The 42378-nt window shown below is 42.1% G+C and carries 44 protein-coding genes; 25 read left to right on the top strand and 19 right to left on the bottom strand.

Translation table 11 applies throughout. The annotated features are described in order from the left end of the window. Positions 1 to 302: 302 nt before the first annotated feature. Positions 303 to 1214, top strand: coding sequence for a helix-turn-helix domain-containing protein (locus ACERCG_RS09825; protein ID WP_373611872.1), 912 nt, complete (start codon positions 303 to 305; stop codon positions 1212 to 1214). Between the two features lie 38 nt (positions 1215 to 1252). On the opposite strand, the gene ACERCG_RS09820 is transcribed toward ACERCG_RS09825, so the two are convergent. The 5 genes from ACERCG_RS09820 to dmsD all read right to left on the bottom strand — a co-directional run bounded on the left by ACERCG_RS09820 (position 1253) and on the right by dmsD (position 6574). Then, a complete protein-coding gene (locus ACERCG_RS09820; protein ID WP_373611871.1) occupies positions 1253 to 2173 on the bottom strand; it encodes a DmsC/YnfH family molybdoenzyme membrane anchor subunit in 921 nt (306 codons plus the stop codon). A gap of 1 nt (position 2174) precedes the next feature. Then, positions 2175 to 2795, bottom strand: coding sequence for a DMSO/selenate family reductase complex B subunit (locus tag ACERCG_RS09815; RefSeq protein ID WP_373611869.1), 621 nt, complete (start codon positions 2793 to 2795; stop codon positions 2175 to 2177). A gap of 8 nt (positions 2796 to 2803) precedes the next feature. Further along, complete coding sequence (locus ACERCG_RS09810) at positions 2804 to 5242, bottom strand: DmsA/YnfE/YnfF family dimethyl sulfoxide reductase (RefSeq protein WP_373611868.1); 2439 nt, start codon at positions 5240 to 5242, stop codon at positions 2804 to 2806. 178 nt (positions 5243 to 5420) lie between these two features. Then, complete coding sequence (napF, locus tag ACERCG_RS09805) at positions 5421 to 5969, bottom strand: ferredoxin-type protein NapF (protein WP_373611867.1); 549 nt, start codon at positions 5967 to 5969, stop codon at positions 5421 to 5423. Between the two features lie 8 nt (positions 5970 to 5977). Continuing rightward, positions 5978 to 6574, bottom strand: a complete 597-nt coding sequence (gene dmsD, locus ACERCG_RS09800; RefSeq protein WP_373611866.1) for a Tat proofreading chaperone DmsD — start codon at positions 6572 to 6574, stop codon at positions 5978 to 5980. A 154-nt stretch (positions 6575 to 6728) separates the two neighbouring features. On the opposite strand from dmsD, the gene ACERCG_RS09795 reads away from it, so the two are divergent. The 10 genes from ACERCG_RS09795 (at position 6729) to tyrS (ending at position 17629) form a co-directional block, all read left to right on the top strand. Continuing rightward, the gene (locus ACERCG_RS09795; RefSeq protein ID WP_373611865.1) at positions 6729 to 7553 is read left to right on the top strand and encodes a DUF5718 family protein; all 825 of its coding nucleotides are present in this window, start codon (positions 6729 to 6731) and stop codon (positions 7551 to 7553) included. A gap of 113 nt (positions 7554 to 7666) precedes the next feature. Then, on the top strand, positions 7667 to 8488 hold the full coding sequence (locus tag ACERCG_RS09790; protein WP_373611864.1) for a DNA ligase: 822 nt from the start codon (positions 7667 to 7669) through the stop codon (positions 8486 to 8488). A 95-nt stretch (positions 8489 to 8583) separates the two neighbouring features. Next, positions 8584 to 9231, top strand: a complete 648-nt coding sequence (pxpB, locus tag ACERCG_RS09785) for a 5-oxoprolinase subunit PxpB (RefSeq protein ID WP_373611875.1) — start codon at positions 8584 to 8586, stop codon at positions 9229 to 9231. Beyond that, positions 9228 to 10157 (top strand): biotin-dependent carboxyltransferase family protein, encoded by a 930-nt coding sequence (locus ACERCG_RS09780; protein ID WP_373611863.1) that lies wholly within the window; start codon positions 9228 to 9230, stop codon positions 10155 to 10157. Before pxpB ends, ACERCG_RS09780 begins: the two co-directional genes overlap by 4 nt. Further along, positions 10144 to 10881 (top strand): 5-oxoprolinase subunit PxpA, encoded by a 738-nt coding sequence (gene pxpA, locus ACERCG_RS09775; RefSeq protein WP_373611862.1) that lies wholly within the window; start codon positions 10144 to 10146, stop codon positions 10879 to 10881. Before ACERCG_RS09780 ends, pxpA begins: the two co-directional genes overlap by 14 nt. A 447-nt stretch (positions 10882 to 11328) precedes the next feature. Further along, entirely contained in the window at positions 11329 to 12522 is a 1194-nt protein-coding gene (locus ACERCG_RS09770) for an NRAMP family divalent metal transporter (protein WP_373611874.1), read from the top strand. A gap of 187 nt (positions 12523 to 12709) precedes the next feature. Then, a complete protein-coding gene (locus ACERCG_RS09765; RefSeq protein WP_373611861.1) occupies positions 12710 to 12964 on the top strand; it encodes an oxaloacetate decarboxylase subunit gamma in 255 nt (84 codons plus the stop codon). A gap of 23 nt (positions 12965 to 12987) precedes the next feature. Next, positions 12988 to 14823, top strand: coding sequence for a sodium-extruding oxaloacetate decarboxylase subunit alpha (gene oadA, locus ACERCG_RS09760; protein ID WP_373611860.1), 1836 nt, complete (start codon positions 12988 to 12990; stop codon positions 14821 to 14823). 9 nt (positions 14824 to 14832) lie between these two features. Beyond that, on the top strand, positions 14833 to 16137 hold the full coding sequence (locus tag ACERCG_RS09755; RefSeq protein WP_373611859.1) for a sodium ion-translocating decarboxylase subunit beta: 1305 nt from the start codon (positions 14833 to 14835) through the stop codon (positions 16135 to 16137). 301 nt (positions 16138 to 16438) lie between these two features. Beyond that, entirely contained in the window at positions 16439 to 17629 is a 1191-nt protein-coding gene (tyrS, locus tag ACERCG_RS09750; RefSeq protein WP_373611858.1) for a tyrosine--tRNA ligase, read from the top strand. A gap of 125 nt (positions 17630 to 17754) precedes the next feature. On the opposite strand, the gene ACERCG_RS09745 is transcribed toward tyrS, so the two are convergent. The 3 genes from ACERCG_RS09745 to ACERCG_RS09735 are packed head-to-tail and all read right to left on the bottom strand — an operon-like array spanning position 17755 to position 19157. Then, positions 17755 to 18030: a deoxyribose-phosphate aldolase gene (locus tag ACERCG_RS09745; protein ID WP_373611857.1), complete on the bottom strand. Its 276-nt coding sequence runs from the start codon at positions 18028 to 18030 to the stop codon at positions 17755 to 17757. 37 nt (positions 18031 to 18067) lie between these two features. Then, positions 18068 to 18532 carry a glycine zipper 2TM domain-containing protein gene (locus tag ACERCG_RS09740; protein ID WP_373611855.1) on the bottom strand — a complete coding sequence of 155 codons (465 nt, stop codon included), beginning with the start codon at positions 18530 to 18532 and terminating at the stop codon, positions 18068 to 18070. A 25-nt stretch (positions 18533 to 18557) separates the two neighbouring features. Then, positions 18558 to 19157, bottom strand: a complete 600-nt coding sequence (locus ACERCG_RS09735; RefSeq protein WP_373611854.1) for a VOC family protein — start codon at positions 19155 to 19157, stop codon at positions 18558 to 18560. Between the two features lie 32 nt (positions 19158 to 19189). Between ACERCG_RS09735 and argS the strand changes: the two genes are divergently transcribed. Together argS and cgtA are read left to right on the top strand one after the other, a co-directional pair. Continuing rightward, positions 19190 to 20917 (top strand): arginine--tRNA ligase, encoded by a 1728-nt coding sequence (argS, locus tag ACERCG_RS09730; protein ID WP_373611853.1) that lies wholly within the window; start codon positions 19190 to 19192, stop codon positions 20915 to 20917. A 255-nt stretch (positions 20918 to 21172) separates the two neighbouring features. Then, positions 21173 to 22348, top strand: coding sequence for an Obg family GTPase CgtA (gene cgtA, locus ACERCG_RS09725; protein WP_373611852.1), 1176 nt, complete (start codon positions 21173 to 21175; stop codon positions 22346 to 22348). A 71-nt stretch (positions 22349 to 22419) separates the two neighbouring features. On the opposite strand, the gene ACERCG_RS09720 is transcribed toward cgtA, so the two are convergent. Further along, positions 22420 to 23040: an outer membrane protein gene (locus tag ACERCG_RS09720; protein ID WP_373611851.1), complete on the bottom strand. Its 621-nt coding sequence runs from the start codon at positions 23038 to 23040 to the stop codon at positions 22420 to 22422. A gap of 3 nt (positions 23041 to 23043) precedes the next feature. Continuing rightward, complete coding sequence (locus ACERCG_RS09715) at positions 23044 to 23538, bottom strand: hypothetical protein (protein ID WP_373611850.1); 495 nt, start codon at positions 23536 to 23538, stop codon at positions 23044 to 23046. 155 nt (positions 23539 to 23693) lie between these two features. Here ACERCG_RS09715 and ACERCG_RS09710 point away from each other — a divergent pair, with 155 nt between their 5' ends. The 4 genes from ACERCG_RS09710 (at position 23694) to ACERCG_RS09695 (ending at position 25281) form a co-directional block, all read left to right on the top strand. Then, on the top strand, positions 23694 to 24101 hold the full coding sequence (locus ACERCG_RS09710; RefSeq protein ID WP_373611849.1) for a multiprotein-bridging factor 1 family protein: 408 nt from the start codon (positions 23694 to 23696) through the stop codon (positions 24099 to 24101). An 11-nt stretch (positions 24102 to 24112) separates the two neighbouring features. After that, positions 24113 to 24301: a DUF5397 family protein gene (locus ACERCG_RS09705; protein ID WP_373611848.1), complete on the top strand. Its 189-nt coding sequence runs from the start codon at positions 24113 to 24115 to the stop codon at positions 24299 to 24301. Positions 24302 to 24303: 2 nt separating this feature from the next. Beyond that, positions 24304 to 24582, top strand: a complete 279-nt coding sequence (locus ACERCG_RS09700) for a virulence factor (RefSeq protein ID WP_373611847.1) — start codon at positions 24304 to 24306, stop codon at positions 24580 to 24582. A gap of 81 nt (positions 24583 to 24663) precedes the next feature. Further along, positions 24664 to 25281: an HI_0552 family protein gene (locus ACERCG_RS09695; RefSeq protein WP_373611846.1), complete on the top strand. Its 618-nt coding sequence runs from the start codon at positions 24664 to 24666 to the stop codon at positions 25279 to 25281. A gap of 41 nt (positions 25282 to 25322) precedes the next feature. Here ACERCG_RS09695 and ACERCG_RS09690 read toward each other — a convergent pair whose 3' ends face one another. The 7 genes from ACERCG_RS09690 to hda all read right to left on the bottom strand — a co-directional run bounded on the left by ACERCG_RS09690 (position 25323) and on the right by hda (position 31320). After that, on the bottom strand, positions 25323 to 27281 hold the full coding sequence (locus ACERCG_RS09690; protein WP_373611845.1) for a heme lyase CcmF/NrfE family subunit: 1959 nt from the start codon (positions 27279 to 27281) through the stop codon (positions 25323 to 25325). Next, positions 27278 to 27832 carry a cytochrome c maturation protein CcmE gene (ccmE, locus tag ACERCG_RS09685; protein WP_373611844.1) on the bottom strand — a complete coding sequence of 185 codons (555 nt, stop codon included), beginning with the start codon at positions 27830 to 27832 and terminating at the stop codon, positions 27278 to 27280. The genes ACERCG_RS09690 and ccmE overlap by 4 nt, the downstream gene beginning before the upstream one ends. Positions 27833 to 28031: 199 nt before the next feature. Further along, the gene (gene ccmD, locus ACERCG_RS09680) at positions 28032 to 28226 is read right to left on the bottom strand and encodes a heme exporter protein CcmD (RefSeq protein WP_373611843.1); all 195 of its coding nucleotides are present in this window, start codon (positions 28224 to 28226) and stop codon (positions 28032 to 28034) included. A gap of 17 nt (positions 28227 to 28243) precedes the next feature. Next, positions 28244 to 28981: a heme ABC transporter permease gene (locus tag ACERCG_RS09675; RefSeq protein WP_373611842.1), complete on the bottom strand. Its 738-nt coding sequence runs from the start codon at positions 28979 to 28981 to the stop codon at positions 28244 to 28246. A 183-nt stretch (positions 28982 to 29164) separates the two neighbouring features. Further along, positions 29165 to 29827 carry a heme exporter protein CcmB gene (gene ccmB / locus ACERCG_RS09670; RefSeq protein WP_373611841.1) on the bottom strand — a complete coding sequence of 221 codons (663 nt, stop codon included), beginning with the start codon at positions 29825 to 29827 and terminating at the stop codon, positions 29165 to 29167. Continuing rightward, entirely contained in the window at positions 29824 to 30465 is a 642-nt protein-coding gene (gene ccmA, locus ACERCG_RS09665; RefSeq protein WP_373611873.1) for a cytochrome c biogenesis heme-transporting ATPase CcmA, read from the bottom strand. The genes ccmB and ccmA overlap by 4 nt, the downstream gene beginning before the upstream one ends. Positions 30466 to 30609: 144 nt before the next feature. Next, entirely contained in the window at positions 30610 to 31320 is a 711-nt protein-coding gene (gene hda / locus ACERCG_RS09660) for a DnaA regulatory inactivator Hda (RefSeq protein ID WP_373611840.1), read from the bottom strand. A 217-nt stretch (positions 31321 to 31537) separates the two neighbouring features. On the opposite strand from hda, the gene ACERCG_RS09655 reads away from it, so the two are divergent. The 7 genes from ACERCG_RS09655 to ACERCG_RS09625 all read left to right on the top strand — a co-directional run bounded on the left by ACERCG_RS09655 (position 31538) and on the right by ACERCG_RS09625 (position 38615). After that, positions 31538 to 33139, top strand: a complete 1602-nt coding sequence (locus ACERCG_RS09655; RefSeq protein ID WP_373611839.1) for an ABC transporter substrate-binding protein — start codon at positions 31538 to 31540, stop codon at positions 33137 to 33139. A 176-nt stretch (positions 33140 to 33315) separates the two neighbouring features. Beyond that, positions 33316 to 34320, top strand: a complete 1005-nt coding sequence (locus tag ACERCG_RS09650; protein ID WP_373611838.1) for an ABC transporter permease subunit — start codon at positions 33316 to 33318, stop codon at positions 34318 to 34320. 85 nt (positions 34321 to 34405) lie between these two features. Beyond that, positions 34406 to 35296: an ABC transporter permease subunit gene (locus tag ACERCG_RS09645; RefSeq protein WP_373611837.1), complete on the top strand. Its 891-nt coding sequence runs from the start codon at positions 34406 to 34408 to the stop codon at positions 35294 to 35296. 10 nt (positions 35297 to 35306) lie between these two features. Next, the gene (gene dppD, locus ACERCG_RS09640) at positions 35307 to 36287 is read left to right on the top strand and encodes a dipeptide ABC transporter ATP-binding protein (RefSeq protein WP_373611836.1); all 981 of its coding nucleotides are present in this window, start codon (positions 35307 to 35309) and stop codon (positions 36285 to 36287) included. A gap of 109 nt (positions 36288 to 36396) precedes the next feature. Then, on the top strand, positions 36397 to 37380 hold the full coding sequence (locus ACERCG_RS09635) for a peptide ABC transporter ATP-binding protein (RefSeq protein WP_373611835.1): 984 nt from the start codon (positions 36397 to 36399) through the stop codon (positions 37378 to 37380). Between the two features lie 63 nt (positions 37381 to 37443). Continuing rightward, positions 37444 to 38193, top strand: coding sequence for a hypothetical protein (locus ACERCG_RS09630; RefSeq protein ID WP_373611834.1), 750 nt, complete (start codon positions 37444 to 37446; stop codon positions 38191 to 38193). 44 nt (positions 38194 to 38237) lie between these two features. Further along, the gene (locus ACERCG_RS09625) at positions 38238 to 38615 is read left to right on the top strand and encodes a hypothetical protein (protein WP_373611832.1); all 378 of its coding nucleotides are present in this window, start codon (positions 38238 to 38240) and stop codon (positions 38613 to 38615) included. 45 nt (positions 38616 to 38660) lie between these two features. Here the strand turns inward: ACERCG_RS09625 and sohB are convergent, their stop codons facing one another. Both sohB and lpxB read right to left on the bottom strand, forming a co-directional pair. Next, positions 38661 to 39713 carry a protease SohB gene (sohB, locus tag ACERCG_RS09620; protein ID WP_373611831.1) on the bottom strand — a complete coding sequence of 351 codons (1053 nt, stop codon included), beginning with the start codon at positions 39711 to 39713 and terminating at the stop codon, positions 38661 to 38663. 23 nt (positions 39714 to 39736) lie between these two features. Continuing rightward, on the bottom strand, positions 39737 to 40918 hold the full coding sequence (gene lpxB / locus ACERCG_RS09615; RefSeq protein ID WP_373611830.1) for a lipid-A-disaccharide synthase: 1182 nt from the start codon (positions 40916 to 40918) through the stop codon (positions 39737 to 39739). Positions 40919 to 41056: 138 nt separating this feature from the next. Here lpxB and ACERCG_RS09610 point away from each other — a divergent pair, with 138 nt between their 5' ends. Beyond that, the gene (locus ACERCG_RS09610; RefSeq protein WP_373611829.1) at positions 41057 to 42151 is read left to right on the top strand and encodes a porin; all 1095 of its coding nucleotides are present in this window, start codon (positions 41057 to 41059) and stop codon (positions 42149 to 42151) included. Positions 42152 to 42378: the final 227 nt, after the last annotated feature.

The raw sequence follows: 42378 nt of genomic DNA, 5'->3' as shown, positions 1-42378 counted from the left end.
AAGTCAATCAACAAGTGCCCACACAGATTGTCTGATAAATTGTTAAAGAACAAAAAAGAACGACGCACTGAACTTAAAACCTAACCGTTCACAACAGCGCGTCGTTGTGTGGGGTGCATTATACGGAAAACTAAAATCCTTGCAAGGGAATTTTTGAAAAAAGTTGCAAAAAATTTTAAAAAATTAACCGCTTGTTGAAAGTTTAAACCATTTGAAAAAAACTTCAGCAACAAACGGTTAAATTTTAGATTAATTTTGCAAATCTTCGTATAATCAGCCATAAATAGGATAATGGAGGCATAATGGATTTTTTAGATCACTTTATCAAACTGCACCAAATTGAAGGCGATATCCAAGTTCTCTGCCGTTTTCAGGGCGATTGGCATATTCAAAATCCGCAAACGGAACAGCCGATAGGGGCCTTCCATATTATTTCCAAAGGGCAATGTTGTGTGAAATTGGAAGGCAAATGCCACCATTTACAGGCCGGCGATGTGATTTTTCTGCCTTATGGCACACAGCACGAACTGGCAAGTTGCCCGACTTTACTCGCCGTCAATCCCGATCAACTTATCCCGATTCAGCAGAGTACACTTGGGGGATTTACTCTTTGCCACCACCCGCAAAGCCACGACTTTGAGATGTTCTGCGGTCATTTCCACTATCGGTCGGCAGCCAACCACCCTATTTTTGAACTGCCGAAGTGGCACTTGTCTAGCAATAATCCCTCGATTTTCGCCCTGCTCACGCTACTTCAACAGGAGAGCGACAACTTGCTAGGCAATAAATCGGTGATCAACGCCCTTTCCAATGTGTTGTTTACCTATTTGATTCGTGATTATTTGCAACATCAACCGCTACAACACGGTATTTTGAGCCTGTTACAAGACAAACGGCTACAAAATGCGGTAAAAGCGATGATTGAACAGCCGGAAACGGCGTGGTCGATGGATCTACTCGCCGAACGTTGTGCGATGTCCCGCTCCAATTTTATTCGGGCATTTAAGGAGAAGAGTGGCGTATCGGCAGGGCAATTCCTCACTGAACTACGACTACGCAAAGCGGAGATGTTGCTCAACAGTAGCCAGCTTTCCGTACAACAGATCGCCCTTGCAGTCGGCTATCAATCTGAGGCTCATTTCAGTAAATTATTTAAAGCCTATAAACACTGCTCGCCAAGCCAATATCGAGCAGAAAATAAAACCCTGCCGTAGCAGGGTTTTGCAAATTTTCCTTGAAATCTCACCGCTTGTCAGCCGCCGAGAGCCTTTAAGCCTACGGTCATATGTGTGCCGTAAAACAGGGTTCTGGCAATCAATTCCCCTGCAATAATTAGCACAAAGCCTAAGCCATTGAACCATACGCCCTGTTTTTTCAGGCTAATCAACAACGCTATCACGCCAACCGCAATCAAGCCGAAACGCAGAACGGTGTAGGCAGCATAGCTTGGCACTAAATCTAAGGCGTTAAAAATCGCATTTTTGGTTTGAGCAAGCTGTTGATAGTGGAAGAACGCCACAATCAATGCCACCACCGCAAATAAGCCGGTTAATTTGGTAAATAAATTTTGTCCTGTTTGTACTTTTGCCAGTTGGAGCAACAGCACGGTTAAAGCCGAGCCTGCCAATAACGCCGTTAAGCTGAAATTGAGCGGGGTGAAAATGGTGTTCCAAGTCGGCACGGTCGGGATCAAATAGAGTTTTGCCATCGCACCGACAAACACGATCCCACTGATTGCCACGATTATTCTGCCCAAAGTCGCCCAGCCTTTCGGGAGCTTGTTGGTAATCGGGGCGATAAGGCTTGCCAAAGGGCTAACAAGCGGTAACTGTACGCCATCTTTTTGCAAAAAGGCGGCGGTAGCCAACGCCCAATATGCTCCGCCTAAGGCGAAGAAAGTGGAACCGGTGAAAATCTCATTGCTAAGATCTGACGCTCCCACTCGGTTTAACGCATTAAATGCCCGTTCCGGTGAGCCTAAGTGGGTGGTGGAGGCAATAAAGCCTAATGCCATTAAGCCCCATAAAATCACCATTACATAGTGTAAGCGGTTTTCCGCTGTTTTACCCTGTGAGGTGGTTAAAATCAAACTTAGCCCGATAAACGCCCCAACCACCGCCTGAGCAAAGACGGTAAAGAAGACCAACGGTAATTCGTGTAATCCTGCTCCCATTTTAAACCTCCTTCGGGTTGGCTAAGAAACCGCCGTCAAAGTCGGTCGGTTTAGCGTTGTTGTTTAGGCGTAGTGCGATATTTGGGTTAGTGTAGTGCGATGGCGGCAGTGGGGCGACATCTTTGATTTCGCCATATTTTGCCCGCAGTTCGTCCATCGGCAATAAATCCAATGCACGCAGTGGGCAAGATTCTACACACATCGGCTTTAAGCCCTGCTCCACCCGCTCAAAACAGCCATCACATTTGGTCATTCGCCCTGTGCGTTGGTTAAATTGTGGGGCTCCATACGGACACGCCATCGAGCAGTATTGGCAACCGATGCAGACATCTTGATTGACGACTACAAAGCCGTCTTCCCGTTTGTGCATTGCTCCACTTGGGCAGACATTAGCACAGGCGGGGTTTTCGCAGTGATTGCAGGAAATCGACAGATAGTAAGAGAAGACATCTTGTGTCCACGCTTCGCCCTCTTGCTTCCAACCGCCGCCGCAGTATTCGTAGATACGGCGGAAACTGACATCAGGGGTCAAATCTTTGTAATCTTTACAAGCTAATTCACAGGTTTTACAGCCTGTGCAACGCTGTGAATCAATATAAAAGCCATACTGTTTTTTACTCATATTTCCCCCTAGCCTTGTACTCGTTCAATTTGCACCAAGTTGGTGTGCTGCGGATTGCCTTTTGACAATGGCGATGGTCGCTGTGTAGTCAGAACATTAAAGCTACCGTTGTGATCGACCCGATTACCGTCCGGCATATACCACGCCCCTTCGCCCATTGCGGTAACGCCCGGCATAATGCGTGGCGTGACATTTGCCATCACACGGGTTTCGCCCCGATCGTTGAAAATCCGCACCGTATCGCCGTGTTTTATCCCCCGTTTTTCCGCATCAATCGGGTTGATCCAGACCGATTGCAAAGAGGCTTGTTGCAACACATCAACATTGCCGTAGGTGGAATGCACCCGAGATTTATAGTGGAAACCGACTAATTGCAGCGGAAATTGCTCCCGTTTCGGATCGTCCCAGCCCTCAAATTGGCGGGTGTAGATCGGCAGCGGGCTAATCACATCGCCCTCCGGCAGTGTCCAAGTGTCGGCAATTTTCGCCAAGCGCTCGGAGTAGATCTCAATTTTGCCCGATGGGGTGGTGAGCGGATTTGTAATCGGATCTTGGCGGAATTTTTTGAACGCCACCATATGCCCGTTCGGATCTTTCTGTTTGATAATGCCCTGCTCACGGAACTGTTCAAAGCTGATATCTTTGAAGAACGGATTTTTCTCTTGGGTTTGAGTATAGAGATGACGCAACCACTCTTCTTGGGTTCTGCCTTCGGTGAACGCCTCTTTTGCCCCCATTTTCTCGGCAATGCCGGCATAGATTTCATAAATCGGCTTGCATTCAAACTGTGGCTCAATCGCTTTATCGGCAAAAATCACATAGCCCATATTGCCTGCCGAGCCGTCCATACAGAAATCCGCCTGTTCGGAAGTGGTGCAATCCGGCAACAGAATATCCGCATATTTGGCGGTAGAAGTCATATGGTTATCAATTACTACCAACATTTCGAGCAAACTTTCGTCCTGTAGAATTTCGTGGGTGCGGTTGATGTCGGAATGCTGATTGATAATGCAGTTACCTGCGTAGTTCATAATAAATTTGATATTTTGATTGAGTTTTTCCGCCCCTTTCAAGCCATCGGTTAGAGCTGTCATCTCTGAACCATGCGTTACCGCATCCGTCCACATAAAGATCGGGATTTTCGCCTCAATCGGGTTTTTCCCCACCGGCATACGCACAAACGGCATAGTGTAAAAGCCCTCACGGGAACCGCTGTTACCGCCGTGAATGCCGACATTGCCGGTTAAACAGGCTAACATCGCAATCGCTCGTGCCGCTTGTTCGCCATTGGCGTGGCGTTGTGGCCCCCAGCCTTGACAGATATAGGCCGGTTTTGTACCTGCAATTTCCCGAGCCAGCTCAATAATGCGAGCTTTCGGAATGCCTGTGATACGTTCTGCCCATTCAGGGGTTTTAGCGGTTTTATCCGCTCCTTCGCCTAAAATATAGGCTTTATAGTGGCCGTTTTTCGGGGCTGATTCGGGCAGTGTTTTCTCATCGTAGCCGATACAGTAGGTATCAAGGAATGCTTGATCGACCAAGTTTTCGGTAATCATCACGAACGCCATACCTTCCACTAACGCCGCATCGGTGCCCGGGCGAATCGGCACCCACTCGCCACGCCCTGCGATGGTGTCGTTATAACGAGGGTCGATCATAATGGTTTTTGCCTGAGAGCGTTCTTGTGCCTGCTGATAGAGATAGGTAACGCCCCCACCACTCATACGGGTTTCCGCCGGGTTGTTACCGAAATAGACCACCAATTTGGAATTTTCAATATCGGTTGGGCTGTTGCCGGCATTACTGCCGTACATATAAGGAATGGCCTCAAAAATTTGTGAATAGCTGTAAGTGCCGTGATGCCCCAAACACCCACCAATACTGTTCATAAAACGGCTAGAAATGCTGCGGGGTGGTGGATAACTTGCCGCAACCGTTGCCCCGAGCGTGCCTGTCGCAAACGGCAGATATAACGCCTCATTGCCATATTGAGTGATGATCCGTTTTAAATTAGTGGCGATCTCTTCAAAGGCTTCGTCCCACGAAATGCGTTTAAATTTGCCCTCGCCTCGCTTGCCGACCCGTTTCATCGGGTATTTCAAACGGTCAGGATTATACACACGGCGACGCATCGACCGTCCCCTTGCACAGGCTCGCACTTGGTGGAAATCGTCATAAATATCCGCCCCAAGATTATCGGTTTCCACATATTTAATCACGCCATCAACTACGTGCATTCTCAGCGGACAACGGCTGTGGCAGTTCACTGTACAAGCACTCCATACCAGTTTTTCTTCGCTTGGTTTGCTGATTTCAAGCTTGGTGTCTGCTTTCGCTATTGGAATTTGCACCGTATTAGCCGCCAGTGCCATACCGCCCACTGCTGCCGTGCCTTTTAAAAATTGTCGTCTCTCCACATTCAGTGGCGTTTCAGATTGATGTTTCATAGTTCCCCCCACAAAAAATCGACTTGGGGTAACTATAACGGGCAGTGGCTGGCAAATTATTGACTTTCGTCAAGTTTGAGAAAAAGTTGGACTAAACCGCAAGAGGTTTGGACTATTTCGCAGAATAGAAAACAAGCGGTCAAATTTGCTCAAAATTTTACAAAAGGAAAGGGGGCATTCACCCCACCTGTAAACTCACATAATGCTGCGGGCAAGCGGTTTTACACTCGCCGCAGCCGTTGCATTTGTCGCTGTTGAGCTGCATTTTGCGGGTGGTGAGGTCGAAGGAGATCGCCTGCTCTCGACAGGCGGTCTCACAAAAAAAGCAGGCTTGATTGTTCTGGCGGAGGCAGGAGAAATCAAAGGTTGGGCGTAGTCCCGTATCGGGCTGGGTATTACTTGCCAATGCCCCATTCGGACAAGCAGTGGCACAGTTGCCACAGAGATCGCAAGCGGAAAAATCAATTTCAAGGATCGCTTTGCTCTCTTTCAATATAATCAAACCGTAAGGGCAGGCTTTGACGCATTCGCCACAACCGTTGCAGTTTTTCAGAAACAGCGGTTCTGCTACCGCAAACGGCGGTCGGGCGGCTTGGCGTTTTAGCCATTCCCCTGTACTTTCCGCTTGGGCTTTCTGCCCACCTCCAATTAAGGCACGGAACAGTCCCCGCCGTGAAATGCGGTTATGCTCCAAATAGGCAGCGTAATAGCGTTCGTCTTTTGCCATTGCGATGCCTAACGGTAGAGCTGCAATGCAAGCGGTTGAATTTGCAAGCTTTTTTGCAAATCGTTTAACAGGGCTTCGGCTAACCGCCCCAACCCTTGATAAAAAGGCACATTTTCAGCATTAAATAATTCAAAAAAACGGTACGCCCAAGTCAGAAAATGCTCGGCTAAAAACGGCTTGAGCAGTTCAGGGTTTTCTTCCGCCAGATAAGCGGTCAGCATCAACATCAAACCGATATGATCTTCCGGCTCATTTTGGTTGAGCGAAAATTGAATACCGTTACTCTGCAAAAACTTCCGCAATGTCAGCAAACTTTCGCCAAACACCACGCTCTCTTTATCCAGATAGACTGATCCCCACGGCGGAGCCGGTAGAGCATTCGGCCCGATAAACAGAGCTTGATAATCTGCTTCAAGCTGTTCATCCGAGATTTTTTGCAGATTTTGCTGAATTTCCGACCGCTTGCTTTCACTTAAAAAATCACAATCTGCCAGCCACTCATCAGTTTGAAATAACGCCACCAACGGCTGGTTTTGCGGCACGCTCGGGGCATAGAAAAACAGCGAACCCAGAATACGGGCAAGTTGAATTTGGCTATCGTTCATTATCACTCCTTTTAAATACAGCATTTTGCCAAAATCTTAGTTTATTAAGCGATGAAAATAAAGCAGATTTGCTCAAGAAACAAAATAAACATTCGCAATTTTTTGCCACAAGCGGTAGAATTTTATCCAACTTTTACCAATTAAGGAGTAGATTATGGAACATTTTATCGGTTTCAGTGTGGCGGGTAATTTTGCCGGACACTTAGAGCAAGCTGGCGAGGCGGCGGATTTTGTAAAAGTCAAAACCGTTGAAGCTGTGCAACCAAAAGCCATTTTTCCATTTTATGTGCCTGCTGAGAATTTAGGGGATTATCAGTTCTTATCCACCTATCCGCTTTCTAATACGGCGATTAATTTCCCCGAAGATGCAGACAATCTGCAAATCGAGCCTGAAGTTGCCTTAATTTGTGAAATCGGCTATCAAGGCAATCAGGTTGTTTCCCTTACCCCAACTCATTTTGGTGCTTATAATGACTGCTCTATTCGTCGCCCAAATGCGAATAAAATCTGTGAAAAGAAAAACTGGGGAGCTTCTTCTAAAGGGCTTTCAGCTACTTTGTTAGAGCTTGATACGTTTAACGAAGGCAGCAGATTAGATAACTATAATATCGCTTGTTTCCATAAACGTAATGGCGAACTGAATGCTTATGGTATTGATAGCCCTGCGGTAGAATATAGCTACTTCCACCAAAAATTATTAGATTGGATTGTCGATAGAATGAATAATCAGCCTGATGAAGGCCCGATGAATAACATAGCTGAAATGTTAAAACAGGCGAATTATCCAACCAAAGCTATTATTAGTATTGGAGCAACACGCTACACGCCTTTTGGCGAAACCAATTTCTTACAGGTGGGCGATGTGAGTATGGTTGTGGTTTACAATGCGAAGAAATATTCGCATAGCCAAATTGAAGAAATGGCGAAACTAGAAACCTTTAGCGAAGACGTTTCTGCCTTAATTCAAACAGTTCGTTAAACAACAAGCGGTCTTTTTTTGAGAAAATTTTGCGAGCTGTATCGAAAATTTGAATTTCTTTTCTGACGCTTTCCTTTCTTTATTTTATAGTGCCTTCAACTCTTGGAGGCACTATGAAAACACTTCTCTTTTTATTACTGCTCTGCCCTGCTGTTTTAGCGAAATCGCCTGATTTGATGTTGCTTGGGCAATATAAAGATCAAGATCTGTCTGGCTGGGTAATGAGCGAAAAACTCGATGGCGTGCGGGGATTTTGGGACGGCAAGCAACTGATGAGTCGTCAGGGCTATCCGCTAAATCCACCGGACTATTTTGTGAAAGATTTTCCGCCGTTTGCGATAGACGGTGAGTTGTTTAGCGAGCGGGGAAAATTTGAGGAGATTTCTGCCACCGTTCGTGCTGCTAATCCAAAGGGCTGGTATAAACTCAAATTACAGGTATTTGATGTACCGAATGCAAAAGGCAATCTGTTTGAACGGCTCAATTCATTAAAGCAATACCTCGCACAGCACTCTACACCACATATTGAGATTATTGAGCAAATTCCTATTCAAAACAAAGAACATCTTGATACTTTTTATCAGGCTATTTTAGCAAAAGGTGGGGAGGGCGTTGTTGTTCGTAATCCCAATGCGGAATATATTCAAGGGCGTTCAGCCCAAATTTTGAAAATCAAACCTGTTTTAGATGAAGAGTGTACCGTTATCGCACATCACAAAGGTAAAGGCAAGTATGCCGATAAATTAGGGGCGATCACTTGTGAAAATCAGCGAGGGCGATTTCGGATCGGTTCCGGTTTTAAAGATAAAGAGAGAGAAAATCCACCACCGATTGGTTCAACCGTTACTTATAAATATCGGGGCTTAACCGAGAGCGGAAAGCCAAGATTTGCAACTTTTTGGCGAATAAGAGGTGATCAACTTTCTGAAAAATAAGAGCTATCTCACATTTTCAACAAAATAAAATTGACAGACTGCATTTATCGGCGTAAAAAGTTGTTACCTTTTTTTAACAATCTATGAACAATGTTATGCTAACCATTCATCATACCAGTGAACATAGCTTGCTCTGCTTAGTTGCTCCGCCTGCCGAACTTGCTAAACAACAACAAATCTGGGCGGTAGCTGAACAGGCGAGAACATTAGAAAATGTGACAGAAGTAGTAGTTGGAATGAATAATTTTACCGTCTTCCATGCTCTAACCACAGATTCAAAAGCCTTGATCTCCACAATTCAACAACTGTGGGAAAGTTATCAAGTTCAATCGGCTCAAACACCCCGCTTAATTGAAATTCCAGTTCATTACGGTGGCGAGTTTGGCGAAGATCTGTTTGAGGTGGCAAAATTCCATAATACGACGGCGGAAGAAATTATCCGTCGCCATACCGAGCCAACTTATACCGTATTTATGATCGGCTTCCAGCCTGGTTTCCCTTATCTTAATGGCTTACCAACCAATCTTCATACCCCTCGCCGCGATGTGCCGAGAACCAAAGTACCGGCAGGTTCAGTCGGCATTGGTGGTAGCCAAACGGGGATTTATCCGTTTACTTCGCCCGGTGGCTGGCAACTGCTCGGATGCACCGAGTTACCTCTATTTAACATTCAGCACAATCCGCCAACGCTCCTTTCAGCCGGCAATAATGTGCGATTTGTGGCGGAGAGCATCACCCTATGATTTATGTTGAAAAAGTACAGGGCTTTGCCCATATTCAAGATTTAGGGCGATATGGTTATCGTCATTTAGGCATCAGCCACGCTGGAGCGATGGACACCCTTGCCTTACAAGCGGGCAATTTATTGCTAAAAAATGCAAATAATGCCCCTGCTCTCGAAATCACCGCCGGTGGGCTAACACTAACTTTCGATTGCAACACGCCGTTCTGTTTTACGGGGGCGTTGGTGGAAGCCGAATTAGACGGAATGCCCGTTTTTTCCTATTTCCGTTATACCGCCAAAGCCCGCCAAACCTTAACCTTAAAACGGATTGCGACAGGCAATTATGCCTACCTTTGTGTTGCAGGCGGTTTTCTTGTGCCACAAGTGCTAGGCTCGGCGAGTACCGATTTAAAAGCCCAATTTGGCGGTTTTCACGGCAGAATGTTAAAAGCGGGCGATAGCTTACCGACAGGCTTGCGTGATACCGAGCTTTCAATGCTTGCGATTGAGCCGATTGATTTTACCGCTCGCATTCGGGCAACCGCTTCCAGCGAGTATGAAGCCTTTACTAGCGACAGCCGTGAACGCTTTTGGCAACAAGGTTGGAAGTTACAAGCTAACAGCAATCGTATGGGCTACCGTTTTGCAGATAAAGCGTTGAAATTGACCGCTCCTCTTGAAATGCTCTCTTATGCTGCTCCAAGTGGTACGGTGCAAGTCCCACCGGACGGACAGCCGATTATCTTGTTGGCAGATGCTCAAACTACTGGCGGCTATCCGAAAATTGCCTGCATTATTCAAGCGGATCTCGGACGACTTGCCCAAAATCCGTTTGGTTCGGCGGTGCAATTTGAACAAGTCAGCCGTGAACAAGCGGTCGAAATTTACCAAAAAGATCAAAATTATTTAGTGAACATTCGGAGAAAAGTAGATGAAGCAGGTTGATTTAAATGTTGATTTAGCCGAAGGCTGTGGCAATGACCATCGCCTATTACAACTTGTTACCTCAGCCAATGTCTGCTGTGGCTTGCACTCAGGCGATTACAATGAAATGCGTAAAGCCATTCATTGGGCAAAAGAAAACTGCGTGCGAGTCGGGGCTCACCCGGGCTTTCCGGATAGAGAAAACTTTGGGCGTACCAATATGCAGCTGCCCGGTGAAGAATTAACCGCCTGCCTACTTTATCAACTCGGTGCAGTGAAAGCCTTGTGCGATGCCGAAAGCGTAGCGATGGATTATATCAAGCCACACGGGGCTTTATACAATATGGCAGCCAAAGACGCCCATTTAGCAGGCTTGATTGCAAAAACCATCAAACAGTTCGATCCAGCCCTGAAATTAATGGGCTTATCCGGCAGTTTAATGCTTACTATTGCGGAAGAACACGGTTTACAAACTATTTCCGAAGTCTTCGCAGACCGCCACTATTTAGCTAACGGCTCTCTCGTGCCTCGTACCCGTGATGATGCGATGGTCGAAAGCGATGACGAAGCAATCAGCCAAGTATTACAAATGGTACTAGACGGCACTGTGCCAACCGTTGATGGCGATAATGTAACGATTAAATCCGATAGCATTTGCTTACACGGAGATGGTGAACACGCAGTGGCATTTGCCGAACGGATTAGGAAGGAGTTGGAGGAAAAGGGGATTGCGGTGAGAGCGTAATATCTCACTCCGCCCATAATCTTTGTTACTTTTCTTTGCTTCGCCAAAGAAAAGTAACCAAAAGAAAGGCTACCCGAACTTCGCTTTGTTGTGATTTCCTTAACGGAAAATTTGTAAACTCGCTACGCTCAAATACGACAAATTTTCCTAGAAATCACAAGTCGCTCAGACGGGAAAATGGAACATCATTTGACAATTTTCGCAAAAATTTCTAAAAAATGCCGCTTGTATAATGGTTATTCCCCCTCAAAATTGCCTGAGCGAATTAGAATGTGTAGAAAAATTTACTCTGAGCAAAGCGAATGTAAATTTTTCGTGAAACACATCCTAATGTAGCGAAGGAAAGCAATTTTATCGGGGTGTGCTTTCTTTGCACAAACAAAGAAAGTAACAAGAAAAACGCTCGATATATATTTTTATCAAATCCAAAAACAACAAAAGGAAAACATAATGTCAAAAACCAGCAACCGCAGTACTTTACTTGGGGCTGCATTCTTAATGGCGACTTCCGCTATCGGGCCGGGCTTTTTAACCCAAACCGCCACTTTTACCCAAACGCTACTTGCCAGCTTCGGGTTTGTGATCTTACTCTCGATCTTGCTTGATATTGGAGCTCAACTGAATATCTGGCGAATTGTTGCCGTCTCTGAAAAGAAAGCTCAGGATATTGCGAACGCCGTATTACCGGGTGCGGGTTATTTCTTAGCACTGCTGATTGTGATGGGCGGTTTAGCCTTTAACATTGGTAACGTGGGCGGTGCAGGCTTAGGCTTAAATATTCTGACTGGTCTTTCGCCTGAAATGGGGGCAATTATCAGCGGAGCGATTGCTGTCGGCGTATTCCTATTCCGTGAAGCGGGTAAAGTAATGGATAGATTTGCTCAAATTATGGGCTTTGTGATGATTGCCTTAACCATCTTTGTGGCGGTAAAAGCGAATCCGCCTCTTGGTGATGCCGTAGTGCATACTTTCGTACCGGAAAAATTAGATGTGATTGCAATTGTTACCCTTGTGGGCGGTACGGTGGGCGGCTACATCACCTTTGCAGGCGCCCACCGCTTGCTTGATGCCGGTATTAAAGGTAAGGAAAATCTGAAAGAGGTGAGTAAAAGCTCGGTTTCTGCGATTTTAATTGCCTCCATTATGCGTGTTGTACTGTTCTTGGCGGTGCTGGGCGTGGTGTCAATGGGTGTACAGCTTGATCCGAAAAATCCGGCTTCAACCCCATTTGCCCACGTTGCCGGTAATGTCGGTTTGATGATCTTTGGTGTGGTGATTTGGGCAGCTTCGATTACTTCTGTTATCGGTGCGGCTTATACTTCCGTTTCTTTCATTACTTCGTTCTCGCCATTTATCGAAAAACATAAAAATTGCTTCATTGTTGCCTTTATTGTGGTTTCGACTGCAGTATTAGCCACCATTGGTCGCCCTGCACAAGTATTGGTGTTTGTCGGCACGCTGAACGGCTTAATCCTGCCAATTTCACTGGGCTTAATCTTGCTTGCGGCACATAAAACGAAAATTGTGGGCGATTACAAACACCCGATTTGGATGACTATCTCAGGGGCTATTGTGGTTATATTAATGGCTATTTTAAGTGCGATGACACTCTCAAAATACATTTCTAGCTTGATGGCGTAATCGCAAAATAATGACAAGCGGTCAAATTTCCAAATTTTTTTGCATATCGAATTGCAAAAGATTGGCAAAATCTGACCGCTTGTTATTTAGTTTGTGATCTACCACAAATTTTTATACTAAATCATTTGAAATTAAGCCAGAATTTTTCTACATTTTACATATCATTTTTATCATTAAGGATAACTCTATGACAAACGCAGAACTATTTGGCGAAGGGTTAAATCTGATGTTTGCAGGAATGGGCTTTGTTCTCCTGTTTTTGTTCCTGCTCATTTATGCCATCAGTTTTATTTCTAGTCTGATTAACCGATACTTCCCAGAATCTACACCTGTTCCAGAACAAAAATCACCAATCTCTCAACCTCAAGATGATGTAGAACATTTACGCCCTGTTATTATTGCGGCGATTGCTCATCATCGTCGAATCAACGGACAAAATTAATACAGTTTAAAAGGAATGTGATTATGACAACTCAACCGAAAAAAATTGCGATTACCGATGTGGTGTTGCGTGATGCTCATCAATCTCTGTTCGCCACCCGTTTACGTTTAGATGATATGTTACCTATTGCCGCCGAGCTGGATAAAATCGGCTATTGGTCGTTAGAAACGTGGGGGGGAGCAACTTTTGATAGCTGCATTCGCTTTTTAGGCGAAGATCCTTGGGTGCGTTTGCGTGAATTGAAAAAAGCGATGCCGAAAACACCAATGCAAATGTTGTTACGGGGTCAAAATTTGCTTGGCTATCGCCATTATGCTGATGATGTCGTGGACAAATTTGTGGAGCGTTCTGTCGCAAATGGTATGAGCGTTTTCCGTGTGTTTGATGCCCTAAACGACCCTCGCAATATGCAAGCGGCATTACAAGCGGTGAAAAAACACGGCGGACACGCACAGGGTACATTAAGCTACACAACAAGCCCTGTTCATACCCTGCAAACGTGGTTAGAAGTAACTGAGCAGTTATTAGAAATTGGCGTAGATTCTTTGGTTATCAAAGATATGTCGGGTATTTTAACGCCAATGGCAGCCTATGAATTAGTCAGCGAAATTAAAAAACGCTACGATGTCGAGCTGCATTTACATTGCCACTCAACCACAGGTATGGCAGAAATGGCATTACTAAAAGCGATTGAAGCAGGCGTTGATGGTGTAGATACCTCCATTTCTTCAATGTCTGGCACTTACGGACACCCATCAACGGAATCCATTGTGGCAACATTGCAAGGCACGCCGTATGACACTGGCTTAAATATCCCTGAATTAGAGAAAATTTCCGCTTATTTCCGTAACGTGCGTAAGAAATATGCAAAATTTGAAGGACAACTGCGTGGTGTAGATAGCCGCATTTTAGTGGCTCAAGTGCCAGGCGGTATGCTTACAAACCTTGAGAGCCAGCTCAAACAGCAAAATGCGTCTGATAAATTAGACTTGGTATTACAAGAAATTCCGCGTGTGCGTGAAGATTTGGGGAATATTCCACTTGTAACCCCAACTTCACAAATTGTGGGTACGCAAGCTGTAATGAATGTGTTAATGGGCGAGCGTTACAAAACCATTGCGAAAGAAACCGCAGGGATTTTAAAAGGCGAATATGGCAAAACACCTGCTCCTGTAAATAAAACATTACAAGAAAGAGTGCTAGAAGGTGCTGAGCCGATTACTGACCGCCCTGCCGATCATCTTCCGCCAGAACTGGAAAAATTAGTGGCAGAAGTAACCGCAAGTGCAAAAGAAAAAGGTATCAAACTTTCTGAAAATACCATTGATGACGTATTAATTGTGGCACTTTTCCAACAAGTGGGCTGGAAATACTTAGAAAACCGCAATAATCCTTCCGCATTTGAGCCTGTACCAAGTGCTGATGATGTGAAGCCTGCTCAAGCTCCTGCACCAAAAGCCCAACCGCAATCTGGTTCAGCGGTTTATACCGTTGAGCTTGAAGGCAAAGCCTTTGTGGTGAAAGTTAGCGAGGGTGGCGATATTACCAATATTGCACCAGCTGCTCCAGCACCGCAAGCCGCTCCTCAAGTGGCTCCACAAGCGGTCAATTCTGTTCCACAAATTACAAATACGGCTTCTGCAAATGCTGAGCCTGTTAATGCTCCAATGGCGGGTAATATTTTGAAGGTGGAAGTAAAAGAAGGGCAACAAGTCGCAGAGGGCGATGTGTTACTGATTCTTGAGGCAATGAAAATGGAAACCCAAATCTGTGCAGCAAAATCAGGCACTATTCAAGGTATTAACGTGAAACAAGGCGACGTGGTTGCTGTAAATGATACGTTAATGAGCATCGTATAGGAGTAGTATATGGAAGGTATTATTGCCCTATTTAAAGGAATGGGGATAATGCACATCGAGTTCGGACAAGTGATTATGATCGCCGTGAGCGTTCTCCTGCTTTGGCTTGCCATTGCTCGCAAATTTGAGCCTCTGCTACTCTTACCTATTGGTTTCGGTGGCTTAATGGCTAATATTCCCGAAGCTGGAATGGCGATGACTGCATTAGATCATCTGCTCTACAGCGGACAAGCAGAACAGCTCTCCGTTATTGCCGCAAAAGTAAACAGCACAAGCCTTGATCCTCATATACTTAAGGAAGCAATTTCGCTTGCAGCCCCTTCTGTACAAAATGAATTAGAAGTGATAGCAGGCGATATGGGCTATACCGCTGGCGTATTAGCCTTATTCTATAAAGTGGCGATTGGCTATGGTGTTGCTCCTCTTATCATCTTTATGGGCGTTGGCGCAATGACCGATTTCGGACCATTACTCGCAAACCCTAGAATGTTGCTACTTGGTGCGGCTGCTCAATTTGGGATTTTTGCTACCGTATTAGGAGCATTAGGCTTAAATTGGTTAGGCTTGATTGATTTTACCTTGCCACAAGCTGCGGCGATTGGGATTATCGGCGGTGCAGATGGTCCAACTGCGATTTATCTTGCCAGTAAACTCGCCCCTGAATTATTAGGGGCTATTGCAGTGGCTGCTTACTCTTATATGGCGCTAGTACCGCTCATTCAACCGCCGATTATGAAAGCCTTAACAACCGAGCAAGAGCGTAAAATCCGTATGACGCAGCTACGCCCCGTGAGCAACCGTGAAAAAATCATTTTCCCGATTGTATTACTACTACTTGTCGCCTTGTTATTGCCAGATGCCGCTCCCCTACTCGGAATGTTCTGCTTCGGTAACTTATTACGTACCAGTGGCGTGGTAGAACGTTTAAACGATACCGCCCAAAATGCGTTAATCAACATCGTAACCATCTTCTTAGGCTTATCCGTTGGGGCAAAATTAGTAGCAGATAAGTTCTTGCAACCACAAACGTTAGGTATTTTATTATTAGGTATTGTTGCTTTTGGAATTGGTACTGCAAGCGGTGTGATTATGGCAAAAATAATGAATCGCTTTAGTAAAAACAAAATCAACCCACTTATCGGCTCTGCGGGCGTGTCTGCCGTACCAATGGCAGCACGGGTGTCTAATAAGGTCGGTCAAGAGTATGACAAACAGAATTTCTTACTAATGCACGCAATGGGGCCAAATGTTGCTGGTGTGATTGGATCAGCCATTGCTGCCGGTGTGATGTTGAAATACATTGCAACTATGTAGTAAGGTAGTAAGGCTATTTGCAAAAACCTCCGAAAAATAACTGCTTTCGGAGGTTTTCTTTTGAGCTAATTTTTACATTAGCAGAAAATTTTCGCATTCAAACAAAAAATTTCAAAAAAAGCATTGACTTTGTTTTTGAGAATTATTATCATTAATGCACTTCAAAAATAATAGGTAATCACTCCAACTCTTTACGCCGTATTCCCCCACAAAATACGGCGTTTTTTCATCTATAGCCTATCAATTTCAATTCATACCGCTATAATAGAAACATTTTTTATTGATTAGAGAAGGAAGATAAATGACTCAATCTATCGAATCCACACTTGCAGAACTTAAACGCGGTGTCGAAAACATTTATTCAGAAGAAGATTTAATTACAAAATTAAAAGAAAACCGCCCATTGCGTATTAAATTAGGGGCAGATCCAACCGCTCCGGATATCCACTTAGGTCATACCGTTGTGTTAAACAAACTTCGCCAATTCCAACAATTTGGACACGAAGTGTATTTCTTAATTGGCGATTTCACCGGTATGGTGGGCGATCCATCAGGCAAAAACTCAACCCGTCCGCCACTTAGCCGTGAAGATGTGTTACGCAATGCCGAAACCTACAAAGAGCAGATCTTCAAAATTTTAGATCCACAAAAAACCAAGATCGTATTCAACTCTGATTGGTTAGGTAAATTAGGTACGGAAGGAATGATCCGCCTAGCCAGCAACTACACCGTTGCTCGTATGCTTGAGCGTGAAGATTTCAAAAACCGCTTTACCAATCAGCAGCCAATTGCTATTCACGAGTTTATCTACCCACTATTACAAGGGCACGACTCTGTTGAACTAAAAGCAGACGTAGAGCTTGGTGGTACAGACCAAACTTTCAACCTTTTAGTTGGACGTGAATTACAAAAATCAGCCGGTCAGAAACCACAGGTTGCGATGACATTGCCACTACTTGTCGGCTTAGACGGCGAGAAAAAAATGTCGAAATCTCTCGGCAACTACATTGGTGTTACTGAAACTCCAAACGAAATGTTCGGCAAAATTATGTCGATTTCAGACGATTTAATGTGGGATTGGTACAACCTGCTTTCATTCCGTCCGTTAGATGAAATCGCACAGTTAAAAACTGATGTCGCAAACGGCAAAAACCCGCGTGATGTCAAAATTCTGCTTGCCAAAGAAATTATTGCCCGTTTCCACGATGAAGCTGCAGCTGATGCCGCAGAGCAAGAATTTATCAACCGCTTCCAAAAAGGGGCAATGCCTAATGAAATGCCTGAATTTACCTTTGAAGGCGAAATTGGTTTAGCCGCTCTTCTTAAAGAAGCCGGTCTTGTACCATCAACCTCTGAAGCAATCCGCTCTGCTCAACAAGGCGGTGTGAAAATTGATGGTGAAAAAGTGGAAGATGTGAAACAAAATGCCCAGAAAGGCACTTTTGTTTACCAAGTTGGTAAGCGTAAATTTGCTCGCATTACCGTGAAATAATCTTTCTACATAAGCAAGCGGTCATAATTTGTCAAAAATTTGCAAATTATGACCGCTTGTAAAATAAAAAACTGCCCTAGAATTTTCATTTTGGGGCAGTTTTTATATAGCATTATAAATACTGATTATTTGAACTCATAACGTCTGATTGTTTTTAAATCTTCGTCTTGGTTTTTAATTTCATCAGCTAAATGAACACGAGCACCAACTGCTGCGTGAGCATCATATTCACGAGTTAAAGTTACTGTTTCGCCATTATCGCGTTGAACAACTAATTCAACTACTTTATTTGATAATGGTTTACTTGATAACACTGTTGCATTACCTTTATCAGAATAAACATCCGCGGTACAAGCAGCTAGAGTTAATGACGCTAATACAGCTAAAGAAAGTTTTCTCATTATTATATCCTCAAGAAAAACCTAAAAAATACTGAAATTAAAGAAGAGACACATTCATATCTGAGTTAGATCCTACAATTCTCACACGTTTACCAGGCACAAAACCGTCTTCTTTCTTCTGAACGACCACGATTTCTTTACCATCATCTTTGCGAATTACCATTTCTAATGAAGAAACTTGGCTCGCTTTATGTTCTACTTGATTACCGATTACAGAACCTGCAATCGCACCTACTGCTGTTGCAATAGCTTGGCCTGTACCGCCACCAACAGTGCTACCAGCAATACCGCCTAATACACCGCCGCCAACAGTACCAATCACACCTTGACTATCTGCTTGAATTTTAACATCACGCACAGATAAAATTGTGCCATAAGCGATAGAACGAGCTTCTTTTGCTTGATTACCCGTGTAAACGCTGCCACTATAAACATCTGTATTTGCACAGCCAACTAACACAAAACTTGACATTAACGCCGCTGCTAAAGCTAATTTTCTCATTTTAATTCTCCTAAAAACCTAAAAATTACATTTCTGACATAATTATGCTGTTTATATCATAAGGGTGCAGCTTTAGACAATAAGGATTACAAAAAGTTACACTTTTCAAAGTAATCGCAATACTTGGATTTGGCAAACGCTCCCCTACTACTTTCGGTTGGCTAATTTTTAGCTTGATGTCTGGATTTTCTGATAAATTAAAGTGGGACAAGGCTCTTGCTGTCCATTGCTCTGCTGTTTCTCCCTCTAAAATTGGAAAAATTATCTCAATATGCTCCCACCCCTCTTGTGGGTAAACCTTATTTTTAGGAAAAGGCAACTCAACAATCTTTACAAATTGTCCACAAAATTTGACTGCTTGTTGCAAAGTAAATAAACCAATAGGTCTGCCATTTACCTCACTTTCTTTCAGCAAACAGGCCCCTTCAAGCAAGGTACTTTTCCATTTTTCAGCAGTTTCTGTTGTATTCATTCGTACCGCTAGATGATCGATTTCATAAAGCGATAAATCAACCCCTACAATTTCAGCAATTTGTTGAATTTTTTGCTCAAATTGCGATAAATCGCCAAAACAAGCGGTCATTTTCTCGAAAAATTTTGCATTTTCTGCTATAATCTTGTCCATTTTTTGCAAATAAAATTTAATAGGTTAAATCAGTGAATATTCAACAAATTTTATCAGATAAAATTAAACAGGCAATGGTGACAAGTGGTGCAGAGAGCAATGTTGAGCCATTAGTTCGCCAATCAGGCAAGCCAGAATTTGGCGACTATCAAGCAAACGGTGCGATGGGTGCGGCGAAAAAATTAGGTATGAACCCGCGTGAATTTGCTCAGAAAGTGTTAGATAACGCCGACTTAAACGGCATTGCCGATAAATTAGAAATTGCAGGGCCGGGCTTTATCAATATTTTCTTAAACCCGGAATGGCTGGCGGAGAACACTAACAATGCCTTGCAAGCGGTCAATTTTGGCATAAAAACTGCAAATCCGCAGACGATTGTGATCGACTATTCCTCGCCAAACGTGGCAAAAGAGATGCACGTTGGGCATTTGCGTTCGACCATTATTGGCGATGCGGTGGTTCGCACCTTAGAATTTTTAGGCAATAACGTGATTCGTGCCAACCACGTTGGCGATTGGGGAACGCAATTCGGTATGCTGATTGCTTACCTTGAAAAAATGGAAAACGAACACGCTAGCGAAATAAAGCTTAGCGACCTTGAAGCTTTCTACCGTGCAGCAAAAGAACATTATGATTCAGATGAAGCCTTTGCTGAAAAAGCTCGCAACTATGTGGTAAAACTTCAAAGTGGCGATGAATATTGCTTAACAATGTGGAAAAAGCTGGTAGATATTACCATGCACCACAACCAAGAGAATTACAACCGCTTAAATGTTACGCTAAGTGAAAAAGATGTAATGGGCGAGAGCCTTTACAACCCGATGTTACCTGAAATTGTCGCAGACTTAAAAGCTAAAGGCTTAGCGGTGGAAGACGATGGTGCATTAGTGGTGTTCTTAGATGAATTTAAGAACAAAGATGGCGACCCAATGGGCGTGATTGTGCAGAAAAAAGATGGTGGTTTCCTTTACACCACCACCGACATTGCGGCAGCAAAATATCGCTATGAAACGCTAAAAGCAGATCGTGCATTAGTGTTCTCAGACAGCCGCCAAGCTCAACATATGCAACAAGCGTGGTTAATTACTCGCAAAGCAGGTTATGTGCCAGAGAGTTTCAGCCTTGAACACCCATTCTTCGGAATGATGTTAGGCAAAGACGGTAAGCCGTTCAAAACTCGTAGCGGTGGCACAGTTAAACTGAAAGATTTATTAGATGAAGCCGTTGAGCGTGCAGATAAATTAATTTCTGAGCGTTCTACCGATTTAACCGCAGAAGAAAAAGCGGCAGTGGTTGAAGCGGTAGCAATCGGCTCGGTAAAATATTCTGATTTATCGAAAAACCGTACAACAGACTACGTTTTTGATTGGGACAATATGCTAACTTTTGAAGGTAACACTGCGCCTTATATGCAATATGCCTACACTCGTATCCGCTCTATCTTTGCCCGTGCAGGCATTGATGAAAACGGCTTAAGTGGTTCTATTCAACTCAATGAACCTAAAGAGCGTGCCTTAGCGGTAAAATTGCTTCAGTTTGAAGAAGCCTTAAATGGTGTAGCAAAAGACGGTATGCCGCATATTTTATGCCAATACTTATATGAATTAGCAGGTAGTTTCTCGAGCTTCTACGAGGCTTGCCCAATTTTAAATGCGGCAGAAGAAACCAAAAACAGCCGTTTAAAACTAGCAGCATTAACGGCAAAAACCTTGAAACAAGGGTTGGATTTATTAGGTATTAAAACGGTAGAGAAGATGTAGTTATTCGCTCTCACCCCTTGTGGGACAAACGCTTGCGTTTGAACGTTGGCTTTGCCAACGGCTTCGAAGAAGCGAACGTAGTGAGTATTGAGACCGCTTATGAGCGTTCAGCGAAATAAGCAGAGAGAGGGGAAACAAGCGGTCATTTCTATTCAATATTTTGCAAATACTCCTCTCCCTGATTTTTATTCTGAACGAATAAAAATCTATCCTTCTCCCACAAGGGGAGAGGGGTCAAATAAAAAGGACAACAAAATGAAATTTATTGACGAAGCCCTGATTCGTGTAGAAGCAGGCGATGGTGGAAATGGCTGTGTGAGCTTCCGCCGTGAAAAATATATCCCGAAAGGGGGCCCAGACGGTGGCGATGGCGGCGATGGTGGCGATGTTTACTTAATCGCTGACGAAAACCTGAACACACTTATCGACTACCGTTTCGAGAAACGTTATGCCGCAGGGCGTGGCGAAAATGGTCGTAGTGCAGGTTGTACAGGTCATCGTGGTAACGATATTACTTTACGAGTACCTGTTGGTACCCGTGCTATCGATAACGACACTCAAGAAGTGCTTGGCGATTTAACTAAACACGGTATGAAAATGTTGGTGGCTAAAGGCGGCTATCACGGTTTAGGTAACACTCGCTTTAAATCATCAGTAAACCGTGCGCCACGCCAGAAAACCAATGGTACGCTGGGCGAAAAACGTGATCTGTTATTAGAGTTAATGTTACTTGCTGATGTGGGTATGCTTGGTTTACCCAATGCGGGGAAATCCACCTTTATTCGCAGCATATCTGCGGCAAAACCGAAAGTGGCTGATTACCCATTTACTACCCTTGTGCCAAGTTTAGGCGTGGCTCGTGTTGGCTCAGATCGCAGCTTTGTGGTGGCGGATATTCCTGGCTTAATTGAAGGGGCTGCGGAAGGAGCTGGTTTAGGAATTCGCTTCCTAAAACACTTAGAGCGTTGTCGCATTTTAATTCACTTAGTGGATATTATGCCGATTGACGAAAGCGACCCTGCTCACAATATTTCTGTGATTGAATCCGAGCTTTATCAATACAGCGAAAAGTTAGCCGAAAAACCAATTTGGTTAGTGTTCAATAAAATTGACACCATTGGCGAAGAAGAAGCGGCGGAACGAGCAAAAGAAATCGCTAAACAAATCGGCTGGGAAGACGATTACTACTTGATTTCTGCTGCTACAGGTCAAAACGTGCAAGCCCTCACCCGTGATATTATGGACTTTATTGAAGCAAACCCACGCGAAGTGGAGGAAGAAAATAAAGAAGCGGAAGAAGTGAAATTCAAATGGGAAGACTACCACAATGAGGCAATGCAAAACCCTGTCGAAGAAGATTGGGACGACTGGGACGATGATTGGACCGAAGAAGATGACGAAGGCGTAGAATTTATTTACGAACGCCGATAAAAAGACAAGCGGTTGTTTTTAGCTAGAAATTTGCAAATTTCTGAGGAAAAACAACCGCTTCAATAATTAAGCTAAAAATGGTAGGAGCCACTTAAAGTGATATTCTTAGTTTTAATTCTAATATCATTTTGACCTTTTAAATTAGCTTTATGATATTCAACCCCAATATCAAAGTCTGGTGTAGCTGCATATTTCATTCCTGCACCGATACCAACGCCATAAGCTCCTGAATTTTTAATTACAGCTCGATTCCCATAAACAGCATCATTATTTACATCAAATGAACTTACATTTAGACTCACTTTTACATAGGGTAAAAAATTGCCTAAGAGGCGATAGCCTTGTAAATAAGCCATGCTTGTTGCAAATTGCTCTTTTGTAATAGTTCCTAACTCAGATTTCGTTTTTGCATTCGAGAAAGCGAAACTTGCCTCTGCTTGTCCTACAAAATCAGTTGAGCCCAAATAAAAACCATAACCTGTTACAACTCCAAATCTTGCTCCACTGGAACCACTAGCTGTAAAATTGCCATTGATTGAAGAATATCCAAGTTCAGAATAAGGAACAGAAAAAGTATGCTTAGTTGAAGTTAATTCAGCCCCTAAATAAAAACCCGTAAAAGTATTATTTTGAGCAAGTACAGATGCACTCAAGCTACTAGAGGCTAAGGCAGTAATCAGTAACTTTTTCATTATTTATAAATTAATTGGCTGTAATTTTGATTTCTGTTCAGCGGTTAAAACCTCTGTTGAAATAATATGTAGACCACTTTCACTATTTCCTCCCAGATCTGCTAAGAAATATTCAGGTAACTTATACATTGCACCTGTTAATGGATCAATAACTAGATAACCAAGTAAACCACCGAATAATAGGTTACCACCTAAATACCATCCATCAAGTTTTGTATCTAGTTCAAACGTTTGGCTTCTTGCTTTCTTACCCTTTGGAGTGAAAGTAATTTGATATTTTTCTCCTTTGAAATATCCGGCCCCCGCTTTTAGCACAACATTCTGTGGCGTAGTCCCTCTTTGAACGACTGTTCCTGCTCTATTTTTTATGACAAATGAAGCACCACTTGGATTAGATTGAATACTAACGTTATAGTTGCTTTCACTCATAATTGTTGCACAACCTGTAGCAAAAAGAGCTGTAACGACTAATACGGATAATTTTCCTAATTTTTTCATAGATAAGTCCCTCTAAATGTGTGAAAATAACATTGTTTGCATTACAAAATGCAGGAAAATTCTAAGAAAAAACCTTATTTTCAACCAGAATCAAACAAGACAAAAAACCACCTAATTTGTCATTAGAATTGCTCAATTTGTGAGGAAATAAATCAATGGGAATGCACGATAAAATCCGTTTAATGCGAGAAATTCGTCAATGGTCGCAGGAAGAAATGGCGGATAAGATGAATATGTCATTAAGTGGCTACGCTAAAATTGAGCGAGGCGAAACAAAATTACATTACGATAAATTAGTGCAAATTGCCCAAATTTTTAATATGAATTTGTCTGATCTTGTTGATTCTGACAAAGGCGTTATTTTTTGTATGAATGATAACAGCGATTATATTTACACAAACTATGGCAATATTAGTGAGGCAACTCTACTTGAAATTGAGAAGTTAAAATTATCCCTTTCTCATAAAGATGAACTAATATCATATAAAGACTCATTATTGCTCCAAAAAGACCAAGAAATTCAATCGCTTAAAAAGATTATTGCCTTATTGGAAAATCGTTAGAGGAAAATGGAATGGAAGTAAATCAAATACCTATCGGCACAATTAAAACTTTTGGTAATTATGGTATTCCATACCAAGTTGGCGAACCTGATCAAGTATTAGCAGATGGTGATATTCTAGTTAATATCACCTTGATTCAAACAGGCGAACAAGAAAAGTATAAATTATCTAAATTATTGAAAGATCCTAATGCGGAGTAAAAATGTACGCAATTTCATTTGATTTAGTTGTTGCAGATACTGAAGAAAACCACCCTAAAGGGGTAACTCAAGCCTATACCGATATTGGTATAACACTTAAAAAATTTGGTTTTGAGCGTATTCAAGGTAGCTTATATATCAATAATGATGAAAATATGGCAAATTTGTTCCAAGCAATGAATGCGTTAAAAGCAATGGAATGGTTTCCTCGTTCAGTTAGAGATATCCGAGCATTTCGCATTGAGCAATGGTCTGATTTTACCTCTATCATTAAAGAATAAAAAATCACAAGCGGTTGTTTTTGTACGGAGATTTGCAAATTTCCGGAGAAAAACAACCGCTTGTAGGTTTAAGGAGAGTTTATGCTTAGCTCAACATCGTGCGATTTATTCAATATTCCGTTCTTCCAATTTGCTCAGATGAAGAAATATTGCCCTGAGGAGATCCCTCAAATTAAGGTGGAATATAAAACTCAGTGGGAAATTTGGAAAAAGCTACATCAGGAAGTTTCTCGTCAGCTTGGGCAGCCGTTTTCTCCGCCACATATTGAGAAATGGTGCAATGGCTGGCAGGTTCGAGCCCATTTTTTTGCTTATTACAAGTATGAATTTAATCGAAATTCTGCGGCTATTCTTTCCGTGATTTTAAATCGCCGTCGTTTGCAAGTGAGCCTTGATTGGCATTGTTATCGAGCCGATCGCTCGCAAATTAACGTGCATCAATACAATCAATGGTGGGAAAATTTAGATCAGGAAAAGTTTGCTGATTTTGAGATTTGGCACGGAAGTGAGAGTGAATATGATGATTTTAAAACCGTTAGTCAGATGTCAGAGCAAGCGTTCACCCTAACTAACGAGGAAGATTTTTGGTGTATCGGCAAAAATGTGGAAAAGGACGATTTGGATAACATTGATGTAGTAGAATTTATCTACCAAACCATTCGGGCATTATTGCCACTTTATGAGAAATGTCATCAATAAACACCAAAAAGGCGAACATCATTGGTTCGCCTTTTCACAATTTAAGCTATCACTTCTTTTTTATTTTCAATGCGTAAACGGTAGCGTTTATCCAACATACAGAGTAAACCACCGAGAGCCATAAACAGCCCGCCAATCCAAATCCAGCGAATGAATGGTTTGTAGTATAAGCGAACCGCCCAAGAATCATCTTCTAGCTTTTCGCCTAAGGCTGCGTATAAATCTCGGGTAAAGCCCCAGTCGATTGCCGCTTCGGTCATACCCATTCGGCTCACTCTATAGAAGCGTTTTTCAGCGCTGAGTGTGGCTTCATATTTGCCGTTTCGAGTAATTTCAAGCTCGGCTGTGCCACCTTGATAGTTTGCCCCATCGGTTATTTTGATGCCTTTAAATTCAAATTGGTAATCTAAAATTTGGGCTTTATCGCCTACGTTCATTCGCACATCTCGCTCAATGCTGAAGTTTTGGCTAAATGCGATGCCGAATACCGTCATTGCAACCCCTAAGTGAGCCAGCACCATTCCCCAATGTGAACGGGACAGTTTGAAAATGCCTGTAAAGAATGAATGGCGGTGCGTTGCACGTTGATGTAGCTCATATAAACTCAACAAGACAATAAATACCGCCATCATTGTGCCTAATACCACGCTTACTGTAATGGTATTACGGAATAAATACGGCAAGCCAAAACCAAGCAGAACCATTAAAATAGTGGCAATAATAACTGGTTTACGAATGGCTGAAACTTGGTCTCTACGCCATTTCACTAACGGCCCGATACCCAATACAAAGGAGAAAGGTACCATTAAAATTAAGAACATCTGGTCGAAGAACGGTGCGCCGATTGAGATTGTGCCTAAACCGATTTGTTTGTGAACAAGCGGTAATAATGTACCTAAAAACACCACCGATAAAAACGCCATCAATAAAATATTATTGATTAATAGCATTGTTTCCCGTGAATAGCGTTCGTAGTTATCCAAGCTTTTAATTTGCGAACCTTTAAACGCATATAGCAATAATGAGCCGCCCACCACAATAACAAGGTAAGCTAAGATATATAAACCTCTCGTTGGATCTGAGGCGAATGCATGAACGGAAACTAAAATGCCTGAACGCACTAAGAATGTTCCTACCAAACAGAGTGAGAAGGCAAGAATAGCCAATAACACCGTCCACGCTTTGAATGTGCCTCGTTTTTCAGTAACCGCTAATGAGTGAATGAGTGCTGTTCCTGCAATCCACGGCATAAGCGAGGCGTTTTCAACTGGGTCCCAGAACCACCAGCCACCCCAGCCTAATTCGTAGTATGCCCACCAAGAACCAAGTACGATGCCGAGTGTTAGAAATACCCACGCTGCCATCGTCCACGGGCGAGACCATCTTGCCCAAGCAGTGTCTAATCGACCTGTCATTAATGAAGCAATCGCAAATGCAAAAGCAACCGAGAAGCCCACATAGCCCATATAAAGTAATGGTGGGTGGAAAATTAAACCCACGTCTTGCAACATCGGGTTTAATTCTTTGCCATCAACAGGGAAATTAGGGAAAGTTCTATCAAATGGATTTGAGGTAAAAATAACAAATACCAGAAAACCAATGCTAATTAATCCCATCAGTCCCAGCACTCTTGCTACCGCTTCTTCGGGCATTTTGCGAGTAAACGCCGCAACACCTACAGACCAAAGTGAAAGCAACCAAACCCACAGTAAGAGCGATCCTTCGTGCGCACCCCATACTGCCGATAATCGATATTCAAGCGGCAAACGGCTATTTGAGTTGTTCACCACATATTGCACGGTAAAATCATTCACCGCAAACAGATAAAACAGCGAACCAAAAGAGACAGTCAATGCCAAAAACATTGCCCAAGTCATCGGGCGGGCAAGAGCAATTAAGGTGCTATTTTGCTTTTCTGCTCCCCAAATCGGTAGAATTGCCAATAATACAGAAATAGCTAAGGCGAGTGCCAAAGCATAATTGCCTAATTCTGCAATCATTTAGTTTCCCCTTGTGTATTGGCTTTTTGGGCTTCAGCTTCTGCTTTCATTTTGCGATCCGTTTCCGATTCGCCTTTTAAATCTTGCTCTGAAACACCTGATTTTTTATGTTGATCTTTCAATTTATCACCTAATTCAGGTGGCATATAGTTTTCATCGTGTTTTGCCAATACTTCCGTTGCTTTTAAACGAGTCGGCTCAATGAGTACACCTTGTGCCACAATGCCCTGCCCTTCACGGAATAAATCAGGCAAAATGCCCTCGTATTCCACAGTAATGGAAGGTCCAACATCGTTTAAATCAAATACCACTTTTAAGGTTTTATCATCACGTTTAACCGTATCTTCCACAACCATTCCGCCCACACGAATACGCTGTCCGACTTCTGGCTTTTGTTTAGGATCATCATTTTTACCATTGACAATTTCAGATGGCGTGTAGAAAAGATCGATATTTTGGCTTAACGCATAAAGTGTCAATCCTGCTGCCACAGAAAGCCCAAGCAATACTGAAAGTACTACTTTCAATCTTGATTTTCGTCTTGGATTCATCGTAATCACCCTCAAAAACAGATGCAAATTGCATCAAAAATATTCAAAAAATAAGCTATTATAAGAATAACAAAAAACCGCAAAATATTCCTCATATTCAAAGGAAGTTTTGCGATTTCTCAAATTAAATACCTATAAAGAAGTATTAATAGAATATTTGCAAAATTTTAACGTTTTTTAACCACTTGTATTTGCACTATTAATATGACTGTTTGAGCTTTTCTTCTCTTGCCAACTCTTTTTTTGCTTGGGCTAAAATTGCTTTATGTTCACGGCGACTTAACCAAATCAGCCCCCCCATTGCAATAAAGGTAACGGCATAAGAGAGCCATACGTAGAAACCGTAGCCACCCATTGCGAAGAAATCGCTGATTGATTCAAATTGAAATGTCATTTCTATCTCCTGCTTTCTTATGCTGATTTCGCTAAATTTTTAACCCAAGGGCGATTACGCTCATCTTTTAATAATGCGATACGATAACGCCAAATACTAAACCACGCTGTAAAAATAAGTGTGCCTAAAATCGCCAATAATAGCGGAATAAGCATTTCAACCGCCATTGATGGTTTGTCGAACTTAGTAATAGTTGCTCCTTGATGTAGCGTATTCCACCACTCCACAGAGAAGTGAATAATCGGCAGGTTAATTACCCCAACCACAGAAAGCACTGCTGCAGCTTTTGCCCCCGTTTGTTTATCTTGAAACGCTGAATAAAGAGCCATTACCCCAATATAAAGGAAGAAAAGCACTAAGGCTGAGGTTAAGCGTGCGTCCCACACCCACCAAGTTCCCCACATTGGTTTTCCCCAAATCGCTCCTGTGGCAAGAGAGATAAAGGCGAAAACTAAACCGATAGGTGCCATTGAGATCATCGCTAAATTCGCTTGGCGAATCTGCCATACTAACGCCACTAATCCTGCCACCGCCATTGAACCATACACGCCCATCGACCAAATTGCTGCCGGAACATGGATAAAGATAATACGGTAGCTATCGCCCTGTTGGTAATCTTTTGGCGCAAATGCCAACCCCCATACAAAAGCAACCGTGAGCATAATCAAACTTAGCCAACCTAAAAACGGTTGGATTTTCCCTAGCAAATGATACTGCGTTTCAGATTTTGCATAAGGGTGTAGCCATTTCCACATAGAAAAACTCCGTAATAAATGAAATGTTTATTTACTTATTTTTGTAAAATTACCTCTTTCAAATCTCCCCTATCCCCTCTTTTCTAAAGAGGGGGACTCAATCCAGTGTACCAAACATTCATCTTTCTTCGATAGATTCCCCCTCTTTAGTCAAAGAGGGGGTTAGGGGGATATTTGTACAATCTAGTTCAAACTAATTCTTAACGCCCCAGCAATTGCAAAAGGTGAAAACGTTAAGGTAATTGCTAAAATTGCGCCAAGAATGGCAAGTTGTCCGCTGTAGCCCATATTTAACGTGGCAGCTTCTAGCACCGCTGCAGCAAAAATCAGCACAGGTAAAAACAGTGGTAAAATTAATAAGCTGAGTAATGTTCCACCTTTGCGTAAGCCAACTGTTAATGCTACACCTATCGCACCTAAGCAGCTTAAAATCGGCGTGCCAAGTAACAAAGTTAGCACCAATGCCCACCAAACGTGCGTTTCAAGCGAAAGTAAAATTGCCGCAATCGGTGAAAGTAAAATCAGCGGTAAGCCCGTTAAAGCCCAGTGAGCAACCACTTTCGCTAATGCAACTTGCGGTAATCCAACAGGCAATAACATTAATTGCTCTAATGAACCATCTAAATAATCATCTCGGAATAAACGTTCAAAAGAAAGTAAGGCGGAAAGCAGTGCCGCTACCCACGCAATACCTCCGGCAATTTTACCTAATAATTCAGGATTCGGCCCCATTAAAATCGGGAATACAGTAATAACCATTAAAAAGAACCAAAGCGGATTTAAAATTTCCGATGGTTTGCGAAAAGCAATGGTTAATTCACGCTGAATAATGCTAAATAGAATCATACTTTAAACTGATCTAAGGAAATAATCGTTACTTTATCACTGTCTGCTGCTTGGTGACTGGTGAAAATCACTAATCCGCCTTTTTCACAATGCTGTTCGATATGAGAAATCAAATCCGCCACGCCCTTTTTATCAATAGCGGTAAAAGGTTCATCTAAAATCCAAAGTTTAGCATTGGTGAGCCACAACTTAGCCAATGCCACACGACGTTGTTGCCCAGCGGATAATTGAGAGCAAGGTAAATCTTCTCGCCCGATAAGGGAAACTTTATTTAATGCCTCCCACAACGCATCGTCATCTTGCGGTAATTGTTGTACTTTTTGGAAAAAACGTAAATTCTCCCACGCAGTCAGTTCCGGCTTCACACCCGAATAATGCCCTAAATAAAAGAGTTCCGAATAGTATTCATCACGTTGCTTTTGAATAGGGATATCATTCCACAACACCTCGCCTTCAGCAGGTAAAGAAACTCCGGCTAAAATACGTAACAGGCTGGTTTTCCCAATACCATTATGCCCTTCAATCTGCACCCAATCACCACTGTTTACAATAAGGTTACACCCTTCAAATAAACGGGTTTCTCCTCGCTCACAAGCAATGCTCTGCAATTTAAGCTGATATTGGGCTGTTAGGTTCATCATAATTCAGTAGGAAGAAAAATTTTAGCTGAAGTGTAACATAAGCTATTCTTTTAACGTAGCAAATAAGTTACTTATTTAGAGGTAGCAAGCGGTCAAATTTTCAAAAATTTTTGAAAATTTTGATAAGAATCAAACCGCTTGTTATAGAGAAAGGGTTTCTTTTACAAAAGGAATAGTTAATTTTCGCTGAGCTTGGAGCGATGCGTGGTCTAATTTATCTAATATTTTGGATAGCTCTTCCAAATCCGAGCCGATTCTTTTCAGCAGAAAATGAGCAACCTCATCAGAAAGCTCTATCCCTTTTTGGTGTGCATTGGCTTGCAAAATATGGCATTTTTGCTCGTCAGTAAGATCGCTTAATTGATACACCTCTCCCCACGTTAAACGGGAGCGTAAGTCTGGCAGCTTAATATTTAATTGATGTGGCGGGCAATCCGCACTAATTAACAACAAGGTCTTTATACCATCACTAAATAGCCCTTGTTGCTCTCGAATTTGATTGAATAAGTTGAAAATAGCCAGTTCCCACTCCTCATCGCCAGCAATGGCTTGAATATCATCTAAACAAATCACATTCAGCAGCTCGGCATTATCTAAAACCAATGGCGAGAAATAATAGGCTTTTTTGAGTGGAATATAGCTTGAGGTTTGCTGGTTTAAAAGAAAGTGATTGCTCACAGCTTTTAACAGATGACTTTTACCACAGCTTTTTTCGCCCCAAATGTAGAAAAACGGCTGTTGTACATCGGCAAAATTCCGTTTGAGAGATTCAAGCAACACTTCGCTATTTTCTGCATAGAAATTATCGAAAGTGTCTTCATCAATTTGATAAATCGGTAGAGGTAACTGCAAAATATTCCTTAAAGCCAGCCATCAAAACTCTGTAAGAATATCGGAAAACCGCTATTTTGAGAAGCATAAATTGCTCAATTAGCTTTCATTTGTAAATTTTAATAAAGTCCTACCTCTATTTGTTAAAAAAAGATTGCAGTTCGCTAAAAAAATTGTATATTCAGAACTTCACATAAAAAAAGTAATTCAACCTATAAATAAAACTCAAGGAGTGAAAATGAAACACCTAGCTAAACTTTCGTTAATTGCTATGGCGATTGCAGGCTCTGCAACAGCAATGGCAGCACCAAAAACTTTCGTTTATTGTTTAGAAGCCTCTCCATCAGCAATGAGCCCAGTATTAGTCACAGACGGTGCAAGTATTGATGCCAATGCTCGCCCTATTTATAACAAATTAGTGGATTTTGAAGAAGGCACAACCAATGTTATCCCATCATTAGCAGAAAAATGGGATATTTCTGAAGATGGTAAAACCTATACTTTCCATCTGCGTAAAGGCGTGAAATTCCACGATAATAAAGAATTCAAACCAAGCCGTGATTTAAATGCAGATGACGTATTATTCTCAATTAATCGTCAGCTTGACCCGAACCACCCATTCCACAAAGTATCAGGCGGAAACTATGAATACTTTATCGGTATGGATATGCAAAATATCATTGATAAAGTGGAAAAAGTGGACGATCACACCGTTAAAATTAGCTTAAAAGTGCCAAATGCACCATTCTTAGCAAACTTAGCTATGGACTTTAACGCTGTTTATTCTGCGGAATATGCAGAACAATCATTAAAAGCAGGTAAACCGGAGCGTATTGATACCAATCCAATCGGTAGTGGCCCATTCCAATTTGTGGATTACCAAAAAGATGCAACGGTTCGTTATAAAGCCTTTGAAAACTACTGGCAAGGAAAGGCGAAAATCGACCGCTTAGTGTTTGCGATTACCCCAGATGCGTCTGTACGCTTAGCGAAATTACAAAAAGGCGAATGCCACGCAATGCCGTATCCTAACCCTGCGGATATCGAAACACTGAAAAAAGATGCTAATATTGAGTTAATGAGCCAATCAGGTATGAACGTAGGCTATCTTGCATTGAACTCATCAATCAAGCCGTTAGATAACCAAAAAGTTCGCCAAGCATTAAACCACGCTGTGAACAAACAAGCAATTGTTGATGCGGTGTATCAAGGTGCTGGTCAAGTTGCGAAAAACCCAATTCCACCAACAATGTGGAGCTACAATGAAGCAATTCAAGACTATGACTACAACCCTGAAAAAGCAAAAGCGTTATTAAAAGAAGCAGGTTTTGAGAACGGCTTTACCACCGAACTTTGGGCAATGCCAGTAGCTCGTCCGTACAACCCGAATGCACGCCGTATGGCTGAACTTATCCAAGAAGACTGGAAAAAAGTGGGCGTGAATGCGAAAATCGTGAGCTACGAATGGGGCGAATACCTCAAACGTTTACGTCAAGGCGAAGCAGCAACGTCAATGATCGGTTGGACAGGTGACAACGGCGACCCAGACAACTTCTTAAACACATTATTAAGCTGTTCAGCGGTTGAAGCAGGTTCAAACTATGCTAAATTCTGCCACAAACCGTTTGAAGAAGTGGTAATTGGTGCAGCTCAAGAAAGCGACAAAGAAAAACGTACCGAGCTTTATAAACAAGCTCAAGTGATCTTTAAAGAGCAAGCTCCTTGGGTTACCATTGCTCACTCAACGGTTTACTTCCCTGTGCGTAAAGAAGTAAAAGGTTATGTAATGAGCCCATTTGGCTTACATGACTTCTACAACGTAGAACTTGCAGATAAATAATCTGCCTGCAAGCGGTGGAATTTTGCAGATTTTTTGCAAATTTTGACCGCTTGTCGTTACTATTGTAGGGGCGGGCCCTGTGCCCGCCCGAATACATGCGGATATAACGGGCGGGTACAGGACCCGCTCCTACTAATTAATCTAATAGTACAATAAGTTGTACAGATATTTTCATTATGTTCCAATTTATCCTTAAACGCATATTAATGGTGATCCCCACCTTTATCGCCATTACTTTAATTACTTTTGCCCTTGTGCATTTTATCCCCGGCGATCCAATTGAGATTCGAATGGGAGAACGTGGATTATCACCCGAAGTTCATCAACAGATGATGGAACAGCTCGGTTTAAACCGACCGTTGTTTGAACAATATTTCAGTTATATCGGTGGCGTGCTACAAGGCGATCTTGGCAGATCGTTTCGTAATAACGAACCTGTATTAAAAGAATTTTTTACCCTTTTCCCTGCAACGGTTGAGCTGGCATTTTTCGCCTTGCTCTGGTCGCTTATTTTAGGGATCTTCTTAGGCGTGATTGCAGCGGTTAAAAAAGAGTCTTGGATTTCACACACCGTTACCACGCTTTCACTGACTGGCTATTCAATGCCGATTTTCTGGTGGGGTTTGGTGCTAATCCTTTATGTTTCTACCCCATTAGGATTACCTGCTTCGGGGCGTTTGCCGTCTGAATATTGGATTGAAGCCGAAACAGGTTTTATGCTGATTGATACTTGGCGTTCAAACGAACCAGGTGCGTTTTTAGCCGCAATAAAATCCTTGGTTCTGCCTGCTATCGTATTAGGTACAATTCCACTTGCGGTCATTACCCGTATGACCCGTTCCTCAATGCTTGAGGTGCTAGGCGAAGATTATATCCGCACCGCTAAAGCGAAAGGCTTGAACACCACTCGTATTGTGATTGTTCACGCCCTGAGAAATGCATTAATTCCTGTGGTAACCGTAGTGGGCTTGATTGTAGGGCAACTTTTGTCAGGGGCGGTTTTAACCGAAAATATCTTCTCGTGGCCGGGCATCGGCAAATGGATCATTGATGCCATCAACAGCCGTGATTACCCTGTATTACAAGGCTCTGTGTTAATCATTGCCACTATTATTATTTTAGTTAATTTAACCGTAGATTTAATTTACGGTATTGTAAACCCAAGAATCCGCCATTCATAACAAGCTAACAAGCGGTTGCAAAAAATATCTGAAAACAACCGCTTGTACTTTAGGATTTGGGCTCATTTTATTTTTGGAGTGATGAATGTCTTCAATAACATTGTCTGCACCTAAACCAAAAACGCCGCTACAGGAGTTCTGGTACTATTTTTGTCAAAATCGAGGTGCATTAATCGGACTTACCTTTATTGCTATAGTCTTTGTTGCTTGCGTGTTCGCACCTTGGGTTGCCCCATTTGATCCAATCGAACAAAACCGTAGTGCATTATTATTGCCACCCGCTTGGTTTGAAGGGGGAAATTCCGCTCATTTACTCGGTACTGATGATATCGGGCGTGATATTCTGTCTCGTATTATTTACGGTGCAAGATTATCTGTCTTTATCGGCTTAATCATTGTGCTACTTTCTTTTGTATTCGGCGTAATTTTAGGCTTAATTGCAGGTTATTACGGCGGTATGCTTGATATCATCATTATGCGATTTGTAGATATTATGCTTGCCATTCCAAGCTTGCTTTTAACCATTGGCGTGGTAACCATTCTTGGTCCATCGCTGACTAACGCAGCCATTGCGATTGCGGCAGTTTCTATTCCAAGCTATGTGCGTTTAACTCGAGCTCAAGTATTAAGTGAGAAAAACCGTGATTATGTAACCGCTTCCCGTGTAGCAGGAGCAAGTGTGTTGCGTTTAATGTTTGTGGTTATCTTGCCAAACTGTTTAGCTCCGCTTATCGTACAAATGACGATGGGTATTTCAAATGCGATTTTAGAACTCGCTGCACTCGGCTTCTTAGGTATTGGGGCTCAACCACCAACACCTGAACTAGGAACGATGCTTGCCGAATCTCGTGGCTTTATGCAATCAGCAAACTGGTTAGTAACCATTCCGGGTTTGGCGATTTTATCGTTAGTATTAGCATTCAACTTAATGGGCGATGGCTTGCGTGATGCACTCGATCCAAAACTAAAACAATAGGAGAGACAAGATGGCATTATTAACTGTTAATCAGCTTTCCGTCCATTTTGGCGATGAAAAAACGCCATTTAAAGCGGTAGATCGAGTAAGTTACGAAGTCAATGAAGGCGAAGTATTAGGCATTGTAGGCGAATCAGGTTCAGGGAAATCGGTCAGCTCCCTTGCGATTATGGGCTTAATTGACTTTCCCGGCCGTGTAATGGCAGAAAATTTACACTTTAATGGCAATGATTTGTTGGCATTAAAACCAAAGGAAAAGCAACAAATTGTCGGGGCTGATGTGTCTATGATTTTCCAAGATGCAATGACTAGCCTCAACCCAAGCTATACCGTTGGCTATCAGATTATGGAGGCGTTGAAAGTCCATCAAGGTGGTTCAAAAGCAAGCCGCCGTGAGCGAGCGATTGAGCTACTCACAATGGTGGGTATTCCAGATCCTGAATCTCGTTTAGAGGTGTATCCGCACCAACTTTCAGGTGGTATGAGTCAGCGAGTAATGATTGCAATGGCGATTGCCTGTAACCCTAAATTATTGATTGCTGATGAGCCAACAACTGCACTTGATGTAACCATTCAAGCACAGATCATCGACTTACTGCTAGAACTACAACGCAAAGAGAATATGGCGTTGATCTTGATTACGCACGACTTGGCACTGGTTGCCGAAGCGGCTCATCGTATTATCGTAATGTATGCAGGGCAAGTGGTTGAAGAAGGGAAAGCAGAAGAAATTTTCAGCTCACCGCTTCACCCTTACACCCAAGCGTTGCTGAAAGCCTTACCTGAATTTGCCGAAGGTAAATCTCGCTTGCAATCTCTGCCAGGTGTTGTACCGGGTAAATATGACCGACCACAGGGCTGTTTGCTCAATCCTCGCTGCCCGTATGCAACGGAGAAATGCCGTGTTGAAGAGCCCCTAATGCAGATTATCAACGGCAGACAGGTAAAATGCCATTATCCGTTGAGTGAGCAAGGTAATCCAACAATATAAGACGCTATATTGGCATCCGCTGTATCTTTAACTTGCAAAAAATTTTGTAAAATGCACCGCTTGTGGTCGCAAGCATTGCGACCCTACGGTTTTCCGAGAAGGAAAAAGAATGAACGAAAATAATCAATCTCCACCGCTATTAGATGCGATTAATTTAAAAAAATACTACCCCGTCAAAAAGGGAATGTTCGTACCGCCAAAACTCGTTAAAGCGGTTGATGGCGTATCATTTACGCTTGAGCGTGGCAAAACATTGGCGATTGTAGGCGAATCGGGCTGTGGAAAATCAACATTGGGGCGAATGCTCACAATGATTGAAAGCCCCACTGAAGGCGAATTATTCTACAACGGGCAGAATTTCTTAGTAAATGATAAAGAAACCGCTCAGCTACGCCGTAAAAAAATTCAAATTGTATTCCAAAATCCCTATAGCTCACTCAACCCTCGTAAAAAAGTGGGAGCAATTTTGGAAGAGCCTTTACTTATTAATACTGACTTATCCGCAAAACAGCGTAAAGAAAAAGTATTAGAAATGATGGCAAAAGTGGGCTTAAAGCCTGAATTTTATGACCGTTATCCGCATATGTTCTCGGGTGGACAACGTCAGCGAATTGCGATTGCTCGTGGCTTAATGTTACAACCCGACATTGTAGTGGCTGATGAACCTGTTTCTGCATTAGACGTTTCGGTTAGAGCCCAAGTGCTTAACTTGATGATGGATCTGCAAGAAGAAATGGGCTTATCTTATGTGTTTATTTCTCACGATTTATCCGTTGTGGAACATATTGCCGATGAAGTGATGGTAATGTATTTAGGGCGTTGTGTTGAGCAAGGAGATACGAAAACGATTTTTAGTAATCCTCGCCACCCTTATACACAAGCCTTGCTTTCAGCAACACCACGTTTAGATCCAAATCAACGTCGTGAACGCATTAAGCTAACAGGCGAGCTGCCAAGCCCGCTTAAACCACCAAAAGGTTGTGCTTTCAATGCCCGCTGCCGTTTTGCTACAGATCGTTGCTATGTTGAACGACCTGAGTTCAAAACCTACAAAGACGGCACAAAGATTGCTTGCTTCGTGGTGGAAGAATAATTGACAAGCGGTACGATTTTGTAAAAAATTTGCAAATCGTGCCGCTTTTCTTTAAGGAAAAATATGAAGCGTTATTTTTTATTATTTGGATTGCTACTTAGCACCTATTCCCACGCTATTGAAAAATTGAATGTGCAGTTATGGGCAGAGCGAGATCTGATTTCTAACGACGACAAATATATCCTGAATTTACACACAGGCGATTGGCGATCTGGCGGTATTCTCTATTGGGTTGGCACAACCAATAGTTTGCATTTTCGAGGCAATCAAAAAGGGCTAGATTTTACATTAAGTTCTTTTGAGCCGGGCGGAGGAGAAAAACCGTCTGAATATAAAATAGCAGGAAAGCTAACGCCTCATCTTAACCGCTTTGAAGCAAAGCTACACCATCTGCCAAGTCAAAATGTTGAAAAATTAACCTTTGGTTCGCTTTTTTGGCAGTCTGATCGCCCTCAACATTTGATCGAATTTTGGGGAGAGCCACAACCCTATAACCGAGTGAAGATTGATGAAATCCGCATTCTGGAACGAGAAAGCCGTCAGTTACTGCAAACCATTGAAGTATCACACAAAAATGATATTTACCAAGAAGGGCTTGCAGCACGCTATATTGATTTAAACTTCGATGGCTATTTTGATATTGCCATGCAAGTTGGGGGAGATTTTGAGGCTGGCGGTTACCGTTATTGGCTCTATAATGCTTCCACTCAAAAATACGAGCTTTCAGAGGAACTCAGCAAACTCACTCGCTATCCATCACGGGATATTATCCTCCGTGAATTACTATTTTTAGAAGGCACAGTGAAGTGGTAAATGAGGATTTTGCTCACAAGCATTTTAATTATTAAGGAGAAACAATGGCAAACTTTATCCGAAAAGCATTTGGCGGATTATCACTTAGTTACTATCTAAGGCATTTCTTATTTGGGTTACTGATTTTTGCCTTATTTATCTTCGCAGGCGTAAAGCACCCTAAAACAGGCGAATGGAATATACCCGTTCTTACCATTCTGATTATTAGCCAATTTCTTTATCCTTACGCACGTTTTGTGTATGAAAGCATTATTGACTATATCTTCGGAAATAATGTGTTCTTTGCGAATGCGATTTTAGTTTTAATTGTGAAGTTATTTACTATGATCTTATGCTATAGCTTTGCAATTTTTATTGCTCCAATTGGGCTGATTTATCTCTATTTTTATCATACCAAACAAGAAAAATTACATAATTCATAAAATAAAAAGGGCTGAACTAGATAAGTTTAGCCCTTTTGCTCAATATTACATTATCGTTGAACGACCTTTATTTAAGAGCTTAGTTAAAACATTTTCCGCAGATTGCTCAATTTGTCTGCCAATTTTTTGGCTCAATGTTTTCTTCTCTTTGTATTTTAATTCAATCACATCTTTCTCAAAGATTGCATTTAAAATCAGATCATCGCTGGTTGCGATTTCATCAACTAAATTTAACTCAATCGCTTGTTGCCCGAACCAATGTTCACCTGTTGCGACCTTTTCAATATCCAACTGTGGACGATGCTGTGCCACAAACTCTTTAAACAATGAATGGGTTTCTTCTAGCTCTTGCTGGAATTTCTGCTTGCCTTTCTCCGTATTTTCGCCCACTAAAGTTACTGTGCGTTTATATTCGCCAGCGGTCATCACATCAACATCAATATCGTGCTTTTTCAAGAAACGATGGATATTCGGTACTTGAGCCACAACCCCTACCGAGCCAATCACCGCAAAAGGAGCAGCCACAATTTTATTTGCCACACACGCCATCATATAGCCACCACTTGCCGCAACTTTATCCACCGCTGCAATTAAAGGAATGTTGCGATCACGCAAGCGTTGCAGCTGCGAAGCTGCTAACCCGTAACCGTGAACCACACCGCCCGGGCTTTCGAGCTTGAGCAATACTTCATCTTTCTCAGGATTAGCAAGGCTGATTACCGCATCAATTTCTCGGCGTAAAGAATTGACCTCGTGAGCCATCATATCACCATTAAAGTTCAGCACAAATAAGCGAGATGGAGCTTCTTCACTTTCTCCACCTTCTTTTAAACGCTTTTTCTCCGCTTTTGCTTTCTCTTTTTCCGCTTTTTTCTCTTGCTTTTCTTGATATTTTAATTCAGCGTCGCTCAAAAAAAAGCCTGCAAGCGATTTTTGCTGTTCCTTATATTTTTTCGTTAAATTGGTAATGGATACTGTACCGTTTTCAGTTTGCTTTTTCGATTCCAAAATCAACATTACCACCACTGCAACAATGCCGAAAACCGTCAATAATTCTAATAAGAAAATACCATAATTAAGTAAAACTTCTTTCCACATACTTCTTCCTTTTTGCAAAAAAATTAATAAATATGACCGCTTGTAGAGCCATTTAATAAATCGATAACCGCTTGAGCCGCTTGCTCGTCTGCATTACATTGAATTGACTTGTGCAACTCAAAAAATCGCTGTTTTAAACCTGCCTTTTTAGCTTGGCTTTCTGTATCCTCTGCAAGAAAAACCGCTAAATGTTTTGCTAAATTCTCTGGATTACACTCCTCTTGGATTAGCTCTGGCACAAGAAGTTCTTGAGCAAGCAAATTAGGCAGAGAAATATAGTCCGTCTTAACTAGCCTCTTTGCCAGCCAATAAGTAAGCGGTTTCATTTTATAACCCACCACCATTGGCGATTTACACAACATTGCTTCTAATGCTGCCGTACCAGACGCTAAGAGAGTGCATTCCGCTGCAATCATCGCCTCACGAGCTTTACCTTGAATAATGTTAAGTTCTAACTCTGGAGCAACTTGGACTTTAATTTCATTAAATTGTGCAATTCGTTTTTCATTTACCATTGGCACTAAGAATTGCAAATCAGGAAAACGAGCCTTTAAAAGCTGAGCTGTTCTTAAAAATGGCTCAGCTAAAAACTGGATTTCACTCCCCCTACTCCCCACCAGAATTGCCATATAGCGTTTGCTTTCATCAATATTAAGCGATAAACAGGATTGCGAACGGCTTGGATCTAAAGGAATCGCATCTGCCATTGTATGCCCAATAAAACGGCAAGGTACATTAAACCTATCATAGAACGCTTTCTCAAATGGCAGAAATGCTAATACCAAATTAGTCGCTCTCGCAATTTTAAATACCCGCTTTTGACGCCACGCCCACACAGAGGGGCTAACATAGTGAATCGTTTTAATGCCATTCGCTTTCAGTTTTTCTTCAACGGTTAAGTTAAAATCTGGTGCATCAATGCCAATAAAAATATCAGGCTTTAATTGAAGCATTTTGTCAATCACTTGCTTACGGCGTTTTAGTAATCGTGGTAAGTGTTTAACCACTTCAGCCAAGCCCATTACTGAAAGCTCTTCCATATCAAATAGCGTTTCACAACCTGCAGAAATCATTCTCGGTCCTGCTACTCCAATAAATTTAGCATTCGAATAATGCTTTTTTAGCTCTTTAATTAGCCCCGCTCCGAGAATATCGCCAGATACCTCTCCTGCTACTAATCCAATAATAGGTGCTTTTTCTTTCATCTCAAAATCTATTGGTAATTTATAATGGATCTATTATAGCTAATCATTATATAAACTAACAAAAGAATATTGCTCAGGATAGTATCTTCACATAAACTAACCTCTCTTTTTATATTTTATTTCAAATGGAGTGATCTTATGAAAAAAACAACATTAGCTATTTTAGCTTCCGCTCTAGTAGCAAATGCAGCTTCTGCAGTTACTATCTATGAGCATAAAGAGACAGGGACACAGCTTGACTTTATTGGTTCTGCTCGCATCAAATGGGAAAGCACATCAGATAAAGTTTCACAGGTAAATGGTGAAACTACCCGTCAGCACATCAACCACGCAGTAGATAACAACAGCTCTCGTTTCGGCTTCCGTTTAACCCAACAAGTTGGTCACGGTTTCTACGCACTAGGCCGTATTGAATGGCGTATGCGTGGTGATTCAAGTTCTCAGCACAATTTCGATCATCTTTATACTCATCAGCTCTATGCTGGTATCGGTCATAAACAATACGGTGAATTAACTTACGGTAATATGACAAATATTGCTGATGAAGTAAGACAAACTGATTTACCAAATACATTAAGCTTAAGTGATGGTTTATTAAATTCTGCTTCACGCCGTACACTTCAATATGTTTACAAAGGTATTGATGGCTTAAAACTAGGTGTATTCTATGGTGGCAATAGCCAACGTGGAAATAATAACTTAGATTTAGCAAATGAACGTAAAGACGTTTGGGGCGCTGCAGCAATCTATAACTATAAGATTGATGATAACCAAAGCCTAAAATTAGCAACCGGTACGACTCGTGAACGTTTTGAACAATCAATCGGCAACTACGAGCGTACAGCATTTGCTTTTGGCACAGCCTATACCTATGGAAAAACGACCGTTGGCTTAGATTTAGAACGCCGTGAAACGGAAGATCAAAATGCTATCGGTCACAAACGTATCGAAAAAGAAGTTCGCACTGTGTTACTCCATCGTTTAACCGATCAATGGAATGCTTACACAATGTATGCTTATAAAGAAAACAAACTTAATGCTGTAGGCTTGGCAAATGATAGCAAAGTTAAAAGAAACCAATTTATGTTGGGAACGGAATATTACATTGTTCCAAAACACTTAAAAGGCTTTGTTGAATGGCAAGCAACCCGAGCTAAAAACTATACCAATGATGTTAAAACATCAAAATCACGTAATTACACAACAGTTGTTGGTGTACGTGCTTATTGGTAATCAAACTATCTTTTTATGGTTCAGAAGTGAGCATTTCGTATGCTGTAAATCTCACCAAAAACACCTGCTTGCCCTAATTTTTCTTTTCTCTCTCAATAACAAGCGGTCCTTTTTCTTCATTTTTTTGCAAAGCTAAAATCTATCAATAATCTATCCTTGTTATAAATACCAAACCTCAAAATAACAAAAACCCCTTAAGTATCTCTACTTAAGGGGGTTCCTAAATT

The sequence above is a fragment of the Mannheimia sp. E30BD genome (assembly GCF_041807785.1).
Lineage (GTDB): Bacteria > Pseudomonadota > Gammaproteobacteria > Enterobacterales > Pasteurellaceae > Mannheimia.
The sequence above is the reverse complement of the archived record's forward strand: the minus strand, read 5'-3'. Positions and strand labels throughout refer to the sequence as shown.

What these genes read in the sequence shown, in the direction of transcription:
- ACERCG_RS09825 (WP_373611872.1), top strand. Translation starts at nt 303, where the DNA reads ATGGATTTTTTAGATCACTTTATCAAACTGCACCAAATTGAAGGCGAT.
- ACERCG_RS09820 (WP_373611871.1), bottom strand. Translation starts at nt 2,173, where the DNA reads ATGGGAGCAGGATTACACGAATTACCGTTGGTCTTCTTTACCGTCTTT.
- ACERCG_RS09815 (WP_373611869.1), bottom strand. Translation starts at nt 2,795, where the DNA reads ATGAGTAAAAAACAGTATGGCTTTTATATTGATTCACAGCGTTGCACA.
- ACERCG_RS09810 (WP_373611868.1), bottom strand. Translation starts at nt 5,242, where the DNA reads ATGAAACATCAATCTGAAACGCCACTGAATGTGGAGAGACGACAATTT.
- napF (WP_373611867.1), bottom strand. Translation starts at nt 5,969, where the DNA reads ATGGCAAAAGACGAACGCTATTACGCTGCCTATTTGGAGCATAACCGC.
- dmsD (WP_373611866.1), bottom strand. Translation starts at nt 6,574, where the DNA reads ATGAACGATAGCCAAATTCAACTTGCCCGTATTCTGGGTTCGCTGTTT.
- ACERCG_RS09795 (WP_373611865.1), top strand. Translation starts at nt 6,729, where the DNA reads ATGGAACATTTTATCGGTTTCAGTGTGGCGGGTAATTTTGCCGGACAC.
- ACERCG_RS09790 (WP_373611864.1), top strand. Translation starts at nt 7,667, where the DNA reads ATGAAAACACTTCTCTTTTTATTACTGCTCTGCCCTGCTGTTTTAGCG.
- pxpB (WP_373611875.1), top strand. Translation starts at nt 8,584, where the DNA reads ATGCTAACCATTCATCATACCAGTGAACATAGCTTGCTCTGCTTAGTT.
- ACERCG_RS09780 (WP_373611863.1), top strand. Translation starts at nt 9,228, where the DNA reads ATGATTTATGTTGAAAAAGTACAGGGCTTTGCCCATATTCAAGATTTA.
- pxpA (WP_373611862.1), top strand. Translation starts at nt 10,144, where the DNA reads ATGAAGCAGGTTGATTTAAATGTTGATTTAGCCGAAGGCTGTGGCAAT.
- ACERCG_RS09765 (WP_373611861.1), top strand. Translation starts at nt 12,710, where the DNA reads ATGACAAACGCAGAACTATTTGGCGAAGGGTTAAATCTGATGTTTGCA.
- oadA (WP_373611860.1), top strand. Translation starts at nt 12,988, where the DNA reads ATGACAACTCAACCGAAAAAAATTGCGATTACCGATGTGGTGTTGCGT.
- ACERCG_RS09755 (WP_373611859.1), top strand. Translation starts at nt 14,833, where the DNA reads ATGGAAGGTATTATTGCCCTATTTAAAGGAATGGGGATAATGCACATC.
- tyrS (WP_373611858.1), top strand. Translation starts at nt 16,439, where the DNA reads ATGACTCAATCTATCGAATCCACACTTGCAGAACTTAAACGCGGTGTC.
- ACERCG_RS09745 (WP_373611857.1), bottom strand. Translation starts at nt 18,030, where the DNA reads ATGAGAAAACTTTCTTTAGCTGTATTAGCGTCATTAACTCTAGCTGCT.
- ACERCG_RS09740 (WP_373611855.1), bottom strand. Translation starts at nt 18,532, where the DNA reads ATGAGAAAATTAGCTTTAGCAGCGGCGTTAATGTCAAGTTTTGTGTTA.
- ACERCG_RS09735 (WP_373611854.1), bottom strand. Translation starts at nt 19,157, where the DNA reads ATGGACAAGATTATAGCAGAAAATGCAAAATTTTTCGAGAAAATGACC.
- cgtA (WP_373611852.1), top strand. Translation starts at nt 21,173, where the DNA reads ATGAAATTTATTGACGAAGCCCTGATTCGTGTAGAAGCAGGCGATGGT.
- ACERCG_RS09720 (WP_373611851.1), bottom strand. Translation starts at nt 23,040, where the DNA reads ATGAAAAAGTTACTGATTACTGCCTTAGCCTCTAGTAGCTTGAGTGCA.
- ACERCG_RS09715 (WP_373611850.1), bottom strand. Translation starts at nt 23,538, where the DNA reads ATGAAAAAATTAGGAAAATTATCCGTATTAGTCGTTACAGCTCTTTTT.
- ACERCG_RS09710 (WP_373611849.1), top strand. Translation starts at nt 23,694, where the DNA reads ATGGGAATGCACGATAAAATCCGTTTAATGCGAGAAATTCGTCAATGG.
- ACERCG_RS09705 (WP_373611848.1), top strand. Translation starts at nt 24,113, where the DNA reads ATGGAAGTAAATCAAATACCTATCGGCACAATTAAAACTTTTGGTAAT.
- ACERCG_RS09700 (WP_373611847.1), top strand. Translation starts at nt 24,304, where the DNA reads ATGTACGCAATTTCATTTGATTTAGTTGTTGCAGATACTGAAGAAAAC.
- ACERCG_RS09695 (WP_373611846.1), top strand. Translation starts at nt 24,664, where the DNA reads ATGCTTAGCTCAACATCGTGCGATTTATTCAATATTCCGTTCTTCCAA.
- ACERCG_RS09690 (WP_373611845.1), bottom strand. Translation starts at nt 27,281, where the DNA reads ATGATTGCAGAATTAGGCAATTATGCTTTGGCACTCGCCTTAGCTATT.
- ccmE (WP_373611844.1), bottom strand. Translation starts at nt 27,832, where the DNA reads ATGAATCCAAGACGAAAATCAAGATTGAAAGTAGTACTTTCAGTATTG.
- ccmD (WP_373611843.1), bottom strand. Translation starts at nt 28,226, where the DNA reads ATGACATTTCAATTTGAATCAATCAGCGATTTCTTCGCAATGGGTGGC.
- ACERCG_RS09675 (WP_373611842.1), bottom strand. Translation starts at nt 28,981, where the DNA reads ATGTGGAAATGGCTACACCCTTATGCAAAATCTGAAACGCAGTATCAT.
- ccmB (WP_373611841.1), bottom strand. Translation starts at nt 29,827, where the DNA reads ATGATTCTATTTAGCATTATTCAGCGTGAATTAACCATTGCTTTTCGC.
- ccmA (WP_373611873.1), bottom strand. Translation starts at nt 30,465, where the DNA reads ATGAACCTAACAGCCCAATATCAGCTTAAATTGCAGAGCATTGCTTGT.
- ACERCG_RS09655 (WP_373611839.1), top strand. Translation starts at nt 31,538, where the DNA reads ATGAAACACCTAGCTAAACTTTCGTTAATTGCTATGGCGATTGCAGGC.
- ACERCG_RS09650 (WP_373611838.1), top strand. Translation starts at nt 33,316, where the DNA reads ATGTTCCAATTTATCCTTAAACGCATATTAATGGTGATCCCCACCTTT.
- ACERCG_RS09645 (WP_373611837.1), top strand. Translation starts at nt 34,406, where the DNA reads ATGTCTTCAATAACATTGTCTGCACCTAAACCAAAAACGCCGCTACAG.
- dppD (WP_373611836.1), top strand. Translation starts at nt 35,307, where the DNA reads ATGGCATTATTAACTGTTAATCAGCTTTCCGTCCATTTTGGCGATGAA.
- ACERCG_RS09635 (WP_373611835.1), top strand. Translation starts at nt 36,397, where the DNA reads ATGAACGAAAATAATCAATCTCCACCGCTATTAGATGCGATTAATTTA.
- ACERCG_RS09630 (WP_373611834.1), top strand. Translation starts at nt 37,444, where the DNA reads ATGAAGCGTTATTTTTTATTATTTGGATTGCTACTTAGCACCTATTCC.
- ACERCG_RS09625 (WP_373611832.1), top strand. Translation starts at nt 38,238, where the DNA reads ATGGCAAACTTTATCCGAAAAGCATTTGGCGGATTATCACTTAGTTAC.
- sohB (WP_373611831.1), bottom strand. Translation starts at nt 39,713, where the DNA reads ATGTGGAAAGAAGTTTTACTTAATTATGGTATTTTCTTATTAGAATTA.
- lpxB (WP_373611830.1), bottom strand. Translation starts at nt 40,918, where the DNA reads ATGAAAGAAAAAGCACCTATTATTGGATTAGTAGCAGGAGAGGTATCT.
- ACERCG_RS09610 (WP_373611829.1), top strand. Translation starts at nt 41,057, where the DNA reads ATGAAAAAAACAACATTAGCTATTTTAGCTTCCGCTCTAGTAGCAAAT.